41 protein-coding genes and 1 tRNA gene are annotated in these 44,432 nt (G+C 67.7%); 23 read left to right on the top strand and 19 right to left on the bottom strand.

Going from position 1 to position 44,432, the window contains the following annotated elements:
* Positions 1 to 131: 131 nt before the first annotated feature.
* A complete protein-coding gene (locus tag MLE27_RS07045) occupies positions 132 to 2,252 on the bottom strand; it encodes a penicillin-binding protein activator (protein WP_243311355.1) in 2,121 nt (706 codons plus the stop codon).
* A gap of 198 nt (positions 2,253 to 2,450) precedes the next feature.
* Here MLE27_RS07045 and MLE27_RS07040 point away from each other — a divergent pair, with 198 nt between their 5' ends.
* Positions 2,451 to 2,936 carry a C-GCAxxG-C-C family protein gene (locus MLE27_RS07040; RefSeq protein WP_243311354.1) on the top strand — a complete coding sequence of 162 codons (486 nt, stop codon included), beginning with the start codon at positions 2,451 to 2,453 and terminating at the stop codon, positions 2,934 to 2,936.
* A gap of 443 nt (positions 2,937 to 3,379) precedes the next feature.
* Positions 3,380 to 3,688: an SH3 domain-containing protein gene (locus MLE27_RS07035; protein WP_243311353.1), complete on the top strand. Its 309-nt coding sequence runs from the start codon at positions 3,380 to 3,382 to the stop codon at positions 3,686 to 3,688.
* 195 nt (positions 3,689 to 3,883) lie between these two features.
* Here the strand turns inward: MLE27_RS07035 and dnaK are convergent, their stop codons facing one another.
* The 5 genes from dnaK to MLE27_RS07010 all read right to left on the bottom strand — a co-directional run bounded on the left by dnaK (position 3,884) and on the right by MLE27_RS07010 (position 9,789).
* The gene (gene dnaK / locus MLE27_RS07030; protein WP_243311352.1) at positions 3,884 to 5,800 is read right to left on the bottom strand and encodes a molecular chaperone DnaK; all 1,917 of its coding nucleotides are present in this window, start codon (positions 5,798 to 5,800) and stop codon (positions 3,884 to 3,886) included.
* Between the two features lie 158 nt (positions 5,801 to 5,958).
* On the bottom strand, positions 5,959 to 6,474 hold the full coding sequence (locus tag MLE27_RS07025) for a nucleotide exchange factor GrpE (protein ID WP_243311351.1): 516 nt from the start codon (positions 6,472 to 6,474) through the stop codon (positions 5,959 to 5,961).
* Between the two features lie 50 nt (positions 6,475 to 6,524).
* Positions 6,525 to 7,565: a heat-inducible transcriptional repressor HrcA gene (hrcA, locus tag MLE27_RS07020; RefSeq protein ID WP_243311350.1), complete on the bottom strand. Its 1,041-nt coding sequence runs from the start codon at positions 7,563 to 7,565 to the stop codon at positions 6,525 to 6,527.
* A gap of 71 nt (positions 7,566 to 7,636) precedes the next feature.
* Positions 7,637 to 8,806 carry a histidine kinase gene (locus tag MLE27_RS07015; protein WP_243311349.1) on the bottom strand — a complete coding sequence of 390 codons (1,170 nt, stop codon included), beginning with the start codon at positions 8,804 to 8,806 and terminating at the stop codon, positions 7,637 to 7,639.
* Positions 8,807 to 9,255: 449 nt separating this feature from the next.
* On the bottom strand, positions 9,256 to 9,789 hold the full coding sequence (locus MLE27_RS07010) for a protein-tyrosine phosphatase family protein (protein WP_243311348.1): 534 nt from the start codon (positions 9,787 to 9,789) through the stop codon (positions 9,256 to 9,258).
* A gap of 88 nt (positions 9,790 to 9,877) precedes the next feature.
* On the opposite strand from MLE27_RS07010, the gene MLE27_RS07005 reads away from it, so the two are divergent.
* Genes MLE27_RS07005 through MLE27_RS06995 form a run of 3 tightly spaced genes read left to right on the top strand, consistent with a single transcriptional unit; the run spans position 9,878 to position 15,114 of the window.
* A complete protein-coding gene (locus tag MLE27_RS07005; RefSeq protein WP_243311347.1) occupies positions 9,878 to 12,325 on the top strand; it encodes a c-type heme family protein in 2,448 nt (815 codons plus the stop codon).
* Positions 12,312 to 13,709 carry a sigma-54-dependent transcriptional regulator gene (locus MLE27_RS07000; RefSeq protein ID WP_243311346.1) on the top strand — a complete coding sequence of 466 codons (1,398 nt, stop codon included), beginning with the start codon at positions 12,312 to 12,314 and terminating at the stop codon, positions 13,707 to 13,709. The genes MLE27_RS07005 and MLE27_RS07000 overlap by 14 nt, the downstream gene beginning before the upstream one ends.
* A 19-nt stretch (positions 13,710 to 13,728) precedes the next feature.
* Complete coding sequence (locus MLE27_RS06995; protein WP_243311345.1) at positions 13,729 to 15,114, top strand: esterase-like activity of phytase family protein; 1,386 nt, start codon at positions 13,729 to 13,731, stop codon at positions 15,112 to 15,114.
* Between the two features lie 93 nt (positions 15,115 to 15,207).
* On the opposite strand, the gene rfbD is transcribed toward MLE27_RS06995, so the two are convergent.
* Positions 15,208 to 16,071 carry a dTDP-4-dehydrorhamnose reductase gene (gene rfbD / locus MLE27_RS06990; protein WP_243311344.1) on the bottom strand — a complete coding sequence of 288 codons (864 nt, stop codon included), beginning with the start codon at positions 16,069 to 16,071 and terminating at the stop codon, positions 15,208 to 15,210.
* Positions 16,071 to 17,093, bottom strand: a complete 1,023-nt coding sequence (rfbB, locus tag MLE27_RS06985) for a dTDP-glucose 4,6-dehydratase (RefSeq protein ID WP_243311343.1) — start codon at positions 17,091 to 17,093, stop codon at positions 16,071 to 16,073. The genes rfbD and rfbB overlap by 1 nt, the downstream gene beginning before the upstream one ends.
* 129 nt (positions 17,094 to 17,222) lie before the next feature.
* Here rfbB and MLE27_RS06980 point away from each other — a divergent pair.
* The 7 genes from MLE27_RS06980 to MLE27_RS06950 all read left to right on the top strand — a co-directional run bounded on the left by MLE27_RS06980 (position 17,223) and on the right by MLE27_RS06950 (position 24,918).
* A tRNA-Val gene (locus MLE27_RS06980) sits at positions 17,223 to 17,298 on the top strand.
* 98 nt (positions 17,299 to 17,396) lie between these two features.
* Positions 17,397 to 17,729 (top strand): hypothetical protein, encoded by a 333-nt coding sequence (locus MLE27_RS06975; protein ID WP_243311342.1) that lies wholly within the window; start codon positions 17,397 to 17,399, stop codon positions 17,727 to 17,729.
* A gap of 59 nt (positions 17,730 to 17,788) precedes the next feature.
* Positions 17,789 to 18,271: a tRNA (cytidine(34)-2'-O)-methyltransferase gene (locus tag MLE27_RS06970; protein ID WP_423747974.1), complete on the top strand. Its 483-nt coding sequence runs from the start codon at positions 17,789 to 17,791 to the stop codon at positions 18,269 to 18,271.
* A 135-nt stretch (positions 18,272 to 18,406) separates the two neighbouring features.
* On the top strand, positions 18,407 to 19,978 hold the full coding sequence (locus tag MLE27_RS06965; RefSeq protein ID WP_243311340.1) for a methyl-accepting chemotaxis protein: 1,572 nt from the start codon (positions 18,407 to 18,409) through the stop codon (positions 19,976 to 19,978).
* Positions 19,979 to 20,128: 150 nt separating this feature from the next.
* A complete protein-coding gene (locus MLE27_RS06960) occupies positions 20,129 to 23,617 on the top strand; it encodes an autotransporter outer membrane beta-barrel domain-containing protein (RefSeq protein ID WP_243311339.1) in 3,489 nt (1,162 codons plus the stop codon).
* A 23-nt stretch (positions 23,618 to 23,640) separates the two neighbouring features.
* Positions 23,641 to 24,630, top strand: coding sequence for a CobD/CbiB family cobalamin biosynthesis protein (locus MLE27_RS06955; RefSeq protein WP_243311338.1), 990 nt, complete (start codon positions 23,641 to 23,643; stop codon positions 24,628 to 24,630).
* Between the two features lie 81 nt (positions 24,631 to 24,711).
* Positions 24,712 to 24,918, top strand: coding sequence for a cold-shock protein (locus tag MLE27_RS06950; protein ID WP_243311337.1), 207 nt, complete (start codon positions 24,712 to 24,714; stop codon positions 24,916 to 24,918).
* 445 nt (positions 24,919 to 25,363) lie between these two features.
* Here the strand turns inward: MLE27_RS06950 and MLE27_RS06945 are convergent, their stop codons facing one another.
* Positions 25,364 to 26,308 carry a hypothetical protein gene (locus tag MLE27_RS06945; protein WP_243311336.1) on the bottom strand — a complete coding sequence of 315 codons (945 nt, stop codon included), beginning with the start codon at positions 26,306 to 26,308 and terminating at the stop codon, positions 25,364 to 25,366.
* A 468-nt stretch (positions 26,309 to 26,776) separates the two neighbouring features.
* On the opposite strand from MLE27_RS06945, the gene MLE27_RS06940 reads away from it, so the two are divergent.
* Both MLE27_RS06940 and MLE27_RS06935 read left to right on the top strand, forming a co-directional pair.
* Positions 26,777 to 27,304: a hypothetical protein gene (locus tag MLE27_RS06940; protein WP_243311335.1), complete on the top strand. Its 528-nt coding sequence runs from the start codon at positions 26,777 to 26,779 to the stop codon at positions 27,302 to 27,304.
* Positions 27,305 to 27,313: 9 nt separating this feature from the next.
* Positions 27,314 to 27,499 (top strand): hypothetical protein, encoded by a 186-nt coding sequence (locus MLE27_RS06935; protein ID WP_243311334.1) that lies wholly within the window; start codon positions 27,314 to 27,316, stop codon positions 27,497 to 27,499.
* A gap of 253 nt (positions 27,500 to 27,752) precedes the next feature.
* On the opposite strand, the gene proC is transcribed toward MLE27_RS06935, so the two are convergent.
* The 8 genes from proC to MLE27_RS06895 all read right to left on the bottom strand — a co-directional run bounded on the left by proC (position 27,753) and on the right by MLE27_RS06895 (position 35,333).
* Entirely contained in the window at positions 27,753 to 28,556 is an 804-nt protein-coding gene (proC, locus tag MLE27_RS06930; protein WP_243311333.1) for a pyrroline-5-carboxylate reductase, read from the bottom strand.
* Between the two features lie 4 nt (positions 28,557 to 28,560).
* Positions 28,561 to 28,977: a nucleoside-diphosphate kinase gene (ndk, locus tag MLE27_RS06925; protein ID WP_243311332.1), complete on the bottom strand. Its 417-nt coding sequence runs from the start codon at positions 28,975 to 28,977 to the stop codon at positions 28,561 to 28,563.
* A gap of 87 nt (positions 28,978 to 29,064) precedes the next feature.
* A complete protein-coding gene (locus MLE27_RS06920) occupies positions 29,065 to 29,859 on the bottom strand; it encodes an ABC transporter ATP-binding protein (RefSeq protein ID WP_243311331.1) in 795 nt (264 codons plus the stop codon).
* Positions 29,859 to 30,743 carry an ABC transporter permease gene (locus MLE27_RS06915; protein ID WP_243311330.1) on the bottom strand — a complete coding sequence of 295 codons (885 nt, stop codon included), beginning with the start codon at positions 30,741 to 30,743 and terminating at the stop codon, positions 29,859 to 29,861. The genes MLE27_RS06920 and MLE27_RS06915 overlap by 1 nt, the downstream gene beginning before the upstream one ends.
* Positions 30,744 to 31,021: 278 nt before the next feature.
* A complete protein-coding gene (locus MLE27_RS06910) occupies positions 31,022 to 31,969 on the bottom strand; it encodes an ABC transporter substrate-binding protein (protein ID WP_243311329.1) in 948 nt (315 codons plus the stop codon).
* A gap of 179 nt (positions 31,970 to 32,148) precedes the next feature.
* A complete protein-coding gene (locus tag MLE27_RS06905) occupies positions 32,149 to 33,186 on the bottom strand; it encodes a divergent polysaccharide deacetylase family protein (RefSeq protein WP_243311328.1) in 1,038 nt (345 codons plus the stop codon).
* 7 nt (positions 33,187 to 33,193) lie between these two features.
* A complete protein-coding gene (locus MLE27_RS06900; protein WP_243311327.1) occupies positions 33,194 to 34,483 on the bottom strand; it encodes a S41 family peptidase in 1,290 nt (429 codons plus the stop codon).
* A 187-nt stretch (positions 34,484 to 34,670) separates the two neighbouring features.
* Positions 34,671 to 35,333 carry an endonuclease III domain-containing protein gene (locus MLE27_RS06895; protein ID WP_243311326.1) on the bottom strand — a complete coding sequence of 221 codons (663 nt, stop codon included), beginning with the start codon at positions 35,331 to 35,333 and terminating at the stop codon, positions 34,671 to 34,673.
* 113 nt (positions 35,334 to 35,446) lie between these two features.
* On the opposite strand from MLE27_RS06895, the gene MLE27_RS06890 reads away from it, so the two are divergent.
* The 6 genes from MLE27_RS06890 (at position 35,447) to MLE27_RS06865 (ending at position 40,878) form a co-directional block, all read left to right on the top strand.
* Positions 35,447 to 35,734 carry a hypothetical protein gene (locus MLE27_RS06890; RefSeq protein ID WP_243311325.1) on the top strand — a complete coding sequence of 96 codons (288 nt, stop codon included), beginning with the start codon at positions 35,447 to 35,449 and terminating at the stop codon, positions 35,732 to 35,734.
* A gap of 1 nt (position 35,735) precedes the next feature.
* Positions 35,736 to 36,059 carry a divalent-cation tolerance protein CutA gene (gene cutA, locus MLE27_RS06885; protein ID WP_243311324.1) on the top strand — a complete coding sequence of 108 codons (324 nt, stop codon included), beginning with the start codon at positions 35,736 to 35,738 and terminating at the stop codon, positions 36,057 to 36,059.
* Between the two features lie 9 nt (positions 36,060 to 36,068).
* The gene (locus tag MLE27_RS06880) at positions 36,069 to 37,007 is read left to right on the top strand and encodes a carbohydrate kinase family protein (RefSeq protein WP_243311323.1); all 939 of its coding nucleotides are present in this window, start codon (positions 36,069 to 36,071) and stop codon (positions 37,005 to 37,007) included.
* 392 nt (positions 37,008 to 37,399) lie between these two features.
* Positions 37,400 to 39,019: a diguanylate cyclase gene (locus MLE27_RS06875; protein ID WP_243311322.1), complete on the top strand. Its 1,620-nt coding sequence runs from the start codon at positions 37,400 to 37,402 to the stop codon at positions 39,017 to 39,019.
* Positions 39,020 to 39,142: 123 nt separating this feature from the next.
* On the top strand, positions 39,143 to 40,267 hold the full coding sequence (locus MLE27_RS06870) for a phosphotransferase family protein (protein ID WP_243311321.1): 1,125 nt from the start codon (positions 39,143 to 39,145) through the stop codon (positions 40,265 to 40,267).
* Positions 40,264 to 40,878, top strand: coding sequence for an adenylyl-sulfate kinase (locus MLE27_RS06865; protein ID WP_243311320.1), 615 nt, complete (start codon positions 40,264 to 40,266; stop codon positions 40,876 to 40,878). Before MLE27_RS06870 ends, MLE27_RS06865 begins: the two co-directional genes overlap by 4 nt.
* A 13-nt stretch (positions 40,879 to 40,891) precedes the next feature.
* Here the strand turns inward: MLE27_RS06865 and MLE27_RS06860 are convergent, their stop codons facing one another.
* On the bottom strand, positions 40,892 to 41,221 hold the full coding sequence (locus MLE27_RS06860; protein WP_243311319.1) for an addiction module antidote protein: 330 nt from the start codon (positions 41,219 to 41,221) through the stop codon (positions 40,892 to 40,894).
* The gene (locus tag MLE27_RS06855) at positions 41,218 to 41,541 is read right to left on the bottom strand and encodes a type II toxin-antitoxin system RelE/ParE family toxin (RefSeq protein WP_243311318.1); all 324 of its coding nucleotides are present in this window, start codon (positions 41,539 to 41,541) and stop codon (positions 41,218 to 41,220) included. Before MLE27_RS06855 ends, MLE27_RS06860 begins: the two co-directional genes overlap by 4 nt.
* A 131-nt stretch (positions 41,542 to 41,672) precedes the next feature.
* Between MLE27_RS06855 and miaB the strand changes: the two genes are divergently transcribed.
* Genes miaB through MLE27_RS06840 form a run of 3 tightly spaced genes read left to right on the top strand, consistent with a single transcriptional unit; the run spans position 41,673 to position 44,152 of the window.
* The gene (gene miaB / locus MLE27_RS06850; protein WP_243311317.1) at positions 41,673 to 43,004 is read left to right on the top strand and encodes a tRNA (N6-isopentenyl adenosine(37)-C2)-methylthiotransferase MiaB; all 1,332 of its coding nucleotides are present in this window, start codon (positions 41,673 to 41,675) and stop codon (positions 43,002 to 43,004) included.
* Positions 43,001 to 43,486, top strand: coding sequence for a bifunctional nuclease family protein (locus MLE27_RS06845; RefSeq protein WP_243311316.1), 486 nt, complete (start codon positions 43,001 to 43,003; stop codon positions 43,484 to 43,486). The genes miaB and MLE27_RS06845 overlap by 4 nt, the downstream gene beginning before the upstream one ends.
* 6 nt (positions 43,487 to 43,492) lie before the next feature.
* Complete coding sequence (locus tag MLE27_RS06840) at positions 43,493 to 44,152, top strand: histidinol phosphate phosphatase domain-containing protein (protein WP_243311315.1); 660 nt, start codon at positions 43,493 to 43,495, stop codon at positions 44,150 to 44,152.
* Positions 44,153 to 44,432 lie beyond the last annotated feature (280 nt).

Genomic DNA, 44,432 nt, shown 5'->3' with positions numbered 1-44,432 from the left:
CCCACCCCCTGGTTTTTCGGTTGGGGGGGTTTGGCCCCCACCCCGGGCGGCCGCCCGGGGGGGCGCCCCCGCTTCTGGCGTGGCGGTATGGCGTCCGGTTCTCTTGATCCGGACTCTTTAAGGGCCGGACTCTATTGGGCCGGAGCCGGGGCGGGCCTCATGGGGGCCGGAGCTTGGCCCGGAGCCGGAGCGGCCTGGCCTGGAGCAGCCTGGATAGTCCCCGGAGCGGCCGGAGGCACGGCGCCCGCGGCGGGCTTGTTGGTCGCGGCGTCCAGGCGCTCCTTGAAGCCCTCGCGGTCCACGGCGGCCAGCCCCTCCACCGAGGGGCGCAGGAAGTGCATGGCCATGCGCGCGTGCCCGGAGCCGTCCCAGGTGATGGGGGCCAGGGCCCATTCCATCTTCTTGGAGGCCTCGTTGAGGCGGGCGGTGACCTCGGAGGGGGCCGGGTCCTTGGGCATGGCCCCCGTGTTGGCGGCCAGGCGGATGAAGTCGAAGCCAAGGGCGCTCCAGAAATCGGGCTCGCCCTGTTTGTCCCTGGCCAGTTGGGTGCGCAGCTCGCCCACCGCCTTGGAGGGCGACTGCGCCCACCAGGCCCCGGAGCAGAAGGCGTAGCGGTAGTTGGGCGGGGAGATGTTGGGCTTCTGCGCGCCGCCCAGGGCCTCGGTCCAAAGCTGGGGGCCCAGGATGATGAGCGAGTCGGCCTGGTAGTACTGCAACTGGCCGATGATGTGGTCGGCGCGCTGGAGCTCGTCCGGGATGAACACGGCCTGGAAGTCCGGGCGCACGTTGAAGCTCTTGCCGTCCGTGCCCTTGGGCGTGGCCCTGACCATGGTGCGCACGATCTCGCCCCACTTGGGCACGTCCTGCGGGGGGTAGGGCTGGATGGATGTCACCTCGCCGCCGCGGGCGGCCACGGCGGAGGTGAAGGCGTCGGCCAGGCGCTTGCCCATGCGGTCCTCGGGGTAGAGCACGCCGAACTTGTTCAGGCCCTCCTCGATGGGCAGGTTCAGCACGGCGTTGACCTCGTCGGCCGGGCTCCAGAAGAAGCGCCAGATCTGCTTGCCTTCCTCGGCGTCGGCCACCTCGGGCGTGAAGGAGAGGAACACCCGGCGGGAGAGTTCGCCGCTCTGGGGCAGGTTCTTGAAGTAGCTGGTGTGCATGGGGCCGCCCACGAGCATGACCTCATGGGGCAGGGCCACCAGCTGGTCCACGTAGTTGGGGTCGTCGGTGTTGATGACGCGGATGTCCACCTGGATGCCCTGGGCCGCCAGCTGGGCCTTGGCCGCGTTGGCCCCGGCCAGCACCTTGCCCGCCAGCCCGCGCAGCTGCCCGGTCTGGGGCAGGAGCATGGCCACGGAGACGGAGCCCGGCTTCACCGGCTCCACATCCTTCTCGGGCAGGGGCGGGGCCTCGGCCACGGCGCCCGTGGCGGCCTCGACGCCCTTGGCCAGGATGCGGCCGGGCAGGCCCCTGTCGGCCAGGTCGGAGGACTTGGCCAGCCTGTCGGCCAGCTCCTGCGCCTTGCCCATCTCGCCGGGGTTGTACAGGGCGGTGCGGCGCGCGTCCTCGAAGGCGGCCAGGTTGTAGGGGAAGACGTTGTGGTTGGCCTCGTTGACCGTGCTCAGCATGGCGGTCAAACCCTTGGGGCTCAGCTTGGAGAACATGCGCGCGGTGTCGGCCTCGTATTGGGCGCGGGCCTTGCGGTTGGGGGCCTTGGCGTGCAGCGTGCGCAGCACCTGGGCGGCCTGGCTGGCGAAATCGCGGGAGGCGTAGCGCCGGGCCAGCTCGATGCCCGCCTGGCTGGTGAAGGAAAAAGCCGCTCCCCTGGTCTGGATGATCTTGGCCAGCAGCTCCTCGGCCTGGCGGTCCTGCCCGGAGCGGTCCATGGCCGCCACCATCAGCTCGGTCCACTCCCAGGTGGACTTGGCCTTGGGCTCCACGGAGGCCCAGGTCTCCAGGGCCTGCTTGGCCTCGGGGCCGCGGTCCAGGTCCAGGGCGAGGCGGGCGGAGCGCTCCAGGGCCAGCAGCTTGGCCTCGCGGGTGAGGGCCTGGCCTTGCAGCACCAGTTGGTAGAGGCTCAGGGCGCGTTCCCTTTTACCGGCATGCCAGGCCTCGTCGGCCTTGTTCTGGAGCGCTGCCTGCTCCTGGGCGTTGGTGGGCGGGGTGTCGGGACCCAGGTTGAAGCCCGTGCAGCCGGAGAGGGCGAAAAGAAGCAGGATGAAAAGCACGCTGAAAGTGCGGGTGGTGCTCATGCGGGTGAACCCTTGTGAGGATGTGCGTGGGATTTGCCTCTTGTAGCTCCGCTTGGGCCTCAAATCAAGGATTGGGGGGCGCGATGGAGAGGGCCGCGAGACATCGGAAAAACCTGGGTTGCATTTTACGGCCGCTGCTGCCACCCAGTGTGCATGCATGAAGTGCTGATCGGAAACATTGCGGACGTTGCGAAGGGTTTGTTTCTCTCCCGCGAGATGTACTGCGCCGAGGCCATCTTCTGCGCCCTGAACGATGCCCTGGGCGGCGGGCTCCCGCGCGAGCGGGCCAGAGGCCTGGCCATGGGCTTCGGCCAGGGCCTGGGCGAGGCCGGGTGCGCCTGCGGGGCCATGTCCGGCGCGGTGCTGGCGGCCTCGTGGTTTCTTTCCGGGAAGCTTCCCTCCGCCGAAGTGCGCCGCGTCTCGCGGGAGATTCACGACAGGTTCAAGGGCGCGCACGCCTCCTCCTGCTGCCGGGTGCTGACGAAGCACGTGAAGGGCAAGCCCAAGGAGCATTTCTCGCACTGCGCGGGGCTGACCCGCGCCGGGGCCGAGATCGCCGCCAGGGCCATCCTGGAGCGGCTGCCGGAACTGGCCGGGCACGGCGGTGCTGCGCGAAAGTCCCGTGTAGGCATCCGGGCCAAGGCCGCGACGCTGCTGCGGCGGCTGGCGGACAGGCTGGGGTAGGAGAGAGCGCTGGGGGGAGAAGGCCTCCGGCGGCCAAAGGGCTTCGCCCTTTGGAACCCCATATTATTACGAGCCTCTTTTTCGTCCTACTTCTGCGGTTGGCGACCACGGGACGAAGGAAAACCCAACAGTACTTGTCCCCCGCGAAGTCGAGAGGGAGGAACTCCCTCTCGCGGGGGCCAGGGCGGCGCCACCCAGCTCCGCCTCGTGCGCCCGCCTCGTGAATCTGCCCCGGGCATCCGCCCCGGGCATCTGGTTCACCCCGCCAGTCCGTTCCTCCCGCAAAGGGCCTCACAAGATTCTTGCCCATCACGCGCGCATTCCGTATAGAATTGGAGCTGATCCCACCTTCTCACTGCTGTATGTGCGAGGAGAGCGTGACCGGGCGACCGGCGCGTTAAGCGCCGCGCTCCGGCCTCAATTCTAACCCCAAGGAGAACCTCATGAATCGCAATCGCAAATGGTTGGTTGGGGTGGCGTGCGCCATCGTGGCGACGGTCCTTTACGCGCTTCCGGCCTCGGCCCTGTACGTTGAGCCCGCCATGATCGGCTCCAACACGGGCAAGGTCGTGCGCGCTGGCTTCACCGACCTGCCCCTGCGCGACGGGCAGGGCACCACCAGCGGCGTGGTCATGAAGCTCGCGCACAATCAGCCGCTCAACGTCTGGTGGAACGACGGCGAGGGCTGGGCCTACGTTGAAGTGCCCGGCTCCAAGCAGTTCGGCTGGGTCTGCCTGGCCAACACCTACTAGCACGGTCGGCTCGTAACCGCGCCCGGCGCGAAGCCGAAAGGGAGTCGAGAGGGAGGAACTCCCTCTCGCGGGGTCCAGGGGCAGCGCCCCTGGCCGCCGGAGGCACATCCCTCTTCTCTTCGCTCTCCCTACTAAAAAAGCCCGGCCGGGTTTCCCCGGCCGGGCCTCGTCATCTCTGTAGTCGCGTCGGCGCGGCTATTTCTTCACTTCGGTGTAGTCCGCGTCCACCACGTCCTCGTCCTTGCCGTGTCCGCCGGGCTGGGCGCCGCCAGCCGCGCCGGCTGCTCCGGCCTCGGGGCCGCCGGGCTGGGCGCCCTGCTGCTGGTAGAGCTGCTCGGCCAGCTTGTGGGCCACCTGGGAGAGCTCCTCGGTGCCCTTCTTGATGGAGTCGGCGTCATCGCCCTTCATGGCTTCCTTCAGGCGCTCGATCTTGGCCTCGATCTCGGCCTTGGCCACGGCCTCCACCTTCTCGCCCAGGTCGCGCAGGGTCTTCTCGGTGGTGTAGACCAGGGTGTCGGCGTGGTTGCGGGCCTCGATGACCTCCTGCTTCTTCTTGTCGTCGGAAGCGTGGGACTCGGCGTCCTTGATCAGCTTCTGGATCTCGGCTTCGGAGAGGCCGGAGGAAGCGGTGATCTGGATGGACTGCTGCTTGCCGGTGGCCGTGTCCTTGGCGGAGACGTTGACGATGCCGTTGGCGTCGATGTCGAAGCTGACCTCGATCTGCGGCACGCCGCGGGGGGCGGCGGGCAGGCCGGTGAGCTCGAAGCGGCCCAGGGTCATGTTGTCGGAGGCCATGGGGCGCTCGCCCTGCATGACGTGGATGGACACCGAGGGCTGGTTGTCGGCGGCCGTGGTGAACACCTGCGACTTGCGGGTGGGGATGGTCGTGTTGCGCTCGATGAGCTTGGTGAACACGCCGCCCATGGTCTCGATGCCCAGCGACAGCGGGGTGACGTCGAGCAGGAGCACGTCCTTGACGTCGCCCGCCAGGATGCCGCCCTGGATGGCCGCGCCCATGGCCACGACTTCGTCGGGGTTCATGGAGAGGTTGGGGTCCTTTCCGAAGAGCTCCTTCACCTTCTGCTGCACCATGGGCATGCGGGTCATGCCGCCCACGAGGATGATCTCATCGATGTCGGAGGCGGAGAGACCCGCGTCGGCCAGGGCCTTCTTGCAGGGCCCGGCGGTGCGCTCCACGAGGTCTTCCACCAGCTTCTCCAGCTTGCCGCGCGAGAGCTTGACCATCATGTGCTTGGGGCCGTTGGCGTCGGCGGTGATGAAGGGCAGGTTGACCTCGGTCTCCATGGCGGTGGAGAGCTCCTTCTTGGCCTTTTCCGCCGCTTCCTTCAGACGCTGCAGGGCCATGCGGTCCTGCGAAAGGTCGATGCCGTTCTCGCGCTTGAACTCGTCCACCAGGTACTGGATGACGCGATGGTCGAAGTCTTCGCCGCCCAGGAAGGTGTCGCCGTTGGTGGAGCGGACTTCCACAACGTTGTCGCCCACTTCCAGAATGGAGATGTCGAAGGTGCCGCCGCCAAGGTCGAACACGGCAATCTTTTCGTTGGCCTTCTTGTCGAAGCCGTAGGCCAGGGAGGCGGCCGTGGGCTCGTTGATGATGCGCTTGACGTCGAGGCCCGCGATGCGGCCGGCGTCCTTGGTGGCCTGGCGCTGGGAGTCGTTGAAGTAGGCCGGGACGGTGATGACCGCTTCGGTGACGGTCTCGCCCAGGCTGGCTTCCGCGTCGGACTTCAGCTTGGCCAGGATCATGGCCGAGATCTCGGGGGCCGAGTACTTCTTGCCGTCGACTTCCACGGCGGCCTCGCCGTTGGCGCCCTCGACGATCTTGTAGGGGCAGTGGGTGAGCCAGTTGGCCACTTCGGGGGAATTGAAGGAGCGGCCCATGAGGCGCTTGACCGCGAAGATGGTGCGCTCAGGGTTGGTGACGGCCTGGCGCTTGGCGATCTCGCCCACGAGGCGTTCCTTGGTGAAGGCGACGATGGAGGGGGTGGTGCGCCCGCCTTCGGGGGTGATGACGCACTTGGGGTCCTTGCCCTCCATGACGTAGACGCACGAGTTGGTGGTGCCGAGGTCGATCCCGATGATTTTGCCCATTGAATCCGTTCCTCCTTGAGGGGGGTGATGTCTACCGGTGTCGCTTGGGAACCGGATTATGTCTTCTCATAAGTTGCGCCCGCTGGGCGGGCGCTTCGAGACCCGATAATAAGTCGGATAATCGGTGTGTAAAGGGGTACACCCCGAAAATAGCGGGATTATTCCCCCTGGCTCACCAGCACCTTGGCCGGGCGCAGCAGGCGTCCGCGCAGGCGGTAGCCCGAGAGCATGACCTGGATCACGTGGTTGGGGGGCGTCTTGCCGCCGGGCTGCATGCCCACGGCCTCGTGGAACTCGGGGTTGAATTCCTCGCCCGCCTGGCCGCAGGGCTCAAGGCCATGGCGGGCCAGGGTGTCCAGGAAGATCTTGCGGGTCATGTCCACGCCCATGACCACGTCCTTGCAGGCGGCCACGGTGCGGCCGTGGGCCAGGGCCAGGTCCAGGTTGTCCAGCACGGGCAGCAGGTCGGCCAGCACGCCTTCGGCGGCGAACTTGACGAACTCCTCCTTCTCCCGGATCAGGCGCTTCTTGAGGTTCTCGGCGTCGGCCAGGGCGCGCAGGCGCTTGTCGGTCTCGGCGGCCACGGCCTGCTTGAGCGCGGCGATCTCCTCTTCGGGGGTCAGGGGGGCGGCCTCTTCGGCCGGGGTTTCGGGGGTATCGTTTTCAAGCGTCATGCATCGCTCCTTGATAATGCTTGGAAATGCTTTGCGGCCTGGGGGGCGGGCTAGAAATGGCGGCCCAGCATGGTCGATATCAGCCGGGCGGTGTAATCCACAAGGGGCACCACCTCGGCGTAGTCCATGCGGATGGGCCCGATCACGCTCACGGAGCCCAGCGGCGCGCCTTGCGGGCCGTAGGGCGCGCTCACCAGGCCGCAGGCGGCCAGGTCGCCCACCTTGGCCTCCTCGCCGAGGACGACCACGGTGCGGTATTCGTCCATGGTCTTGTCCAGAACCTCCAGCAGGCGGGTGCGATCCTCCAGGGCCTTGAGGATGTCGCGCATGGCCGCGATGTCGGAGAACTCCGGCTGGGAGAGCATGTTCAGCGTGCCCTCCACGAACACCTCGGGCGTCTCCGTGGCGGAGAAGGCGTCCATGGCCAGGCGCATGGCCCGCCCCGTGAGGGAGGACAGCTCGCGCTCGGCCGCGCCCATCTCCGCGATGATGCGGGAGCGCACCTGGGCCACGGTGAGGTTCTGGAAATGATGGTTCAGGTAGTTGCCGAAGTGCACCAGATCGTCGGCGCGGATGTCCTCCGCGACGCTGACCACGCGCTTCTGCACCAGCCCGCCCTGCAGCACCAGGATGGCCATGACCAGCCCGGGGCGCAGGAGCACGAAATCGATCTGCCGCCACAGGGCCTGCGAGTGCCTGGGCGCGAGCACCATGCACACCTGGTTGGAGACGCGCGAGAGCAGGCGCGAGGCGTGGCGCAGCATGTCGTCTATCTCAAGGCCGGCGTTGCCGAGCTGGGCCTGCATCATCTGCTGGGTGGGCACGGCCAGGGGGCGCAGCTGCATCACCTGGTCCAGGTAGAGGCGGAAGGCCAGGGGCGTGGGCACGCGCCCGGCCGAGGTGTGCGGCTGGGCCAGGTAGCCCTTGTCCGTCAGGTCGGACATGGTGTTGCGGATGGAGGCCGGGGAGAGGTGCGACCTGCCGGACTTGGAGACCGTGCGGGAGCCAACGGGCTGCGCCTTGGCGATGTAGTCCTCCACGATGGCCGTGAGGACTTCGATTTCCCGCGGGGTCAGGGCTTGGTCCAGCATGGGTTGGCACTCCGGTCTTGAGAGTGCCAGAGAGCTAACAACGGGGGGAGGGGCTGTCAAGGGAGGCGGGTCTAGCCCGTGTGCTCCAGATCCAGCACTTCCTGCCCCCGCACGTAGGGCATCATCACGGGCTTGTGCACCTGGGCCAGCAGGTTCTCGATGGCGGCCTTGAGGCGCAGGATGGCTTCCTCAACACCCTTGAGGGAGTTGACCTTGCGCTCCAGGTCCAGCTCCTTGAGGAGGTCGCGCAGCTCCCCGACTTCGGCGGCCAGGGATTCGGCCTCCTTGGGCAGCGGGCGCTCCAGGGCGGCGCGCACGTCCCCGGCGAGGAATTCAAGCTCCTCCATGACCAGGGCGTTGTAGTTCATCATGATGCCCAGCACGTTGTTGCCCACGTGGGCCATGCCGCCAGCGGCCTTGGCCAGGGCGTCCTTGCCGACCTCGAGTTGGCGCCCCACGGTGAGCGAGATGATCTTGGAGGCGTCCGCCAGGAACTGGGAGTCGTAGCGGTCGAAGAAGGCGGGCTGGTGCGAATAGAGGTTGATGGCCCCGAAGGCGTAGCAGTCCGAGCGCAGCAGGAAGGCCAGGCGGGAGCGGTAGCCCTCCTGGTAGGCCATGCAGTCCACTGATTCGCCGCCGCGCTCCAGGCCGCGCAGGTCGTTGGAGAGCACGTGGAACACCCCGCGCTCGTGCACGGCGCGCATCACGGGGTGGTTGGGGAGCGAGTCCTCCATGGCCCAGACGAAGATGGGGGTCTGGCGGTTCTCGGCGTCGGAGGCGGCCACGTTGATCCAGTTGCCTTCCTCGTCGCGCAGGCGGCAGACGAACAGGTCCGCCCCGAGTTCGCGCAGAAGTATCTCTCCCGATTGCTCCAGCACTTCTTCCGCCGTGGTGAATTCCTGCCCGGCGGCGATCAGCTCGTAGATGATCTCGATGGTCAGGGTGCTGCGCTCGTAGGCGCGCTTGAGCAGCTCGAAGCGGTGCTCGAGCTCCACGAAGTGCGGGTGGCAGTGGCGCAGCCGGGCCAAACGGGAGGACTTCACCCTGTCCAGGTCGAGGCGCAGCTCGGTGAGGCAGGTGAGCAGCTCCTCCCAGCTTCTTACCGGGGTTTCCAGGCCGAGGAAGTCGGGGCGCTTCACAAGGATGTCGAGGCTGGTCTTGATGGAGACCAGCAGGTGCAGGATAGCGACGCGCACGGCCGGAGGAGCCTGCTCGATCATGTTCGTGATCTCGCAGCGCATGTCCAGGCGGTTTTCAAAACGGCAGGCTTGCCTGATGTCGTGAGCTAATGGGGCCATGTAGGCAGAAGTTAGTCAAGGAATGATGAAAGGCAAGTGGAAAATGCGGAAATGGCAAAGGAATGATTTCACAATGCAAGGGCCGCGAGGATCGTCATCCCCGCGGCCCTCCCTGAGGAAGAGACCGGGCACAGCCCATGCCTCTCGACTCGGTGAGCTGACGCTCGCGAGCGCTCTCTTCTCGCGGCATCGCCTCACTACAACCAACCCGCGTCTGTATTAGCAATCGCGGTGCCAACTTGCCACGCTGGCTGCAATTAATTGTAACAAGCTGTTTTGATAGGATATAGTGAGATTGGGGCTGGACAGGGCGCTGGTGTTTTGCTAACCGGAGTTTACAGGGTGCGTTCTTCGGAATGCACCCATGGGGACGCAGGGACGCGCCCCCCCGCTCAGGAACCGAATAGCTTCCGGCGGAGGGTGCGCCACAAGCCGGGGCGCCGCACCCCCTGCCGGGCCAGCCACCCGTCCACGAAGCGGCGCTGCTGCGGCGAGGCTGGGCGGGCGCGCGGGGCGCAGCCCACCAGGCCGGCCCGGGCCAGCTCCTCGGGCGGGGCATCCAGGCACAGCCCGTGCAGAGCCAGCCAGCAGGCCAGCACCAGCCCGGTGCGGCCCATGCCGAAGCGGCAGTGGATGAGCACCTTGTCTCCCCCCGCGATGGAGGCGTCCACCCACTCCAGGGCGGAGGTCAACGGGCCGGGCTCGGGCACGCCCATGTCGTCTATGGGCAGGTAGCGCACCTGGAAGCCGTAGTCGCGCTCGTAGTCCGCCAGGTCGCAGAACTCGGCGCAGAGGTTGAGCACGCAGCACAACCCCTCGGCCTTGAGCAGCTCCACGTGCTCGGGCTTGCAAGGCATGGCGCCCACGGCCAGGGTCCGGGTGACCCAGAAGATTTCGTATCCGTCATCGAGGCAGGTGCTCGTCACGGCGTCTCCTCCAGTAGTATTCATCTGGCCCCTGCAAGGCCGCCAGTCAAGCCCGCCCCGGCTCCCCCGGCGCGGAGGGAGCGCGACCATGAGCCTCTTCAAGCCACGCAACCTGCAGACCAAGTTCATCATCGGCCTGGCGGTCATCATGGCCGTGGCGGGCGTCTTCTTCGTCTACCTGCTCCAGCAGTATCTGCGCGAAACCCTGGAGCAGGAGACGCGCGGCAAGGCCCAGGTGATCCTGAGGGGCGTGGAGTCGCTGCACGTGTACGTGCAGAACAACCTGCGCCCGGTGATGACCGGGCCGCTGCTTCAGAACGAGGGGCTCCTGGAGGCCATGTCCTGCACGGCGCTGGCGCGCGCGGCCATGGGCGGCGGGGGGCAGGGCGGCGGCAAGGATGCGGACTCCTACCGCTTCCGGCGCGTGGCCATCGGGGCCCGCAGCCCGGACCTGGAAGCCGCCGGGCTGGAGCGCGACTTCATCCAGCGCTTCCAGCGCGACTCCGACCTGGAGTGGGCCGAGGCCCTCGTCGACGAGAACGGGCAGGAGACCTTCATCATGGCCCAGCCCGTGCGCTACCAGGGCTTCTGCCTGCGCTGCCACGGCGACCCGGCCGACGCCCCGCGCGACCTGGTGGCGACGTTCGGGGCCGACAGGGGCTTCGGCCGCAAGGAGGGCGAGCTGGCCGGGGCGCACGTGGTGCGCCTGCCCATGCGCGCCAGCGAGCTGCGCATCAGGGGCGCCACTCTGGGCTTCGTGCTCATGTTCAGCGTGGGCGCGCTGATCCTCTTCGGCACCATCTACTTCTTCTTCAACCGCCTGGTGGTGCACAACCTGCGCCGGGCCCAGGTGGTCATGGCGCGCCACTTCCCGGACGCGGCCCCGCTGGACGCCCCGCGCACCGTGCTGCAGCGCTCCGACGAGATCGAGGGGATGCTCGGCTCCCTGGAGCACTTCGCGGACAGCCTGAGCCAGGCCAGGGCGCAGCTCAAATCCTACGCCTCCAACCTGGAGTCCATGGTGGCCGTGCGCACGCAGGACCTCTCCCGCGAGGCCGAAGCCCGCAGGGCGGACGTGGGCCTGTTCGTGAACCTGCTCAGCGGCTTCAACCGCAGCCAGGACAGGGTGGAGCTGCTGGACGCCTGCCTGGAGCTCATCGCCAGGCGCTTCAACGCCCAGCGTGTCGTCTACTGCTGCACCATGGCCTCGGGGATAACCGGGGGCACCCGCTCCTGGCCGGACCCCGGCGACACCGGGCCGGTGCCCTACCACTGGCAGAGCCTGGCCGGGGGCGGCGTGGCGGACTTCCAGCACGGCTGCGCCAACATCCCCGTGCAGACGCCCGACACCACGCTCGGGGTGCTGACCATCTGCTGGGCGCCGGGCGGCCAGCCCGAGAACCTGCCGCAGGAGGTGCTCCTGGCGGTGGGGCAGCAGCTGGGCGTGGTGCTCGAGAACATGGACGCGCTGGACAACCTGCTGCGCCAGAACGACATGCTCCAGGCCGTGTTCGAGGGCATCTCCGACCCGGTGGCCCTGCTGGACGGGCAGGGCAGGGTGCTGCTGGCCAACCGCTCGGCCCAGGCCCTGGCCGGTCCGGACGACGGCGACGGCAGGCCCAGGCTGCTGGGGGCCTTGGGCGTGGAGGCGGTCCGCCTGGGGGACGGCGGCCCTCCCGAAGCACTGGAGGAGCCCGTCGTCCGGGAGGTGCGCCTGCCCGGAGACCGCACCTTCATGGCCTCGCTCTACCCCCTGCCGGACTACAGGGGCCAGGGCGTGCGGCTGGTGGCCTACGCCCGCGAGGTCACGGGCGAGCGGCGCATGCGGGAGCTGGCCCAGCAGAACGAGAAGCTGCTGGCCGTAGGCCGCCTGGCGGCGGGCCTGGCCCACGAGATCAACAACCCCCTGGGGGTGATCCTCTTCTACGGCGAGCTGCTGCGCTCCTCCATGGGCGAGGGCCAGGCGGGGCGCGAGGACGTGGAGGTCATCCTCAAGCACACCCGCACGGCCCAGAAGGTCCTGCGGGACCTGCTCAACTTCGTGCGCCCCAGGCAGGCTGCCCCGGGCCCGTGCGACCTGGCAGGCGCGGCCCGCCAGACAGCCGGGGTGTTCCAGGCCCACGCGGCGGCCTCGGGCGTCAGCCTGGAGGTGGACGCCCCGGAGGGCCTGCCACCGGTGCTGGCCGACGCTTCCGCCCTGGAGCAGGTGCTCTCCAACCTGCTCATCAACGCGCTGGACGCCGTGCCCGGCGGCGGGGCCATCGCCGTGCGGGCCTTCGTCGAGGGCGGGCAGGGCGTGCTCTCGGTGTCGGACAACGGGCCGGGCATCGCCCAGGAGGATCTGGGCCGCATCTTCGACCCCTTCTTCACCACCAAGGAGGTGGGCAAGGGCACGGGGCTGGGCTTGGCCGTGGTCTACGGCCTGGTGAAGGACATGGGCGGCACGGTGGTGGCGCGCAGCGAAGGTGGGGCGGAGTTCATCGTGCGCCTGCCCCTGGCGGGCGCGAAGGAGGGGGCGGGGCGTGAGGCGGCTTGAATCCATCCTGGTGGTCGACGACCAGCCCGACTTCGCCAAGGGGCTGGCGCGGCTGATAAACTCCCGCCACCCCGACCTGGAGGTCCTCCTGGCGCAGGACGGCTCGCAGGCCATGCGCCTGCTGGAGGAGCAGCGCTTCGACATCCTCTTCACCGACCTGCGCATGCCCGGCATGGGCGGCCAGGAGCTGTTGGAGCGGGCCATGCGCCTGGACCCCTCGCTCACGGTGGTCATGCTCACGGCCCACGGCGACGTGGAGTCGGCCGTGGCGGCCATCAAGACCGGGGCCTACGACTTCCTCTCCAAGCCGCTGGAGCCGGACAACCTGTTCATGGCCCTGGAAAAGGCCCTGGAGCGCTCCCGCCTGCTGCGCGAGAACCGGCGGCTGCGCGGCAGCGTGGCCGCCAGCGAGGCGGGGCTCGAGATCATCGGCGAGTCCCCCCCCATGCTGCGGCTCAAGAAGACCATCGCCGCCGTGGCCGGGTCGGACTACACGGTGCTCATCCAGGGCGAATCCGGCACAGGCAAGGAGGCCGTGGCCAGGGCCATCCACCGCCTGAGCGGCCGCAGCCAGGGGGCCATGCTCTCGGTGAACTGCCCGGCCATACCGGAGCAACTGCTGGAGTCGGAGCTGTTCGGCCACGTCAAGGGCGCGTTCACCGGCGCGGACAGGGCCAGCAAGGGCCTGTTCCTGGCGGCGGAGGGCGGAACCATCCTGCTCGACGAGATCGGCGACATCCCCATGAACATCCAGACCAAGCTGCTGCGCGTGCTCCAGGAGCGCGAGGTCCGGGCCGTGGGCGGCAGCGAGACCGTGAAGGTGGACGTGCGCATCCTGGCCTCCACCAACCAGCACCTGGCCGAGAAGATCAAGGACAAGAGCTTCCGGGAGGATCTATTCTACCGCCTCAACGTGCTCACCATCCAGACCCCGCCCCTGCGCGAGCGCCGGGAGGACATCCCCCTGCTTGCCGTGCACTTCATGCAGCGCAGCTGCGAGGAGATGAGCCTGCCCGTCAAGGAGCTCACCCCCGACGCCCTGGGCTACCTGGCCGGGCGCGAGTGGCCGGGCAACGTGCGCCAGCTGCTCAACTTCATGCGCAGGCTGGTGGTGTTCTCGCCGGGCGATGTCATCGACGCCGAGGCCGCCCTGCTGGTGGACGGCGGCGAGACCTCCCCCCAGGCCGCGCCGGCCATGCTGGGCAGCTACCAGGACGCCAAGAACAACGCCCTGGACGCCTTCACCCGCACCTATGTGGACCAATTGCTCACCCGCACCAAGGGCAACATCTCCGAGGCGGCCAGGGTAAGTGGACTGGAGAGGGCGAGTTTACAGAAGATTTTGAAACGGCTAGGTATCGAAGCCCAAGATTTCAAAGCCTGACGGCTTCAGGAGGCCTTGCATGCCCGCGCGTTTGATCGCCGCGCTGTTCCTCGCCGTCTGGGCGCTCCCGGCCTTTGTCGTTCCGGCCCGCGCGCAGACTGCCGCCATCCGCTCGGCGGAGGTGGTCATCCCCCAGAACATGCACATCCCGGTTCCGGCCGGGCTGAAGCAGCTTTTCCCCCAGGGCCTCGTGCCCGGCGTGGGCTTCGGCCTCAACTGCGCCATCGCCCAGTCCGACGGGTCCATGGTGCTGCACACCCTCACCGGGCGCGGCCCTGTGCTGCCCGGCCCCACCGTGCAGCAGGACAACGCCTGGACCGGGTCGGACCTGTTCGTGCTCCCCGGCTATAACCCCTCCATCGTGACCATGAAGCTCTCCGGCAACAAGGCCGAGCTCGTGGGGGCCATCCCCCTGCGCGACGATGACGGCAAGCCCGCCAGCGGCCTGCCCCCCATGCCTAAAATGACCGGCGCGCCCGTGGTGGTCCCGCTGGACCTGGGGCTCGGCAGGCTGCCCTTCGCCCCGGGCGGATACGACCCGCAGGGCGTGGCCTTCGACGTGAAGCGCGGCGTCTACTGGATCGCGGACAGCTACCGCCCGGCTTTGCTGCGCGTCTCCCCAAGCGACGGCCGCGTGCTGGAGGTGCTCGGCGCGGGGGACGAACTTGAAGCCTACCTGGCCACGCACCGCCCCGGCTGGGGGTTCTCCGGCGTGAGCCTGAGCCCGGTGGGCAAGGTGCACACCATGATGCGCGGCGTGCTCTCGGTGGACGGCGTGCCCGCCGTGTTCAGCCGCATCATCGAGTACGACCCCGACTCGGAGCGGGTGCGCCAGCTTGCCTACCCCATAGACACCGAGACCTTCCCGGACCGCGCCCAGGTGGTCACCGGCGACCCGGTGGCCTACGCCGACAAGAAGGTGCTCGTGCTGGAGCAGGGCATCGACAAGGAGGGCAAGCCACGCAGCCTCGTCTTCGCGGCGGACCTCTCCCAGGGCCACAACATCAGCCGCGTGTTCAACGAGGAGGGCAAGCCCACCGAGATCCTGGTCGAACCCGCGCAGTGGGCCAAGGCGGGCACCCGGCTGGCGAAGAAGACCCTCGTGCTGGACCTGCAGGCCTCCGGCTTCAACGAACCCTTCGTGGAGAGCATGACCCTGCTCTCCGACGGGCGCACCCTGGCCTTCATGAGCGGCCACGGCTTCGGGCTGGAAGGACAGATATCGGGCTACGCCGCCAACAAGGACGGCACCCCGGGCCTCAACCCGGCCTCCTACATGCTCGCGGACGGCAAGAAGCTGGTTTACGGCGACCAGCCCAGCAAGGCCGTGTTCGGCATTCGCCCCACCAGGGAGGTGCCGAGGCTCTGGCTGGTCACGCTGCCTAAGAAGGTGGTGGATTACTAGGGCGCGACAACGCTTTCTTGCTTCCCCCGGGCCAGCGGCCCGGAAACAAAAAAGGCGGCCCCTGGGCCGCCTTTCTTCAATTCATGGGTGGCGTTATTCCGGCCCCACTTCCAGGCTCGCGAACACGTATTCCCGCAGGGCCTGCAGCCAGGGGCGCGGCGACACGCCGGTGGCCTCGGTGAACTTGGCCGTGGAGAGCACGGAGTAGGCCGGGCGCTTGGCCTTCAAGGGCCACTGGTCGCTGGTGATGGCCCGCACCTGGCAGCTCAGGCCGGCCGCGGTCACGGCCTCGCTGGCCAGCTCGCACCAGCTTGCCCGCCCGGCGTTTGCCAGGTGGAAGAGCCCGGTGGCCCCCGCCCGCACCAGGGCCACGGAGTAGGCGGCCAGGTCCGGGGTGTAGGAGGGCGAGCCGATCTGGTCGTGCACCACGCTCAGTTCGTCGCGCTGCTTGGCCAGGTTCAGGATGGTGTGCACGAAGTTCTTCTTGTCCGGCCCGAAGAGCCAGGCCACGCGGGCCACGATCAGCTTCTCCGGGGCGGCCTGGGCCAGGGCCTTCTCGCCGTCGAGCTTGCTCTGCCCGTAGACGCACAGGGGGCCGGTGGGGTCTTCCTCGGTGTAGGGGGTGGTCTTCCTGCCGTCGAACACGAAGTCGGTGCTGTAGTGGAACAGGCCCACGCCCCGGTTCTTGCAGAGCTTGCCGAGCATCTGGGGCAGGCCCCGGTTCAGGCGGCCGGCCTCGTCGGGCTCGTCCTCGGCCTTGTCCACGGCCGTGTAGGCCACGGCGTTCACCACCCAGTCGGGCTGGAACTCGTCCAGGAAGGCCCCCGTGGCCGAGGGGTCGCAGATGTCGAAGTCGGCGCGGCCGATGGGCCGTGTCTCGAACCCGGCGGCCTCGAAGGCCCTGGTCAGGGGCATGCCCAACAGGCCGGTGCGCCCGCCCAACACTGCGACTTTCATTACTTGCGCTCCCCGTACCAGGTGTCCATGAAGGCCCTGTAGGCGCCGCTCTGCACTTGCTCCAGCCAGTCGGTGTTCTCCTGGTACCAGGCCAGGGTGCGGGCGATGCCCTGCTCGAAGGTGACCTCGGGCTCGAAGCCGAGCTCGCGCTGGGCCAGGGAGTAGTCCATGGCGTAGCGGCGGTCGTGCCCGGGGCGGTCCGTGACGTAGCTGATGAGGCTCTCGGGCTTGCCCAGGGAGGCCAGGATGGTCTTGACCACCTCGATGTTGGGCTTTTCCGCGTTGCCGCCGAAGTTGTAGGCCTGGCCGGGGCGGCCCTTGAGCAGGGTCAGCTCCACGCCGCGGCAGTGGTCGGTGACGTAGATCCAGTCGCGCACGTTCATGCCGTCGCCGTAGACGGGCAGGCTCTCGCCGCGCGAAGCCTTGAGGATCATCAGCGGGATGAGCTTCTCCGGGAACTGGTAGGGCCCGTAGTTGTTGGAGCAGCGGGTGATGGTCACCGCGTAGCCGTAGGTCTCGTGGAAGGCGCGGCAGATGAGGTCCGCCGAGGCCTTGGAGGCCGAGTAGGGGCTGTTGGGCGCGATGGGCGTCTCCTCGGTGAACTTGCCCGTGGGGCCCAGGGTGCCGTAGACCTCGTCGGTGGAGACGTGCACGAACTTGGGCACGCCCAGGCGGCGGGCCGTCTCCAAGAGGGTCTGGGTGCCCAGCACGTTGGTGAGCACGAAGGGGGTGGAGTCGGCGATGGAGCGGTCCACGTGGGATTCGGCGGCGAAGTTGACCACCGCGTCGATCTTGTGGGTGGTGATGGCGTGGGCCACCAGCTCGGCGTTGCCGATGTCGCCGTGGATGAAATGATAGCGGGAGCCGCCGTACTGGCGCTCCACGGGCAGCAGGTTGAAGCGGTTGCCTGCGTAGGTCAGCTTGTCCAGGTTGACGATGACCGCTTCGGGATGCTTCTCGAGCATCATGTAGACGAAATTGGTGCCGATGAAGCCGCACCCACCGGTGACGAGTAGACGCATGGAGAACCTTCTTGATCGTGGTGTGGCGGGGGTTCGCGCCCCGGTGTTTCCTTGCCTCAAAGCGGCACGGTAATCAATCTGTAAAAAAAGTGCTTGCCAAGCCGGGCCTGTTTCCCTATTTACCTCGGCGGGCGGCTAACTCAGCGGTTAGAGTGCCATCTTCACACGGTGGAAGTCCGGGGTTCAAATCCCCGGCCGCCCACCACCGAAAGCTCAAAAGCCTCGCAATTGCGGGGCTTTGCTTTTTTCAGCGAGCGGCGTGCATCACGGCCCGGAAAGCACCCTTCCTGATGGAGGCGCGCGATGAGCAACGCACCGGCGTATCTGCTCCTGCTGGCCTGCCTGGCCCAGGCGGCCCCCGCCCTGGCCCAGAAGCAGGACATCTACGACGCCAACGGCCTCTATCAGGGTCGGGTGGAGCAGGACGGCCGCACCTACGACCGTTACGGCAACTACGTGGGCCGCACAGGCGAGGACGGCAAGGCCTACGACCGCTACGGCAACTACAAGGGGCGCATCGACGGGCAGGGGCGCTCCTACGGTCCCACAGGGGCCTACACCGGCCGCATCGACAAGAAGGGCGACATCTACACGCGCGACGAGACGCGCATAGGCAAGAGCCGCCCCAAGCCCTGACGCCGCATCACGGCCTTGCGGAGGCGGTCGGAATCTCAGGCGTTCGCAGCAACATCATGATCCAGCTCATCCTCTACACTCCGGAAATCCCCCAGAACACCGGCTCCATCGCCAGGCTCTGCGCCGCCACGGACATGCCCCTGCATCTGGTGGAGCCCCTGGGCTTCAAGCTCACCGACCGCTACCTCAAGCGCGCCGGGCTGGACTACTGGCCCCACGTGCGCCTCACCGTCTGGCCGGACTGGCAGACCATGCTCGAAGGCGTGCGGCCTGAGAGGCTGGTGTTCACATCCTCGGGGCACCGGGGCATCATCGGCGCGCCCTACCACGAGTTCTCCTACCGCGACGGCGACTGCCTGGTCTTCGGCTCCGAGAGCAAGGGCCTGCCGGATGAGCTGCTGGCGGGCCAGCCCCACCTGGTGCGCATCCCCATCAGGGGCTGCGTGCGTTCGCTCAACATAGCCAACGCGGCCTCCATACTGCTCTACGAAGCCCTGCGCGTCACCGGCGGCCTGGAGGCCGAAACGCTTCAGCCCTCCTGAAACTCCGTTCGGGGACGTATTTCGGCCCCTTGCGATAGGGGTATTCAGTTTCTTGAGACATCATGCCATAATATCGCGACATCCGGCAGGGATCGGATGTCCCCGCGTTCCTCTCAAGCATTTTGGAGGTCAGTCATGCTCCACTCCGCATCCATCAGGTTCCGGGCCGTCCTGCTCGGCGTCCTTTCCCCCCTTGTACTGTACGCGGCCTTCGTCCTGGCCTCCGGCCCCTTGGGGCTCTCCTCCGGCGCGGCCCAGCTTGTCGGCCTCGCCGCCGGGGTGCTGGCCGGGCTCGGCTTCGGGTGGCTGCTTTTCGGCGGCGTCCGCGACAACCTGAGCGAGATCAACCAGGCCATGGCCAAGGTCGCGGGCGGGGATTTCGGGGCCAGGCTCCCGGCCCCCAGCGTGGCCGAGCTGGACGCCCTGGAGTCCTCCCTGGACAGCCTCATCGGGCAGCTCAAGCTGACCCTGGGCAACTGGCGCGGCTTCACCGAGGCGGTGCTGGTGCCCTACGCCCTGGTGGACATCAAGGGAAACCTGGTGATGTGCAACGACCGCGCCCTGGAGATGCTGGAGCGCGGCGGCAAGCCCTCCGACTACCCGGGCATGTTCTTCTCGGAGTTCTTCTACGGCGACAAGACCCGAAAGGCCCTGATCGTGGACATCATGGAGAACAACCAGGGCGTCGTGCGCGACGTGGAGTTCAAGAACCTCAAGGGCAACACCCGCTTCATCCAGGCGGCCCTCTCCCCCCTGCACGACCTGGACGGCAAGGTCAGCGGCGGGCTGTGCATGTACCTGGACTACACCGAGATCAGGACCAAGGAAGACCACATCACCCGCCAGAGTCAGGCCATCATGGAGACCGTGTCCGTGGTGGAGGCCATCTCGCGGGAGCTGGCCTCCACCTGCCGGGCCCTGACCTCCCAGGTGGACGCCGCCAGCCGGGGCGCGCGCGTGCAGAGCGAGCGCGCCGAGGAGACCGCCGCCTCCATGGAGGAGATGAACGCCACCGTGCTGGAAGTCGCGCGCAACGCGGGCACCGCCGCCCAGAGCGCGGGCGAGGCCCAGGCCAAGGCCCGCGAAGGCGAGCAGGTGGTGGGCAAGGCCGTGGAGGCCATCCTCCAGGTGGACGAGCTGACCTCCACCCTCAAGCGCAGCATGGACGGCCTCTCCGAGCGCGCCGAGGCCATCGGACGCATCATGGGCGTGATCTCAGACATCGCGGACCAGACCAACCTGCTGGCCCTGAACGCCGCCATCGAAGCAGCCCGCGCCGGTGACGCCGGGCGAGGCTTCGCCGTGGTGGCCGACGAGGTGCGCAAGCTGGCCGAGAAGACCATGACCGCCACCCACGAGGTGGGCGAGGTCACCGGCGCCATCCGCACCGGCGTGGGCCAGAGCATCGCCGGTACCGACCAGGCCGCCGAGGCCGTGCAGCGCGCCACCCGCCTGGCCCGCGAGTCCGGCGAGGCCCTCAAGGGCATCGTGGACCTGGCCGAGGCCACTTCCGACCAGGTGCGGGGCATCGCCGCCGCCGCGGAGCAGCAGTCCGCCGCCAGCGACGAGATCGCCCGCGCCGTGGACGACGTGCGCCGCGTCAGCCAGGAGACCTCCCAGGAGATGGGCGGGGCCTCCAACGGCGTGGACGCCCTGGCGCGCCTCGCGGGCCAGTTGGAGAGCGCCATCCGCTCGCTGGCGAGCTGACGCCCCTCACCCGACGGCCATCCTATCACCAAGCCCCCGCGCCACACGGCGCGGGGGCTTTTCCGTCTTGTAAGGTTTTAAGAAATATCTTGTCCTTTTCAGGAACAATCTGCATATGCTTCGTAACCCAATGTGTTCATGGAGTATCGCATGTCGTACCTGCCCGCCGCTCGCCGCTCTCACGATCCGGACAGCATTCGCGTTACGGAGACGCAGCCCAAGCCCCTCTCCGCCGCCCTCCGGGCAGCAAATGCGGGCCGCCAGCTTCGGCTGCCGGGTTTGCTCGCGCTGCTGCTGGCCCTGACCCTGAGTCCGGCCCTGTGCCTCGCGGGCACCTTCACCGTGACCAACAGCAACGATTCCGGCCCGGGCTCCCTGCGCCAGGCCATGCTGGACCTCAACGCGGCCGGGGCCGGGTCCAACACGATCCAGTTCAGCATCCCCGGCTCCACGATCACCCTGATCTCGGCCCTGCCCACTCTCAACAGCCCCGTGACCTTCTCGAACAACTCCGGGGGCGCTGTGACCATCGTATCCCCGCCGGGCGCCACGGCCGCTGTCACCATGAACGAGCGCCTCTCCTTCGGGGGGGCGAACGCCATAAACTTCTCCTCGAGCGCCTCTGGAGCCGGCGACAGCACAGGCGTAGGCGCCCAGGGCGGCACAGAACTGGTGGTCAGCACCGTCTCCGCCAACACCGCCATCACCGCCCAGGCCGGGGCCGGCACCGCGACGGGCATGACCTCCACCGGCGACAACCTGCGGGTCACCGGGAACATGGCCGGGTCGATCACGGCAACTTCCGCCAGCGGGTCCGCCTACGGCATGCGCGCCGCCGACGACCTGCAGATCCTGGGGTCGCTCAGCGGCACGGTCACGGCGCGGACCACCACCGGTTCCGGGGCCTATGGCCTCGCGGCCACTGGCGACGCCGTGAACATCGGCTCCGTGGCCAGCACGGGCATCGTCCACGCCCAGTCGGGCGGAAACATCGCCTACGGCATGTACGGGGCCGGGGGGCTGACCGTTTCCGGCGGCATGGCGGGCAGGGTCGTGGCCGAGGCGGCGGGGCACACCGCCGTGGGCATATTCAGCGGCGGCAGCTTGAACGGCGGCGGGGGCACGCCCCTGTACGTCTCAGGGGGCGTGTGGGCCAGCGCCAACGGCCTGGCCGTGGCCATCGGCTCCTCCGAGGCCATGTATGTTTACGTCACGGGCACCGTGAGCGGGGTGGACAACTCCGGCGGCGGGGCGGGCTACGCCATCCGGGCCGGGCGGCCCGACGGCGCGGGCGGCTGGATCGGGGGGACGGCCAACAACGTTGTGACCCTGGACACCGGGGCCAACCTCGTGGGCAAGGTGGACCTGGGCAGCGGCAACAACCTGGTGAACCTCTACGGACAGGGCTCCACGGGCGTGCAGTTCCTGGGCGTGACCAACCTCGTGGTGGGCAACTCCGGAGCGGCCGCCAACTGGGTGCTCAACCCAAGCCCCGAGAACGCCAGCAGCTTCTTCAACCTGACCGTCAACAACAACGCCGTGTTCTCCATGAACGAGAACGTGACCATCGTGGGCGACATCATCGACAACGGCGCCATCATCTACGACATCAGCACGGGCAAGAGCTACGGGGGCGTCATCTCCGGCACGGGCTCCGTGGCCAAGGCCGGGGCGGGCACGCTCTACCTGCGTGGGGCCAACACCTATTCGGGCGGCACCATCCTGCGCGGGGGCATGCTCAACATCGCCTCCGACGCCAACCTGGGCGACCCCTCCGGCGCGGTGAGCTTCAACGGCGGCGGGCTACAGGCGGCGGCCCCGCTGACCACGGCCAGGAGGCTGGAGGTCAGCGGTGGCGGCGGCACCCTGGACAATGCCGGATACCCCGTGACCCTGAGCGGCCCCTTCACGGGCTACGGCGCGTTCACCTTCACCGGCGGAGGCGTCACCACCATGGCGGGCAACGGCTCGGCCTACTCCGGGCAGGCCCTGCTGGCCAGCGGCACGCTCTTCCTCCCGGCCGGGGGATCGCTGGGAGGCAGCCTGACCTCCAACCCCGGCACCCTGGTGGGCGGGTACGGCACACTGGGCAATTTCAACAACAACGGCATGGTCTCGCCGGGCGGGTCCATCGGCACGCTCAACGCCACCGGCGACTACGTGCAGGGCCCCACGGCGGTGTTCATTGACGAGGTGGACCCCTCCGGCCAGGCGGACCTGCTCAAGGTGCAGGGCCGCGCAACCCTGAACGGCGGCCAGCTCGCGGTCAGCGCGCCCCTGGCCTTCTATCCCACGGGCGTGGCCTGGCAGACCATCAGCGCCGCGGGCGGGCTCACCGGGGCCTTCGCCGGGGCCTCCAGCACCTTCCCCTCCTACATTGTGAGCTTCCAGCCCGTGAGCACGCCGAGCGGGGTGCTCACCGAGGTGTTCCGCAACCCCTACGCCATGTTCGCCAGCAACTCCCGGGCGGCCTCGGCGGGCAACGGGCTGAACCTGGCCGCCTACAGCGCCACCGGGATCATGGCCTACGCCCTGCTCGGGCTGGACCTGGCCTCGCCCGCCAGCATCTCCTCCTCCCTGGACCACCTGCACCCCGAACCCTACGACGCATTCACCCAGAGCGGGTTCGACACGGGCAGGCTGTTGACCTCCACCGTCCAGGGGCGGCTGCACGGGCTGCGCTCCGGCCAGGAGCAGGCCGCCTTCTCCGGCCCCTTCGACGCCGGGACCGCACCCGTGCAGGACGTGGACGCCCTGCGCAACGGCGCGCCCCAGGCCGTGGCCGCCGGGGGCGAGGCCGACAGGGCCGGGGTGTTCCTCAAGCCTTTCGGCATGACCGCGTACCAGGGCGCAACCAACGGGAGCACGCCCTACAGCTCCTTCTCCGGCGGCGTGCTGGGCGGCTTCGACTACCGCGTCAGCGACAGCCTGGCGGGCGCGGTCTTCGGCGGCTACACCGGGCGCGGCCTAAGCCTGGGCGGCGCGGCCTCCGGCGACGGGCGCGTGGACACCGCCACCTTGGGCCTCTCCACCACCTGGTACGGCGAGAACTGGTTCGGAGAGGCCACCCTGCACGGCGGCCTGGACACCTACCACGCCCGGCGCACCATCTCGGTGCCCACGGGCTCGCTCACGGAGAAATCCACCTGGAACGGCTGGAACCTGTTCGCCAACGCTGGCGGCGGCTACGAGTGGCGCACGGAGGGCTGGTCCTTCGGGCCGGTGGCCTCCCTGAGCTACGCCCTCATCGGCCAGGACGGCTTCGACGAGGCCGGGGCCGGGCCTCTGGGCCTCTCCGTCCGCCGCCGGACGGACGCCTCCCTGCAGACCGGCCTGGGCGGGCGCGTGGCCAAGTCCATGGAGCTCGGCGGCCTGCGCGTCACGCCCGAAGCCCGCGTGCTCTGGGGCCACGAGTGGTTGAGCGGCGGGCGGGACATCACCGCCAACTACCTGGGCATCGCCAGCTCCGGCTTCACCACCAAGACCGTTGCCCCGGCCACGGACTGGGCCGCCGTGAGCGCGGGCCTGACGGTGGACTGCACCAGGCGCTTCCAGGTGGCGGCGCGCGTCGGTGCGGATCTGTTCCGCAGGGACTACCAGAACCTGGCAGCGAGCCTGAGCCTCCGATACACTTTCTAGACTCATCACCCCCGGCCCCGCCCGTGCTTGACGCGGGCGGGGCCGCGCGGGCATACCCCGCATCCATGGACTTCCACACCTTCCTGCCCCTGGCCGCCGTGGCGCTGGACGCCGCCCTGGGCGACCCCCACCGCTGGCCCCACCCCGTGCGCCTCATCGGCGCGGCCCTGAACGCTCTGGAGCGCCCTGTGCGCAACTGCCCCGCCGGGCTGCAACAAATCTACGGCACGGCCACGGCCTTTCTGCTGAGCTACGCGGCCTGCGCCTGCGTCTACTACCTGGGGCGCCTCCCTGTGTTCGGCTGGGCCGTCTCGCTGTACTTCGCCTACGCCGGGCTTGCCCTGGGCCAACTGCTGCGCGAGGCCAGGGCCGCCGCGCGGCTCATCGGGGCCGGACGTGACGACGAGGCCAGGCGCGCCCTGGGCATGCTCGTCAGCCGCGACACCTCCGGCCTGGACCGGGCCGGGCAGTGGCGCACCCTGGCCGAGACCGTGAGCGAAAACTTCTGCGACGCCTTCGTGGCCCCGTTCCTCTACCTGTGCCTCGGGGGCGCGCCGCTGTTGTGGCTCTACAAGACCATCTCCACCATGGACTCCATGTGGGGCTACAAGACGCAACGATTCAAGCATCTCGGCTGGGCCGGGGCACGCGCGGACGACCTGCTGGCCTGGGTGCCCGCGCGGCTTTCCGCCTGGGTGCTCATCTTCTCCGCATCGCTCATGGGGCTGCCCACCGCCGGAGCCCGGGCCAACGTGCGGGCCGACGCCGCCCGCATGGCCAGCCCCAACGCGGGCTGGCCCATGAGCGCGGCGGCCTGGCTGTGCGGGGCGTCCATGGGGGGCAGGGCGGTCTATTTCGGGCAGGAGGTGGAGAAGCCGTTGCTCGGACCCGCGGATTGCGCCTGGGAAGCAGAATCCGTCAAAACGCTCTTGAATTTGATAATCATCTCTTCAATTGCGCTGTGCGTGAGCGCAAGCGCACTGTTACTGGGCTTGGAAGCGGTATTTTCGTGAAACCCTACCGGCTTCGCCGTTGACCTTTTTTTCCGTCCCGATACAACTATGACCATAGAAGTTTTCAAGGAGGGTACGGGAATGGTACTCGAGGGCACGGTAAAATGGTTCAGCGATAAAAAGGGTTATGGATTCATCACCGGCGAAGGGCAGGAGGACATCTTCGTCCACTACTCTTCCATCCAGGGCGACGGCTTCCGCACCCTGCGCGAGGGCGAGAAAGTCCTCTATGAAATGGTCACCGGCGAGCGCGGCATGAAGGCCACCAACGTGATCCGCCCCGCCTGACAAATTTCTCCCACCGGTAAGTTCTAAAGCCCCGCGCCCCCGCGCGGGGCTTTGATTTGCGCCCGGTTGGGGAGCGCCCCGGGAGGGCGCTCCCCGGCGCGGGCCTGTAGGCGGGCGTCCAGGGAAGGGAGAGGGAGCTGGACGCCCGGGCCCGGCCCCGCGTTTCGCAGCGCGGGGAACATCGTCGCGGAGGCGGGCCGCCGCCAGCCTCCTGTAAATTTCCGCCCGTCTCCACCCGCCCCGCCGGTCCGTGGCGGCAGCCTCCGCCTGGAGCGGCGGATGGAGGGGCATGTGCGGCCGTCTGCTGCCCGTGGGGCATCCTGCGCAGGCCGCGCCATCTTGATGCAGCCACACGTTCGCATGTGGCGAAGCCTTCCCGCCAAGCACGATCGAAGCGCGATCAGCCCGGCTTTCCGGCCTTGCGAACGCCCAACTTGGCGGCCAGCTAGGCGGCCGCCGCGGTGGTGGTGCCCGTCGTCGATCCCAATAGGCCCAGGCGTGCGCTCATGGTGCTCTCAAGGTTCTGGAAGAACATCTTGATGGCGTCCAGTTGCGTGCTGTCCGTGGAACCGGCCGTGCTGGTCGAGGTGGTGTCCGTGCTCGCGGACGTGGTGGTGCTGGAATCCGCCGTGCCGCTCTGCGTGGTGCCGCCCTGGCTCGAGCCGTGATGCCCGTGGCGGCCCTTGGGCTTGATGCTGTCCATGCTGCCGCTTGTCGAGGCCTCCGCGAACTTGGAGGACATGTCGCTCAGGAAGGCGCTCTCGCCCGGGTCGCTGACGCTCTTGGCCTGGTCGGCCAACTGCTGGGAGATGGACGCCGCCACCTCCTTGAACTTGGCCGGGTCGCTGGACTGCAGGCTGGCAAGCTGGGCGAAAAGGTCCTTGCCGGACGTGCCGGAGCTCGTCTGGCTGGTGGAGTCGCTCGACGTGCTGCTCGTGCTCCCGAGGCTCTGCGAGATGATGCTGTTCAACTCGTCGAACCCGGCCTGCATGTCTCCTCCCTGGCCGGAACCTGCCGACGCGCCGCCGGGGGGCGGGGGCGGCGGCCCCTGGGGCTTGAGGCTGTCCATGCTGCCGGTTTGGGCCGCCTCCGAGAACTTGGCCGAGAGGTCGCTGTACATGGTGGCTTGGCCGGTGCTGGTGGCCGAGGAGGCCTGCTTGGCCAGGTCGTCCGCGATCTCCTGGGCGACCTCCTTGAACTTGTCCGGGTCGGAGGATTGCAGCGAGAAGAGCTGGCTCATCATCTGGCCCATCTTGGAGAAGCTCGTCTTGTCGGACTCCGAGGTTGTGGAGCTGCTGGTGGTTGTCTGGGAACTCTGGGACTGATCGATGTCCTGGATGCCGTAGATCGAGTAGAGCTGGTTCTGACTACTGATGCTACTGATGCTCATTTTTTTCACCTCCGTTGTAACCTTTCCCGCGATGGGAATTTCGCGGTCTGTTGAACCTGCCGCCCGTGCGAAAGCAACGAAAGTGCCTGTGCGTATCCTCCTAAATATATCAAAAATGTTGAGGTGTTGCGCGTTGAAGGGGAGTGGTCCGGATTTGGGTTCCCATCTGAATGAGGATAAAAGCGATATATTTCAATGCAATACACTCGTTAGTATGCGGAAGGAAAAATTTTCCGCCCAAAAAAATGCAGATTATTGGAAAAATGTCACATCGGAGTGTAACTTTTTCTGATTTCGCAGAACATGGCGTCGTTGCTTGATTTATTTGGACGTAAAATCCAGGTTTGAAATAGGTTACACCTCAGGAATGAAATAAAAAATAAAATTTATCGTCCATTTCAGTTCTAAACTCTTCGGCAATGCATCCGATAACCCTGGAAACATCTTGTTTGCGGAGGTACAACAGTCATGAGCACAATCAGCAGCCTTTCAACCAGCCAGACCTACGCCTCGAGCCTGATTACTGGCACCACCCAGACCTCGGACAGCACCTCGGCGGCTGAGGTTGCGGGCCTCTCCACGGAGGACAAGGCAAAAATTTCCGAGGGCGCGAAGCGGATGAACCAGTTGAGCCAGTTGGCCAGCAGCGACCCCGAGAAATTCAAGGAAGTGGCCCAGAAGATCTCCGACGGGCTTGCGGAAGAGGCCAAGAACTCCACGGACTCGCGCGACTCCAAGATGCTCAGCGAGATGTCGGCCAAGTTCGCGGAAGCGGCCAAGACCGGCAGCATGGACAGCCTGAAGATGGAGAAGCCCAAGGGCGCGCCCATGAGCTCGGGCGGCAACGGAAACGGCAATGCGGCAATGAAGTTCGCCGGGGCCATGCGCACGGACAACCCCATGGCCAAGATGGATTCCATCATCGACAGCGCCCTGAGCGGGGTGGACACCACGAGCTCCACCAGCGACACCACCACCTCCAGCACGGCCGCCTGAGGCAGGGCAATGAGCGCATTGCCCGCCAAGAAGCGTCCGGTGGTGGTGAACGGTTCGTTCGGGACCCGCGTGCGCCCCGATTCGGACGGCCAGGGAAAACGCGACGGCAAGTTGATCCCGTTCGGGGCGGCGGGCCGGACCAAGGCCGCGCCCGGATATTATCAGGTCCGGGGCAACGGGCCGCAGGCCGCCTGAAACGGCGTGCCGGCACGCATCGGAAACCTTTACGAAAACGGCCGCGCAGGCCGGTCGACGACGGCATCGGCTCCACTTCCCGCGCAGGGGAAGGCGTCCGGGGAAGCCTGGGAGGGCGGCGGACGCGGGGAGCCGAGAAGACGGGAACAGCCGGGATATCGCGCGGCGCGCAGCACGACAAATTTCGCGCGCCGTTGCAGACAAAAAAGGCCGGTCCTCATGGACCGGCCCCTTGTTTTCGGTGGTGATGCTTCTAGGAGGCTCCCAGCTCCTGCCCGCGCCGCCTCGCCGCCTCCACGGCGTCGATGATGGCGGCGCGCATGGCCATGCGGTCCATGTGGGCCAGGGCGGCGATGGTGGTGCCCGCGGGGGAGGTGACCATCTCGCGCAGCACGCTCACGTGGGTCGTGCTCTCGTTGGCCAGCTTGAGCGAGCCGCCGATGAGCTCGCTCACGATGCTCGTGGCCATGGGCCTGGGCAGCCCGGCGGCCAGGGCCGCCTCGATGAGGGCCTCCATGAAGTAGTAGACGTAGGCCGGGCCGCTGCCCGCCACGGCGGTGAAGGAGTCGAACAGCTTCTCCTCCAGCACGTGGACGCTGCCCACGGAAGCGAAGATCGCCTGCACGACTTCCTTCTGCTCCGCGGTGAGGTGCGGGTCGTCCAGGCATACGGCGGAAACGCCCGCGCCCACCAGGGCGGGGGTGTTGGGCATCACGCGCACCACGGGGCAGGCGTGCCCGATCCACTCCGAGAGCCGCTCGCGGGTGATCCCGGCGGCGATGGAGATGAGGCACTTGTCCGCGGTGAGCGCGGGATGGACTTGAGCCAGCACCGCCTTCATCTGCTGGGGTTTCACGCACATGAGCACGTACCCCGCCTTTTCCACGGCCCCGTGGATGGTGTCCACGGCGTGGAGGGCGCACTGCGCGCACAGGGCGTTCAGCTTCTCGCGGTCAAGGTCGAAGCCGTTCAGGCTCACCCCGTCCATGCCCGAGAGGCCCTTGATGAGGGCCGCGCCCATGTTGCCGGTGCCGATGAAGGAGATGGCGGCTTTCATGGCGTCAGCCCACCAGCTCGGTGGCGTTGAAGAAGTAGCCGATCTCGAAGGCGGCGGTTTCGGGGGCGTCGGAGCCGTGCACGGAGTTCTCGCCCTTGGAGATGGCGTGCACCTTGCGGATGGTGCCGTCGGCGGCCTGGGCGGGGTCGGTGGCGCCCATGAGCTCGCGGTAGCGCTTGATGGCGTTGTTGCCGGCCAGAACAACGGCCACGATTGGGCCGGAGGCCATGTACTCGGTCAGCTCGCCGAAGAAGGGGCGCTCCTTGTGCACGTGGTAGAAACCCTGGGCCAGGGGCAGGTCCAGCTTGAGCATCTTCATGGCTACGATCTTGAGGTCGGCCTTCTCGATCATGTAGAGGATGCTGCCCACGAGATCGCGGCGGACAGCGTCGGGCTTGATGAGGCAGAGCGTGAGTTCCATGAAGATGCCTTCCTTACGTTGGGGTTGAACCGGAGGCCAGGACGGCGAAAGCCGCCCGGGCGGGAGAACTCCTGTCCTTGAAACGCGCTACACCAGCAACATCTTGTCCGACGAGAATTCCTCTCCTTTGAGGGTGTAGAAGCGCTCCAGAAGGTCCTCCACGCTGAACCGCTCCTTCTGCTCACCTTCGATGTCCAGGAAGACGCTGCCCTGGTGCATCATGATCAGCCGGTTGCCCTGGCGTAGGGCGTGGTTCATGTTGTGGGTGACCATAAGGGTGGTCAGCTTGTGGGTATCGACGATGCGCTGGGTCAGCTCCAGCACCTGGGCCGCGGTCTTGGGGTCCAGGGCGGCGGTGTGCTCGTCCAGCAGCAGGATTTCGGGGCGCACCATGGTGGCCATTATCATGGTCAGGGACTGGCGCTGCCCGCCGGAGAGCAGGCCCACCTTGTCCTTGAGGCGGTCTTCGAGGCCCAGCCCGATCTGTGAGAGCAGCTCCCTGTAGCGGGCGCGGTCCTTGCTTTTGACGCCCAGCGAGAGCCCGCGCGGCTTGCCGCGGCGGTCGGCCAGGGCCATGTTCTCCTCGATGGTCAGGGAGGCGGCGGAGCCCATGAGCGGATCCTGGAAGACGCGGCCGATGAAGCGCGCGCGCTTGTATTCGGGCCAGGCGGTGATGTCCGCGCCGTCGAGGGTGATGCTGCCCTGGTCCGGGAAGAAGCCGCCCGCGATGCAGTTGAGCGTGGTGGACTTGCCCGCGCCGTTGGAGCCGATGACCGCGATGAAGTCGCCCTGGCGGATGTCCAGGTTGACGTCGTTCAAGGCCAGCACCTCGTTGACGCTGCCCTTGTGGAAACGCTTGGTGATGTTCTTGAGGGTAAGCATCAGCGGGCCATCTTCCTTTTGAGCCTGGGCGCGGTGAGCGCGGCCACCACGATGAAGGCGGTGATCAGGTTCAGGTCGCTGGGGGAGAAGGAGAACTCGCCCAGCTTGACCCCAAGCGCCAGGGCGATGGCCAGCCTGTAGGCCACGGAGCCGAGCACCGCCGCGATGATCATCCTGGAGATGCGCCCCTGCCCGAGGAGGGTCTCGCCGATGATGACCGAGGCCAGCCCGGCCACGATGGTGCCCACGCCCATGTTCACGTCCGCCGCGCCCTGGTTCTGGGCCACGAGCGCCCCGCACAGGGCCACCAATGCGTTGGAGAGGCCCACGCCCAGCACGATCATGTTGCCGGTGTTCACGCCCAGGGCGGTTATCATGCGCGGGTTGTCGCCGGTGGCCAGCATGGCCTGGCCCAGCTCCGTGCGGGTGAACCAGATGAGCGCCAGCGCTGCGCTGACCGTGAAGGCCGCGAACAGGCAGGTCCCGGCCATGGAGGAGGGCAGGCCGAAGGCCGTCAGGGAGTCGAGCACCGTGGACTTGCCCAGCAGGGTGAAGTTGGGGCGGCCCATGATGCGGATGTTGATGGAGTACAGCGCGATCATGGTCAGGATGGAGGCCAGCAGGTGCAGGATCTTGAGCCGCGTGTTCAGAAGCCCGGTGACGGCCCCGGCGCAGAACCCGGCCAGGGTGGCGGGCACCAACGAGAGGTAGGGGTCCATGCCGGCGCCGATGCACACGGAGGAGACGGCCGCTCCAAGCGGCAGGGAGCCGTCCACGGTGAGGTCGGGAAAGTCGAGGATGCGGAAGGTGAGGTACACCCCGAGCACCATCAGCCCGTAGACGAGGCCCTGTTCGAGCGCGCCGATGAAAGCGTAAAATGACATGCGTGCATTACCCCGGTGTGGTCGCGATGAGCGCGAAAACCCACTGCCTGTGCCCGGAAAAAGCCGTTTTGTCAAAGGTGGGGGGCAGGGCGGCGGGCGCAAAAAGAAAGGGACGGGGTCGCCCCCGTCCCGCGGATTGATGACATACTTGCTTTCGCTGCCTGTTCAAAAACTCGCAGGCAAGGCGCGAGAAAAAGTCAAGGCCGATGCGTATTTGGCATACGTGAGGGTTTGACTTTTTTGCAGCAACGCAGCCAGCGGGATTTTTGGGCAGGCTGCTACTCGAACTTCTTCACGGCCTTGGCCACCACCGCTTCGGGGATGGTCACGCCCTGGGCCTTGGCGGCCTTCAGGTTCAGGTGGATGTCCAGGTTCTTCAGGCTCTCCACGGGCAGGTCGGCGGGCTTGGCGCCGTCCAGGATCTTCTTGCCCATGGCGGCGGTCTGCTTGCCCATGGCGTAGTAGTCCACGGCCAGGGCCGCGATGGCGCCCTTGCCCACGGACTCGTTGTCGGAGCTGAACAGGGGCAGCTTGTTCTCGTCGCAGACCTTCACCAGGGACTCGAAGGCCGAGACCACGGTGTTGTCCAGCGGGATGTACACGGCGTCGCACTTGCCCACCAGGCTCTTGGCGGCCTGGTACACGCCGCCGGAGTTGGCCACGGTGGCCTCCACGATCTTGACGTTCAGGGGCGCGGCGGCGGCCTTCACGGCGTTGACCTGGCTCACGGAGTTGGCTTCGCCAGCGTTGTAGACGATGCCGATGGTGGCGGTCTTGGGCAGGATGGTCTTGATGAGCTCGATCTGCTTGTCCACGGGGGGCATGTCGGTCATGCCGGTGAGGTTGCCGCCGGGAGCCTGCATGGTCTTGACCAGGCCCGCGCCCACGGGGTCGGACACGGCGGTGAACAGCACGGGGATGTCCTTGATCTTCTGGGCGCAGACCTGCGCGCCCGGGGTGGCGATGGCCAGCACCAGGTTGGGCTTCTCGTCGAGCATCTGCCCGGCGATCTGCACGTTGGTGGCGGAGTTGCCCTGGGCGATGTGCACGTTGAACTTGGCGTCCACGCCCGCCTCTTTCAGGCCGTCCATGAAGCCCTTGCGCGCGTTGTCCAGGGCGGGGTGCTCGACGATCTGGGTGATGGAGATCACCTTGGTCTGGGCCAGGGCGGCGCTTGCCGCGAACAGCATCGCGGCGGCCAGAGAGAGGACGAGGAAGCGTTTCATGCCTGCTCCTTGAGGGGTGGTTGCGGCGGCGCCTGTGCGGCGGGCGCCGTGGATTCGTGACCCTTGCGGGGATGGTTTCGCGCCTCTGCCAGGAGGCATCCCCGACCGGGAGGGTATGGCCGCAAATTGCGAAAAAGTCAAAACCGGGCGGCGAAATGGTGACGGCCCAGGCCCGGAAATCAACCGCCCTTGAGCTGCGCGCCCAGGGTCACGACGGTCACGCCCTTGTCGCGGCGCATGGCCCAACCGGCCAGGGCGGCGATGGTCTCCGGGTGGGGGTGGCCGATGGCCACGGCCCTGCCCTTGGCCTTGGCCTCCCGCTCGGCCTGCTTGAGGGCCAGCATGGCGGCCTGCTGCCCGCGCTCCGCGTCGATGAACACCGCGCGGGAGAGCACGGGCACACCGGCCCGGGCGGCCTCCTTGGCGGCCACGCTTTTGTCCGAGGTGCGCGAATCCAGGAAGAACAGGGCCGGGCGCAGCTTGAGCTCGGCCATCACGGCGTCCATGAGGGCCTGGTCCTCCGTGGCGTGGGAGCCCTGGTGGTTGCTCACGCCGGCTGCGTGGGGCACCTGGGCCAGGTGGGCGGAGAGGATGCCCGCCACCTCGCGCGGGCTCATGCCCGGGCGCAGGGTGCCCGCGGGTGCGGCGTTCTGGGCCCTGGCCTCCATGGGCTGGTGCAGGATGACCTCCTGCTTGGCCTTGGCGGCCATCTCGTCCACGTCGCGGGTGTGGGGCAGGTTGGGCATGATGGAGAAGGTCACCGGGAAGCCAAGGTCCAGGAGCTCCTGGGCCTGCTCCTTGGAGCCGCCCATGTCGTCGATGACGATGGTCAGGAGCGGGCCCGAGGGCGTGGGGAGCTGCGCGGGCTGGGGCTCGGGCTGTCCCTTGGCCTGGCCTTCGGCCTGCGTCGCGGCGGCGGGCTGGGCCGGTGCCTGGGCCGGGGCCTGGCCCTGGTTCTGGGAGGCGGCGGGAGCCTGGGCGGCCTCCTGCGCGGGCTTGCCAGGGGCCTGGGCCGGGGCCTGCACTTGGGCGGTCTGGGGCTTGGCGGGGGGCGTCTTCTGGGCGGGCAGGTAGAAGAAGGCGTAGCCGAAGAACATCACCAGCAGGGCCACGGCCGCGCCCGCGAGAAACACGAGCGCGGCCGGAGCTTTGCCCTGGCCGCGCTTTGATTTCGTGGAGCGCCGCCGGGGTTTTGAACCGGGGCGTTTGGGGGGCATGTTCTACCTATTGGGCCGCCGAGGTCACCGGGGCGTACTTGATGAGCTCCAGGGCCAGCTTGAGCTGGTTGTCCTTGTCCAGGAGCTCCTTGATCTTGACCTTGGGGTCGGAGCCGTCGGACTGCTTCTTGCGGCCCAGGTTGTCCAAGTGGCGGGAGAGGTCGCGCTCGCGCACCTGATGGCCCTGCGCGAAGAGATCCTTTTCCTTGTCGCCGTCCTGCAGGGGCACCTTGAAGTCGGGCTCGATGCCCTCGGCCTGGATGGAGCGGCCGCTGGGGGTGTAGTACAGGGCGGTGGTCAGCTTGATGCCGGAACCGTCGTTCAAGGGGATCACGGTCTGCACCGAGCCCTTGCCGAAGGTCTTGTCGCCCACCAGCAGGGCGCGCTTGTTGTCCTGCAGGGCGCCGGCCACGATCTCGGAGGCCGAGGCCGAACCGGCGTTGATGAGCACCGTCAGGGGGATGTTGGCCTCGACTCCGGCGGCCTTCTTGGCGTCGAAGTCCTTGCGCTGCTCGTCGCGCTTGCCCTTGATGGTCACGATGCGGCCCTTGGAGATGAAGAAGTTGGAGACGCTCACCGCCTGGTCAAGCAGACCGCCGGGGTTGTTACGCATATCCAGGATGATACCCTTCAGCTCCTTGCCGGACTTGGTGTAGTTGCCCACCACGTCGCGCAGCTCGCTGGTGGTGTTCTCGTTGAAGCGGGTGATGCGCACCAGCAGGTAGCCGGGGTCCACCTCGGTGCCCTTGACCGAGATGATGGGGATGGCGTCGCGCACGATGCGGTACTTCTCGGGCTTGTTGCTGCCCTTGTGCACGATGGTGAGGTTCACGGGCTTGCCCTTGGGGCCGCGGATGCGCTGCACAGCGTCCATGAGGGACATGTCCTGCGTGGACTGGCCTTCGATCTCCACGAGGATGTCGCCCGCCTTGAGGCCCGCCTTGTCGGCCGGGGTGTCGTCGATGGGGGAGATGACCGTGATGCGGCCGTTCTCCACGCTGATCTCGATGCCGATGCCCGAGAATTCGCCCGAGGTGCTGACCTGCATCTCCTTGAAGTCCTCCTTGGTGAGGAAGCTGGAGTGCGGGTCGAGCTGCTGGAGCATGCCGACGATGGCGCCGTCGATGAGCTCCTGGCGGGTGACGTTCTTGACGTAGTTGGTTTCCACCAGGTCGAGCACCTGGCTGAAGCGTTTCAGGGGGCCGAACCGGTCCTCCTGTTGAGCGAGGGCCAGACCGGCGGTGAGAAGCAGGGCCACCACGAGAAGGGCGAGCCCGGCCTTGGTGATGCGGGACATAGAATAGCCTCCAGCGGAAAAAAGGCCGTATGCCCGCCGGGCGGCGCCGGGGCCGCACTGGCCCTCCGGCGGTTCGACCGGCTGGGATTCATCGGGTGGGGTTAATAGGTTTCACCCCAAAACGCAATGCCAATCGTTCGGGGAAACCCCGCTCGTGCCATGTGTTCCGGGCGGTTAGCCTCCGTAATCATCCGGGCGGGTTGTCCAGGAACGGCCCCAGGGGGCACTCGCCGCACAGGGGCGCGCGCGTCTTGCAGAAGTGGTGCCCCACGCCCACCAGTTGCGCGTGAAAGTCGTTGTACAGGGCGGTCTCGGGCTCCAGCACGTCCATGAAGAAGTCGCGCATGTCGTCGTACCCGGCGTCCTCGGGCAAGAGCCCATGTCGCGAGAGGATGCGCCGGGTGTAGGCGTCGGCCACGAAGCTGGGCATGCCCAGGGCGTAGCAGAGGATGGAGTCCGCCGTCTCGGGGCCCACCCCGCGCACGCCGAGCAGCTCCTCGCGCACCTGGGGCATGTCGCGCGCGGCCAGGGCCGCAAGGTCGAAGCCGCAGCTCTCGCGCAGGTAGGCCAGCAGGTTCTTCAGGCGCTGGGCCTTGAGCCGGAAGTAGCCCGCCGGGCGGATCAGCTCGGCCAGGCGCTCCAGGGGCAGGGCGTCCAGGGCTTCGGGGTCGAGGCAGCCGTGCTCCTTGAGTGCGTCGATGGCCTTGCGCACGCCGGTCCAGGCGGTGTTCTGGGTCAGCACCGCGCCCACGCAGACCTCGAAGGGCGTCTCGGCGGGCCACCAGCCCCTGTGGCCACGGGCGTCCAGCATGGCCTTGTAATACGCTAGCAGCAGGGTTTCGCGGTCCATGGGCGCATGGTAGCCGCGCCTGGCCTGTGCGCGCAAGCCTTACATGGTTTGCTTTTCAGTGGGCCTGGTGTATCGGGGAAGTCTGTAGAAAACCTTCGCAAGGAGACCCTCAAATGAAACGTCCGTTGATTGCCTCTTGCCTGTGCGCCGCCGCCATGACCGCCTTCCTCGCCGGGGCCGCCCTGGCCCAGGACGCCTCCAAGACCGTGATGGCCGCCTGCACCAAGTGCCACAACGCCCAGCGCGTCTGCACGGCCCTTGGCAAGAAGGACCAGGCCGCCTGGGACGCCACCGTCACCAGGATGATGGGCAAGGGCGCGCAGGTCAGCGAGAAGGACAAGCCCGCCGTGGTCGCTTACCTCGCGGGGCTTAAGCCCGGCAGCAAGCCCGTGTGCGAATAGCGTGGCCGTCAGCTTCGTCTACGTGACAGCCCCCAGCCCCGAGGAGGCCCTGCGCATCGGACGGACCCTGGTGGAGGAGCGGCTCGTGGCCTGCGTCAACATCCTGGACGGCCTGCGCTCCCTGTACTGGTGGGACGGGGCCGTCCAGGACGAGCGCGAGGCCTGTTTCGTGGCCAAGACGCGTTCCGAGCTTGCCGAAGCCGTGGTGGCCCGTGTACGCCAACTCCATACCTACGAAGTGCCTTGCGTGGTGGTGCTGCCGGTGGCGGACGGCAACCCCGACTTCCTGGACTGGGTGGCCGCCGAAACCCGTCCCAACAGCTAAGGAGCCTCGATGCGCATCCTCGTCTCCGGGTCGGTGGCCTACGACCGGATCATGACCTTTCCCGGCAAGTTCGCCGATCATATCCTTCCCGAGAAGATCCATATCCTCAATGTCTGCTTCTTGGTGGACGGGCTCACCGAGAAGTTCGGCGGCACCGCGGGCAACATCGCCTACACCATGAGCCTGCTGGGCGAGAAACCCACCATCATCGCCTCCGCCGGCAAGGACTTCGAGCCCTACGCCGCCTGGCTGGCCCAGCTCGGCCTGAGCATGGAGGGCATCCGCCGCGTGCCCGAGGAGTTCACACCGGGCGCCTACATCACCACCGACCAGTCGGACAACCAGATCACCGGCTTCAACCCTGGGGCCATGAAGGTGCAGTCCGGCTTCAGCGTTGAGGGCTTCGACCCGGCCAAGACCATGGGCATCGTGGCCCCCGGCTGCCTGGCGGACATGAAGCACTACTGCGCCCGCTACAAGGAGCTGGGCATCCCCTTCTTCTTCGACCCAGGCCAGAACATCCCCGCCTTCTCCGGCGAGGACCTGGCCGAGATGCTCACCGGCGCGAGCTTCCTCATCACCAACGACTACGAGCTGCAGATGATCATGAACGCCACCGGCTTGAGCAAGGGGGCCATCCTGCACCGGGTGGACACCCTCATCACCACCCTGGCCGAGAACGGCGTGGCCATCAACGAGAAGGGCGTGGAGTCCACCGTGCCCGCGGCCGCCGTCTCCGCCGTGAAGGATCCCACCGGCGCGGGCGACTCCTTCCGGGCGGGCCTGCTCTGCGGCCTGGCGCGCGGCAAGAGCCTGGCCGTGGCCGCCCGCATGGGCGCCGTGGCCGCCGCCTACTGCGTGGAGCGGCACGGCACCCAGGAGCACAGTTTCACCCCCGAGGAGTTCTGGGCCCGCTATGAGGCCAACTACGGCAAGGCCGGGGAGTAACAGCCTGTTGAAAAATCCTCGCTGGCTGCGTTGCGGCGAAAAAGTCAAACCCTCACGTATGCCAACTACGCTTCGGCCTTGACTTTTTCTTGCGCCTTGCCAGCGAGTTTTTTGAACAGGCTGCGAAATCCAACTTTATCACCGGGCTGCTAGCCGCCCCCCCCGAAGCGCCGCCCTCACGGGCGGCCTCCCAGACGCATCCAAGCCGCCGGGCCAGCGCCCGGCGGCTTCTTTTTTCCCGTCTCGCCGGAGCGGGCAATTATTTCGATCATTCGAATTGAAAAATCCTCTCATTGTGGTATGGGTTGGCGAAGCGTCGGATGGCGGCGTTTACGGCAACCTCCAAAAGTCCGGGCTTCACCGGAACTGCCCACGGGGCGGGATTGCACGAAATGCACGGATTGGACATTTTCAGCACGGACCTCCGCCCCCTCTTCCTGGTCTGGTCGCTCTGCCAGGCGGCCCAGGCCTGCGTGCTGCTCCACGTCTGGAAAATCCACCGCAACTTCCCCCCCGCGCGGGAGTGGGGCGCAGGCGCGCTGATCTCCGCCCTGGGCCTGACCCTGCTCGGCCTGCGCGCCTGGGTGCCCCCATGGTGCTGCGCGCTGCTCGCCAACGGCCTGCTCCTGGCCGGGATGATGGTCTTCAATTTCGGCATCGTGCGCGCAACCGGGGGCAACCCACCCTGGCGCCGGGGCGCGGTTCTCTGCGCCCTGGCCCTGGGGCTCCTGGTCTGGTTCACCCTGGCCCGGGACGACTACGCCGTGCGGGTGGTCGTCCTGAGCGGGGCGGCGGTGGCCTTCGACCTGCTGGTCATCCGGGCCTGCCTCACCAGCCGGGAGGCCACCCTGGCCTCCACCCTGCGCCTGATCGCCGCGATCCACGCCCTGCTTGCGGCCTCGGTCGTCTGGCGCGCGGTGGGCGGCGTGATCGCCGGGGCCGACGCCGTCGCCATGCCCACCCTTTCCCAGGCGCAGTTCGTGGGTGCCTCCATCGTGGCCTGCGTGGTGCTCACCACGCTGCTCGTGCTGCTGACCTCGCAGCTCCTGCAGAAGGAGGTCAACGCCCTGGCCCGCCAGGACCCCCTGACCAAGGCCGCCAACCGCATGGCCCTGGACGAGATGGTGCGCGTGGAGTGGCCGCGCGGGGCGCGCCACCACAATCCCGTCTCCTGCCTGCTGCTGGACGTGGACCACTTCAAGCGCTTCAACGACGAGCACGGCCACCTGGCCGGGGACGCCATGCTGCGCGCCGTCTCCGACGCGGCCCGGGCCCAGCTGCGCACCGAGGACGTCTGGGCGCGCTACGGCGGCGAAGAGTTCGTGGCCCTGCTGCCCCAGACCGACATCCGCCAGGCCTGCGCCATCGCCCAGCGCTTGCGCCAGGCCGTGGCCGAAGCCTCCATCAAGGGAGGCGGCGGCCCCCTGAGCGTCACGGTGAGCATCGGCGCGGCCGAGTGCAACCCGGCCGCGCAGAGCTGGCAGCAGCTGGTGGCCCTGGCCGACCAGGCCCTCTACCTGGCCAAGCGCCGGGGCCGCGACCGCGTGGAGGTGGCCATCGGCGAGGCCCAGGCCCCGCCGGACCTCTTTCCGGACGTGGCCCGCTTCGTGCGCCTGGAGTGGGACAGCGCCCTGGAATGCGGCGACGCCGCCCTGGACGCCCAGCACCGGGAGATATTCGCCACGGCCAACAAGCTGCTCTCAGCCGTGGCCGTGGAATGCCCCGAAGGCGAGTGCAGGGCGCTCATCGGCAAGCTCATGGAGCAGATTCGGCGCCACTTCAGCTATGAGGAGATGGTCCTGCGCGCGGCGGGCTACCCCATGGTGGAGGAGCACGCCCGCTCGCACCGCATGCTCGTGAGCCAGGCCAGCGAACTGGCCGAGCGCTTCGAGCGCAGGCAGCTCTCCTCCGGCCAGTTGTTCACCTTCCTGCTCGACGAGGTGGTCTCCCGGCATATGCTCGCCAGCGACCACGAGTACTTCGGCTACCTGGGCAGGGAAACGCGCCAATAGGTGTTGTTGCGGGCCTCGCTTTGAGCGATACTGGGTTCCCGGCCCTCCGGCCGGGCCATCACCGCCGAGCCATCGCCGCCGGGCGCGCCTTTTGACGACGCCCGGGGCCCGCAGGAGCAGGCCATGAGAACAGGCACCGAGGAAAAGACCCCCCTGCGCGTCAACGCCGAGAAGATCCAGGCCTACCTTCGCGAGGCTTTCGGAGAAAGCGCCCGCCTGAGCTGGCTGGGCGAGATCGGCCAGACCGGCACCCAGGGCATGAAGGAGTTCGGCTACGGCAAGCCGCTGCGCATCGAGTTCTCGGTGGAGGGCAGGGTGAAATCCGCCGTGCTCTCCATCATGCGCGGCGACAAGTACGGCCACCAGTTCTACTGGGACCGCGCCGCCATCCTGATGTTCCAGCACGAAACCTCCGGCCGCCTGCCGCGCCACGCCAGGTCCCTGGGCCTGGGCTACTTCGACTCCGCCGACCGCATGGTGGGCGTGAAGGAGCCCAAGGAGTTCTTCATCCTCACCGAACTGCTCGAAGGCGAGGACTACTACCGCCACCTGGAGCGCATCGGCCGCACCGAGGCCGCGCCCAAGGACGTGGCCCTGGCGACATCCTTCGCGGACTGGCTGGCGGACATCCACTCCGAGCGGGTGGACAACCCGGACCTCTACCTGCGCCGGGTGCGCAACCTGATCGGAGCCTCGGAGTGCATCTTCGGCCTGGTGGACGCCTACCCCCATCCCTACGACCTCTTCCCGCCGGAGCGATTCCAGGCCCTGGAGCGCCGCGTGGTGGACTGGCGCTGGAAACTGCGCGCCTACACCAAGCGCTTGAGCCCGGTGCACGGGGACTTCCACCCCTGGAACGTCCTGGTGGAGGACCAGGGCGAGCGCTACGACTTCCACGTGCTGGACCGCAGCCGGGGCGAGTTCGGCGAGCCCGCCGACGACGTGGCCACCATGAGCCTCAACTTCGTGCTCTTCTCGCTCTACGGACAGACGGATTCCCCCAGGCTCTCCGGCCCGCTGGAGCAACTCTACACCGCCTTCTGGGAGCGCTACCTGGAACGCACCCACGACGAGGAGATTCTGGACGTGATCGCGCCGTTCTATATGTTCCGGGGTTTGGTGATCGCCTCGCCCCAGTGGTACCCGCACCACCCCGAGCCCGTGCGCCGGGGCCTGCTGCGCTTCCTGGAGAACGTTCTGGCGGATGACCGCTTCGACTGGCGCGGCATCAACAAGTACCTGGCATGAGCGCCCTGGCTGCGGAGTCGGACGGCCCGCTCGCGGAGCGGGCCGGGGCGGTGCTGTGGTTCACGGGGCTGCCCGGGTCGGGCAAGTCCACGGTGGCCAAGGCCGTGGCGGATGAATTGACGCGCAGGGGGCTGGCCCCGGTCTGGCTGCAGATGGACGCCCGGCGCAAGCACTACACGCCCCGGCCCCTCTACACCGCCAGGGAGCGCGAGCAGGCCTACCGCATGTTCGCTGAGGAGGCCGCCGCCCTGGCCGGGGAGGGCAGGGTGGTGCTCATGGACGGCACCGCGCCCCTGCGCTCCATGCGGGACCACGCGCGGGGGCTGGTGGAGCGCTTCGCGGAAGTCCACCTGCGCTGCGGCGTGGCCACGGCCATGCGCCGGGAGTCCGCCCGGCCCGAGGGGCTGGTCATGGCCGGGCTCTACGCCAAGGCCGTGAAGCGCAAGGCCACGGGCCAGAAGTTCGAGGGCCTGGGCCAGGTTGTCGGCGTAGACGTGCCCTTCGAGGAAGACCCGCGCGCGGAACTGGTGCTCGACGCCGAGAAACTGAGCGCGGAGCAGATGCGCGACGCGGTGCTGGAGCGCTTCAAGGGCTGGTTCGGGGTCGGCTAGGGCTCCGCAGTGGCTAATGCGCCGGATGGGCTTGCGGCCCGATCTTCTCCACGGTGACCCGCAGCCCCATGGCCTTGGTTACGGCGCGCAGCGTCTTGAGGGTCGGGTTGCCACGGGGGGAGAGCGCCCGGTACAGGCTCTCGCGGTTCACCCCGGCCTTCTCGGCCACTTCGCTCACGCCCAGGGCCTTGGCCACGTGGCGCAACGCCATGAGCAGAGCCTCGGGGTTCTCCTCGTCTTCCAGGGCGGCGCGCAGGTATTCGGCCGCGAAATCCGGGTCGGCGCGCAGGTCTTCGACGATCCCGGCCTCATAAGACACGGACGCCTTGTCGATCTGGCTCATTCCACTCGCTCCTTGAAATCTTTCAGGCAGGCTGTCGCCCGGGCGATGTCGCCGTCCTGCTTGCGCTTGTCGCCCCCGCATAGCAGAAGGATGACGGTCTTCCCGTATTGGGAGTAATAGACGCGGTATCCCGGGCCGACATCGACACGCAACTCCCAGACGCCCTCCCGCAGGGGCTTGCAGTCCCCGAAGTTGCCACCCGCCAGCCGGTTAAGGCGCAGGTGGATGCGGGCGCGCGCTTTAGCGTCGCGGAGGCTGGCGAGCCATGCGCGGACGAGGTCCACGCCCTCCGGGGTGACGTAATCGCGCAGTTCGAACATGCAAGGAATGTAGCTTTTAGGCTACACATTGGCAAGGGCAAGCCTCACTGAGCCTTCCGCTCGGATCCACCTCGACGAGGGCCCCGGCTCCCGCCCTTTACCGCGCCCCTTCCATGCATTAGTATGGCAGGATGAAGTTTCACGTCTTCACGTTCGGCTGCCAGATGAACGCCGCCGATTCCGGCTGGCTGACACGTTCGCTGGAAAACATGGGATGGGAGAAGGCCCCCGCCGACCAGGCCAAGGCCTTCATCGTCAACACCTGCTCCGTGCGCGAAAAGCCCGAGCAGAAACTCTACAGCGAGCTCGGGCGCATCGCCGAGCACCTGGAGCGCGAGCCGGGGCTGTTCTGCGCGGTGGGCGGCTGCGTGGCCCAGCAGGTGGGGGCCAAGCTCTGGAACCGCTTCCCCTTCGTGCGGCTCGTCTTCGGCACGGACGGCGTGGCCCAGGCCCCGCAGGCCATGGCGCGCATCGCCCGGGAGCCAAGGCTGCGCGTCTCGCTGCTCGATTTCTCCGACTCCTACATCGAGCGCGACGCCGCCCTGCCCGGCCCCCTGGATTCGCCCCGGGCCTTCGTGAACATCATGCAGGGCTGCGACAACTTCTGCACCTACTGCATCGTGCCCTACGTGCGCGGCCGCCAGAAGTCGCGCGCCTCGGAGGCCGTGCTGGCCGAGTGCCGCTCCCTGGCCGAGCGCGGCGTCAAGGACGTCACGCTCCTGGGGCAGAACGTGAACAGCTACGGGCGCGACAAAGGCGGCGACGGCACCAGCTTCCCGCAGCTCCTGCGCGCGGTGGCCGCCGTGGACGGCATCGAGCGGGTGCGCTTCACCACCTCGCACCCCAAGGACATCGCGCCCGAGGTGGTGGCCGCTTTCGGGGAGCTTGAGAACATCTGCCCCACGCTGCACCTGCCCGTGCAGTCCGGCTCGGACGACGTGCTCAGGCGCATGGGCCGCAACTACACCGTGGAGAAATACCTGGGCATCGTGGACGCCCTGCGCCGTGCCCGCCCGGACATCTCGCTCACCACGGACTTCATCGTGGGCTTCCCCGGCGAGACCGAGGAGGACTTCAAGGCCACGCTGGAGCTGATACCCCGCGCCGGGTTCGAGGGCTCGTTCTCCTTCATCTACAGCGACCGCCCCGGGGTGGCCGCCGCCAAGATGGAGCCCAAGATCCCCGCCGAGATCAAGTCCTGGCGGCTCGACGAGCTTCAGGCCTTGCAAAATGCCCGGCAGCAGTCCATTTTGCAGGGGCTCGTCTCCTCGGTGGCCCCGGTGCTCGTGGAAGGGCCCGGCAAGCGCAGGGACTCCGACGCCCCGGCCTGGCGCGGCCGCGACGCCCACGGCCGCACCGTGAACTTCCTGGCCCCGGCCAGCCCGGACCTGTTCGGGCGCATCGTCAACGTGCGCGTGACGGAGGCCAAAAAGCATTCCTTATGGGGGGAGATACTGCCATGATCGAAATGAAGGTTTCCGGCCTCGCCCTCGACGAGGAGACGCAGGCCCCCGTGCTCGTGCTCAAGAGCCTCGACGACAAGACCACCCTGCCCATCTGGATCGGGGCCATGGAGGCCATGGCCATCTCGCTGACGCTCAACGACGTCAAGCTGCCCCGGCCCATGACGCACGACCTGCTGCTCTCCTCCATCGAGGCCCTGGGCGGCAAGGTGCTGCGCATCTCCGTCACCGGGCTCACCGACGGCACCTTCTTCGCCATCGTCAGCGTGGACCAGGGCGGCAAGGAAGTGGAGATCGACGCCCGGCCCTCCGACGCCGTGGCCCTGGCCCTGCGCGCCAAGGCCCCCATCCTGGTGGCCCCCGCCGTGGTGGAGGCCCTGGCCGAGAACAAGCCCAAGCCGGGCATCGCCACCGACGGCACCGACGACTGGACCGACATTCTGGAAAGCTACAACCCCGCCGACACCAAATACAAGATGTAGGGCCACATGATCGACCTGCACACCCACACCACCTTCTCCGACGGCGAGCTCATCCCGGCGGAACTGGCCCGCCGCGCCGCCAAGGCCGGATACAAGGGGCTGGCCATCACCGACCACGCGGACCACTCCAACATGTACCTCATCCTGGAGAACCTGCAGCGCTTCGCCCAGGAGGCCGGGCCCTACCTGGACATCAACCTGGCAGTGGGCGTGGAGCTGACCCACGTGCCCCCTGGGCTGATCCCCGGCCTCATCACCGAGGCCCGGCGCGCGGGAGCCATGCTTGTGGTGGTGCACGGCGAGACCATCGTGGAGCCCGTGGCGCGCGGCACCAACCTGGCCGCCATCGAGGGCGGGGCGGACGTGCTGGCCCACCCGGGGCTCATCACCGAGCAGGAGGCCCTGCTGGCAGCCGAGAAGGGCGTGCTCCTGGAGATCACCACCCGCAAGGGCCACAGCCTCACCAACGGCCACGTGGCCATGATGGCCCGCAAGTGCGGGGCCGGGCTGGTGATCGACAACGACGCCCACGCCCCCGGCGATCTCGTCTCCGCCGAGATGCGGAGCATGATCGCCAAAGGCGCGGGCCTCACCAAGGAGGAGCACCTCCAGGCAGAGCGCAACGCCGAGGCGCTGCTCTCCCGGGTGCTGGGGCTGCACGCCTAGCCGAAGGATCGAGCCGGTACGCGAAGCCGGAAGGGAGTGCAGAGGCTCGAAGGCCCTTTGCCCGCCGGAGGCGCTCCCCAGAAAGAAAGCCGAGAGATCAAGATGCCTCCGGCGGCCAAAGGGAGTTCCTCCCTTTGGAATCCCATTTCGCTTCGCAATTTTAGGCGCTGGAACGTTTCACCATCGACAAACTTCCGCCCTGCGACGGGCCGTCTCCCGGTGGGGCCTGCCTGAGCGGCGCGCGTTGATATTCTTCCGATATATCGGCGCGCGCCGCTCA

The sequence above is a fragment of the Fundidesulfovibrio agrisoli genome, from assembly GCF_022808715.1.
Taxonomy (GTDB): domain Bacteria; phylum Desulfobacterota; class Desulfovibrionia; order Desulfovibrionales; family Desulfovibrionaceae; genus Fundidesulfovibrio; species Fundidesulfovibrio agrisoli.
Note: the sequence above shows the minus strand (reverse complement) of the source record. Positions and strands in the feature narration are given on the sequence as shown.

What these genes read in the sequence shown, in the direction of transcription:
- MLE27_RS06880 (WP_243311323.1), top strand. Translation starts at nt 36,069, where the DNA reads ATGCGCATCCTCGTCTCCGGGTCGGTGGCCTACGACCGGATCATGACC.
- MLE27_RS06860 (WP_243311319.1), bottom strand. Translation starts at nt 41,221, where the DNA reads ATGAGCCAGATCGACAAGGCGTCCGTGTCTTATGAGGCCGGGATCGTC.
- MLE27_RS06840 (WP_243311315.1), top strand. Translation starts at nt 43,493, where the DNA reads ATGATCGACCTGCACACCCACACCACCTTCTCCGACGGCGAGCTCATC.
- MLE27_RS06905 (WP_243311328.1), bottom strand. Translation starts at nt 33,186, where the DNA reads ATGCCCCCCAAACGCCCCGGTTCAAAACCCCGGCGGCGCTCCACGAAA.
- rfbD (WP_243311344.1), bottom strand. Translation starts at nt 16,071, where the DNA reads ATGAAAGTCGCAGTGTTGGGCGGGCGCACCGGCCTGTTGGGCATGCCC.
- MLE27_RS06865 (WP_243311320.1), top strand. Translation starts at nt 40,264, where the DNA reads ATGAGCGCCCTGGCTGCGGAGTCGGACGGCCCGCTCGCGGAGCGGGCC.
- MLE27_RS06945 (WP_243311336.1), bottom strand. Translation starts at nt 26,308, where the DNA reads ATGAGCATCAGTAGCATCAGTAGTCAGAACCAGCTCTACTCGATCTAC.
- ndk (WP_243311332.1), bottom strand. Translation starts at nt 28,977, where the DNA reads ATGGAACTCACGCTCTGCCTCATCAAGCCCGACGCTGTCCGCCGCGAT.
- MLE27_RS06915 (WP_243311330.1), bottom strand. Translation starts at nt 30,743, where the DNA reads ATGTCATTTTACGCTTTCATCGGCGCGCTCGAACAGGGCCTCGTCTAC.
- miaB (WP_243311317.1), top strand. Translation starts at nt 41,673, where the DNA reads ATGAAGTTTCACGTCTTCACGTTCGGCTGCCAGATGAACGCCGCCGAT.
- MLE27_RS06910 (WP_243311329.1), bottom strand. Translation starts at nt 31,969, where the DNA reads ATGAAACGCTTCCTCGTCCTCTCTCTGGCCGCCGCGATGCTGTTCGCG.
- MLE27_RS06940 (WP_243311335.1), top strand. Translation starts at nt 26,777, where the DNA reads ATGAGCACAATCAGCAGCCTTTCAACCAGCCAGACCTACGCCTCGAGC.
- MLE27_RS06935 (WP_243311334.1), top strand. Translation starts at nt 27,314, where the DNA reads ATGAGCGCATTGCCCGCCAAGAAGCGTCCGGTGGTGGTGAACGGTTCG.
- MLE27_RS06965 (WP_243311340.1), top strand. Translation starts at nt 18,407, where the DNA reads ATGCTCCACTCCGCATCCATCAGGTTCCGGGCCGTCCTGCTCGGCGTC.
- MLE27_RS06870 (WP_243311321.1), top strand. Translation starts at nt 39,143, where the DNA reads ATGAGAACAGGCACCGAGGAAAAGACCCCCCTGCGCGTCAACGCCGAG.
- MLE27_RS06975 (WP_243311342.1), top strand. Translation starts at nt 17,397, where the DNA reads ATGAGCAACGCACCGGCGTATCTGCTCCTGCTGGCCTGCCTGGCCCAG.
- MLE27_RS06995 (WP_243311345.1), top strand. Translation starts at nt 13,729, where the DNA reads ATGCCCGCGCGTTTGATCGCCGCGCTGTTCCTCGCCGTCTGGGCGCTC.
- proC (WP_243311333.1), bottom strand. Translation starts at nt 28,556, where the DNA reads ATGAAAGCCGCCATCTCCTTCATCGGCACCGGCAACATGGGCGCGGCC.
- MLE27_RS06895 (WP_243311326.1), bottom strand. Translation starts at nt 35,333, where the DNA reads ATGGACCGCGAAACCCTGCTGCTAGCGTATTACAAGGCCATGCTGGAC.
- MLE27_RS06920 (WP_243311331.1), bottom strand. Translation starts at nt 29,859, where the DNA reads ATGCTTACCCTCAAGAACATCACCAAGCGTTTCCACAAGGGCAGCGTC.
- MLE27_RS06875 (WP_243311322.1), top strand. Translation starts at nt 37,400, where the DNA reads ATGCACGGATTGGACATTTTCAGCACGGACCTCCGCCCCCTCTTCCTG.
- MLE27_RS07005 (WP_243311347.1), top strand. Translation starts at nt 9,878, where the DNA reads ATGAGCCTCTTCAAGCCACGCAACCTGCAGACCAAGTTCATCATCGGC.
- MLE27_RS06890 (WP_243311325.1), top strand. Translation starts at nt 35,447, where the DNA reads ATGAAACGTCCGTTGATTGCCTCTTGCCTGTGCGCCGCCGCCATGACC.
- dnaK (WP_243311352.1), bottom strand. Translation starts at nt 5,800, where the DNA reads ATGGGCAAAATCATCGGGATCGACCTCGGCACCACCAACTCGTGCGTC.
- MLE27_RS07035 (WP_243311353.1), top strand. Translation starts at nt 3,380, where the DNA reads ATGAATCGCAATCGCAAATGGTTGGTTGGGGTGGCGTGCGCCATCGTG.
- MLE27_RS06845 (WP_243311316.1), top strand. Translation starts at nt 43,001, where the DNA reads ATGATCGAAATGAAGGTTTCCGGCCTCGCCCTCGACGAGGAGACGCAG.
- hrcA (WP_243311350.1), bottom strand. Translation starts at nt 7,565, where the DNA reads ATGCTGGACCAAGCCCTGACCCCGCGGGAAATCGAAGTCCTCACGGCC.
- MLE27_RS06960 (WP_243311339.1), top strand. Translation starts at nt 20,129, where the DNA reads ATGTCGTACCTGCCCGCCGCTCGCCGCTCTCACGATCCGGACAGCATT.
- MLE27_RS06950 (WP_243311337.1), top strand. Translation starts at nt 24,712, where the DNA reads ATGGTACTCGAGGGCACGGTAAAATGGTTCAGCGATAAAAAGGGTTAT.
- MLE27_RS06900 (WP_243311327.1), bottom strand. Translation starts at nt 34,483, where the DNA reads ATGTCCCGCATCACCAAGGCCGGGCTCGCCCTTCTCGTGGTGGCCCTG.
- MLE27_RS07015 (WP_243311349.1), bottom strand. Translation starts at nt 8,806, where the DNA reads ATGCGCTGCGAGATCACGAACATGATCGAGCAGGCTCCTCCGGCCGTG.
- MLE27_RS07045 (WP_243311355.1), bottom strand. Translation starts at nt 2,252, where the DNA reads ATGAGCACCACCCGCACTTTCAGCGTGCTTTTCATCCTGCTTCTTTTC.
- MLE27_RS07025 (WP_243311351.1), bottom strand. Translation starts at nt 6,474, where the DNA reads ATGACGCTTGAAAACGATACCCCCGAAACCCCGGCCGAAGAGGCCGCC.
- MLE27_RS06855 (WP_243311318.1), bottom strand. Translation starts at nt 41,541, where the DNA reads ATGTTCGAACTGCGCGATTACGTCACCCCGGAGGGCGTGGACCTCGTC.
- rfbB (WP_243311343.1), bottom strand. Translation starts at nt 17,093, where the DNA reads ATGCGTCTACTCGTCACCGGTGGGTGCGGCTTCATCGGCACCAATTTC.